This is a genomic window from Nesterenkonia ebinurensis, from assembly GCF_008711175.1.
Classification (GTDB): domain Bacteria; phylum Actinomycetota; class Actinomycetes; order Actinomycetales; family Micrococcaceae; genus Nesterenkonia; species Nesterenkonia ebinurensis.
The window spans coordinates 1-56,087 of the sequence record NZ_VWNF01000032.1 but is presented as its reverse complement, the minus strand read 5'-3'; the positions used below and the strand labels follow the sequence as shown (position 1 = coordinate 56,087).

General features: G+C 64.8%; 58 protein-coding genes and 1 riboswitch (1 of these 59 running past the window's edge). Of the genes, 47 read left to right on the top strand and 11 right to left on the bottom strand.

Annotation, left to right across the window (positions count from 1 at the left end):
- The 27 genes from fusA to F0311_RS18045 form a co-directional block, all read left to right on the top strand.
- Positions 1–606, top strand: the final stretch of a protein-coding gene (gene fusA / locus F0311_RS09655) for an elongation factor G (RefSeq protein ID WP_317982595.1). The gene continues 1,512 nt to the left of window position 1, outside the view; the window shows 606 of its 2,118 coding nt (coding positions 1,513–2,118); the start codon falls outside the window, past its left edge; its stop codon occupies positions 604–606.
- Between the two features lie 127 nt (positions 607–733).
- Positions 734–1,924: an elongation factor Tu gene (gene tuf / locus F0311_RS09650; RefSeq protein ID WP_150461740.1), complete on the top strand. Its 1,191-nt coding sequence runs from the start codon at positions 734–736 to the stop codon at positions 1,922–1,924.
- Between the two features lie 138 nt (positions 1,925–2,062).
- The gene (locus F0311_RS09645) at positions 2,063–6,439 is read left to right on the top strand and encodes a hypothetical protein (protein ID WP_150461739.1); all 4,377 of its coding nucleotides are present in this window, start codon (positions 2,063–2,065) and stop codon (positions 6,437–6,439) included.
- Between the two features lie 409 nt (positions 6,440–6,848).
- Complete coding sequence (gene rpsJ / locus F0311_RS09640; protein WP_119902480.1) at positions 6,849–7,157, top strand: 30S ribosomal protein S10; 309 nt, start codon at positions 6,849–6,851, stop codon at positions 7,155–7,157.
- Positions 7,158–7,177: 20 nt separating this feature from the next.
- A complete protein-coding gene (rplC, locus tag F0311_RS09635) occupies positions 7,178–7,840 on the top strand; it encodes a 50S ribosomal protein L3 (RefSeq protein ID WP_150461738.1) in 663 nt (220 codons plus the stop codon).
- Between the two features lie 4 nt (positions 7,841–7,844).
- Entirely contained in the window at positions 7,845–8,471 is a 627-nt protein-coding gene (gene rplD / locus F0311_RS09630; protein WP_150461737.1) for a 50S ribosomal protein L4, read from the top strand.
- Positions 8,468–8,776, top strand: coding sequence for a 50S ribosomal protein L23 (gene rplW, locus F0311_RS09625; protein WP_150461736.1), 309 nt, complete (start codon positions 8,468–8,470; stop codon positions 8,774–8,776). The genes rplD and rplW overlap by 4 nt, the downstream gene beginning before the upstream one ends.
- A 37-nt stretch (positions 8,777–8,813) precedes the next feature.
- A complete protein-coding gene (gene rplB, locus F0311_RS09620; RefSeq protein WP_150461735.1) occupies positions 8,814–9,650 on the top strand; it encodes a 50S ribosomal protein L2 in 837 nt (278 codons plus the stop codon).
- A gap of 12 nt (positions 9,651–9,662) precedes the next feature.
- On the top strand, positions 9,663–9,944 hold the full coding sequence (rpsS, locus tag F0311_RS09615; protein WP_150461734.1) for a 30S ribosomal protein S19: 282 nt from the start codon (positions 9,663–9,665) through the stop codon (positions 9,942–9,944).
- A 56-nt stretch (positions 9,945–10,000) separates the two neighbouring features.
- Positions 10,001–10,366, top strand: coding sequence for a 50S ribosomal protein L22 (gene rplV / locus F0311_RS09610; RefSeq protein WP_150461733.1), 366 nt, complete (start codon positions 10,001–10,003; stop codon positions 10,364–10,366).
- Positions 10,366–11,160 carry a 30S ribosomal protein S3 gene (gene rpsC / locus F0311_RS09605; protein ID WP_150461732.1) on the top strand — a complete coding sequence of 265 codons (795 nt, stop codon included), beginning with the start codon at positions 10,366–10,368 and terminating at the stop codon, positions 11,158–11,160. The genes rplV and rpsC overlap by 1 nt, the downstream gene beginning before the upstream one ends.
- A complete protein-coding gene (gene rplP, locus F0311_RS09600; protein ID WP_150461731.1) occupies positions 11,160–11,576 on the top strand; it encodes a 50S ribosomal protein L16 in 417 nt (138 codons plus the stop codon). The genes rpsC and rplP overlap by 1 nt, the downstream gene beginning before the upstream one ends.
- A gap of 2 nt (positions 11,577–11,578) precedes the next feature.
- Positions 11,579–11,848: a 50S ribosomal protein L29 gene (rpmC, locus tag F0311_RS09595; protein WP_150461730.1), complete on the top strand. Its 270-nt coding sequence runs from the start codon at positions 11,579–11,581 to the stop codon at positions 11,846–11,848.
- Positions 11,845–12,147, top strand: a complete 303-nt coding sequence (gene rpsQ / locus F0311_RS09590) for a 30S ribosomal protein S17 (RefSeq protein ID WP_150461729.1) — start codon at positions 11,845–11,847, stop codon at positions 12,145–12,147. Before rpmC ends, rpsQ begins: the two co-directional genes overlap by 4 nt.
- Positions 12,148–12,429: 282 nt before the next feature.
- The gene (gene rplN, locus F0311_RS09585) at positions 12,430–12,801 is read left to right on the top strand and encodes a 50S ribosomal protein L14 (protein WP_150461728.1); all 372 of its coding nucleotides are present in this window, start codon (positions 12,430–12,432) and stop codon (positions 12,799–12,801) included.
- A gap of 2 nt (positions 12,802–12,803) precedes the next feature.
- Positions 12,804–13,130 (top strand): 50S ribosomal protein L24, encoded by a 327-nt coding sequence (gene rplX / locus F0311_RS09580; RefSeq protein WP_150461727.1) that lies wholly within the window; start codon positions 12,804–12,806, stop codon positions 13,128–13,130.
- On the top strand, positions 13,127–13,702 hold the full coding sequence (gene rplE / locus F0311_RS09575) for a 50S ribosomal protein L5 (RefSeq protein WP_150461726.1): 576 nt from the start codon (positions 13,127–13,129) through the stop codon (positions 13,700–13,702). Before rplX ends, rplE begins: the two co-directional genes overlap by 4 nt.
- Before the next feature lie 78 nt (positions 13,703–13,780).
- Positions 13,781–14,179 carry a 30S ribosomal protein S8 gene (gene rpsH, locus F0311_RS09570; protein ID WP_150461725.1) on the top strand — a complete coding sequence of 133 codons (399 nt, stop codon included), beginning with the start codon at positions 13,781–13,783 and terminating at the stop codon, positions 14,177–14,179.
- A gap of 21 nt (positions 14,180–14,200) precedes the next feature.
- Entirely contained in the window at positions 14,201–14,737 is a 537-nt protein-coding gene (gene rplF / locus F0311_RS09565; protein ID WP_150461724.1) for a 50S ribosomal protein L6, read from the top strand.
- Positions 14,738–14,740: 3 nt separating this feature from the next.
- Positions 14,741–15,112, top strand: coding sequence for a 50S ribosomal protein L18 (gene rplR, locus F0311_RS09560; RefSeq protein WP_150461723.1), 372 nt, complete (start codon positions 14,741–14,743; stop codon positions 15,110–15,112).
- Positions 15,109–15,852 carry a 30S ribosomal protein S5 gene (rpsE, locus tag F0311_RS09555; protein ID WP_150461722.1) on the top strand — a complete coding sequence of 248 codons (744 nt, stop codon included), beginning with the start codon at positions 15,109–15,111 and terminating at the stop codon, positions 15,850–15,852. The genes rplR and rpsE overlap by 4 nt, the downstream gene beginning before the upstream one ends.
- Complete coding sequence (rpmD, locus tag F0311_RS09550; RefSeq protein ID WP_150462010.1) at positions 15,852–16,082, top strand: 50S ribosomal protein L30; 231 nt, start codon at positions 15,852–15,854, stop codon at positions 16,080–16,082. The genes rpsE and rpmD overlap by 1 nt, the downstream gene beginning before the upstream one ends.
- The gene (rplO, locus tag F0311_RS09545) at positions 16,082–16,576 is read left to right on the top strand and encodes a 50S ribosomal protein L15 (protein WP_150461721.1); all 495 of its coding nucleotides are present in this window, start codon (positions 16,082–16,084) and stop codon (positions 16,574–16,576) included. The genes rpmD and rplO overlap by 1 nt, the downstream gene beginning before the upstream one ends.
- 154 nt (positions 16,577–16,730) lie before the next feature.
- Positions 16,731–18,038 (top strand): preprotein translocase subunit SecY, encoded by a 1,308-nt coding sequence (secY, locus tag F0311_RS09540; protein WP_150461720.1) that lies wholly within the window; start codon positions 16,731–16,733, stop codon positions 18,036–18,038.
- Positions 18,035–18,604: an adenylate kinase gene (locus tag F0311_RS09535; protein ID WP_150461719.1), complete on the top strand. Its 570-nt coding sequence runs from the start codon at positions 18,035–18,037 to the stop codon at positions 18,602–18,604. The genes secY and F0311_RS09535 overlap by 4 nt, the downstream gene beginning before the upstream one ends.
- A gap of 4 nt (positions 18,605–18,608) precedes the next feature.
- Positions 18,609–19,448, top strand: coding sequence for a type I methionyl aminopeptidase (map, locus tag F0311_RS09530; RefSeq protein ID WP_150461718.1), 840 nt, complete (start codon positions 18,609–18,611; stop codon positions 19,446–19,448).
- Between the two features lie 38 nt (positions 19,449–19,486).
- Complete coding sequence (locus tag F0311_RS18045) at positions 19,487–19,657, top strand: hypothetical protein (RefSeq protein ID WP_191089855.1); 171 nt, start codon at positions 19,487–19,489, stop codon at positions 19,655–19,657.
- A 79-nt stretch (positions 19,658–19,736) separates the two neighbouring features.
- Here F0311_RS18045 and F0311_RS09525 read toward each other — a convergent pair whose 3' ends face one another.
- The gene (locus F0311_RS09525) at positions 19,737–20,009 is read right to left on the bottom strand and encodes a DUF4235 domain-containing protein (protein WP_150461717.1); all 273 of its coding nucleotides are present in this window, start codon (positions 20,007–20,009) and stop codon (positions 19,737–19,739) included.
- A gap of 89 nt (positions 20,010–20,098) precedes the next feature.
- Here F0311_RS09525 and F0311_RS09520 point away from each other — a divergent pair, with 89 nt between their 5' ends.
- Entirely contained in the window at positions 20,099–20,926 is an 828-nt protein-coding gene (locus F0311_RS09520; protein WP_150461716.1) for a carbon-nitrogen hydrolase family protein, read from the top strand.
- Here F0311_RS09520 and F0311_RS18820 read toward each other — a convergent pair.
- The 3 genes from F0311_RS18820 to F0311_RS09505 all read right to left on the bottom strand — a co-directional run bounded on the left by F0311_RS18820 (position 20,912) and on the right by F0311_RS09505 (position 25,214).
- On the bottom strand, positions 20,912–23,482 hold the full coding sequence (locus F0311_RS18820) for an ATP-binding cassette domain-containing protein (protein ID WP_150461715.1): 2,571 nt from the start codon (positions 23,480–23,482) through the stop codon (positions 20,912–20,914). The two genes, F0311_RS09520 and F0311_RS18820, sit on opposite strands and share 15 nt — an antisense overlap.
- A gap of 12 nt (positions 23,483–23,494) precedes the next feature.
- On the bottom strand, positions 23,495–24,145 hold the full coding sequence (locus F0311_RS09510; protein WP_150461714.1) for an ECF transporter S component: 651 nt from the start codon (positions 24,143–24,145) through the stop codon (positions 23,495–23,497).
- Positions 24,135–24,245: riboswitch (TPP riboswitch) on the bottom strand. (Overlaps the previous gene by 11 nt.)
- Positions 24,246–24,281: 36 nt before the next feature.
- Entirely contained in the window at positions 24,282–25,214 is a 933-nt protein-coding gene (locus F0311_RS09505) for an aminotransferase class IV (RefSeq protein ID WP_223881245.1), read from the bottom strand.
- Between the two features lie 160 nt (positions 25,215–25,374).
- Between F0311_RS09505 and cls the strand changes: the two genes are divergently transcribed.
- Together cls and F0311_RS09495 are read left to right on the top strand one after the other, a co-directional pair.
- Entirely contained in the window at positions 25,375–26,883 is a 1,509-nt protein-coding gene (gene cls, locus F0311_RS09500; protein WP_150461712.1) for a cardiolipin synthase, read from the top strand.
- Between the two features lie 48 nt (positions 26,884–26,931).
- Entirely contained in the window at positions 26,932–27,816 is an 885-nt protein-coding gene (locus tag F0311_RS09495; protein ID WP_150461711.1) for a hypothetical protein, read from the top strand.
- 52 nt (positions 27,817–27,868) lie between these two features.
- On the opposite strand, the gene F0311_RS09490 is transcribed toward F0311_RS09495, so the two are convergent.
- Both F0311_RS09490 and F0311_RS09485 read right to left on the bottom strand, forming a co-directional pair.
- Positions 27,869–30,670, bottom strand: a complete 2,802-nt coding sequence (locus tag F0311_RS09490; RefSeq protein WP_150461710.1) for an MMPL family transporter — start codon at positions 30,668–30,670, stop codon at positions 27,869–27,871.
- A gap of 121 nt (positions 30,671–30,791) precedes the next feature.
- A complete protein-coding gene (locus F0311_RS09485; protein ID WP_191089854.1) occupies positions 30,792–31,391 on the bottom strand; it encodes a TetR/AcrR family transcriptional regulator in 600 nt (199 codons plus the stop codon).
- Between the two features lie 37 nt (positions 31,392–31,428).
- Here F0311_RS09485 and F0311_RS09480 point away from each other — a divergent pair, with 37 nt between their 5' ends.
- A complete protein-coding gene (locus F0311_RS09480) occupies positions 31,429–33,054 on the top strand; it encodes an anthranilate synthase component I family protein (RefSeq protein WP_191089853.1) in 1,626 nt (541 codons plus the stop codon).
- Between the two features lie 104 nt (positions 33,055–33,158).
- On the top strand, positions 33,159–36,098 hold the full coding sequence (locus F0311_RS09475; RefSeq protein WP_223881244.1) for an FAD-binding and (Fe-S)-binding domain-containing protein: 2,940 nt from the start codon (positions 33,159–33,161) through the stop codon (positions 36,096–36,098).
- Positions 36,099–36,478: 380 nt separating this feature from the next.
- Here the strand turns inward: F0311_RS09475 and F0311_RS09470 are convergent, their stop codons facing one another.
- Positions 36,479–37,279: an HAD-IIA family hydrolase gene (locus tag F0311_RS09470; RefSeq protein ID WP_150461707.1), complete on the bottom strand. Its 801-nt coding sequence runs from the start codon at positions 37,277–37,279 to the stop codon at positions 36,479–36,481.
- 370 nt (positions 37,280–37,649) lie between these two features.
- On the opposite strand from F0311_RS09470, the gene F0311_RS09465 reads away from it, so the two are divergent.
- From F0311_RS09465 to F0311_RS09450, 4 genes are all read left to right on the top strand, one after another.
- Positions 37,650–38,054, top strand: coding sequence for a GntR family transcriptional regulator (locus tag F0311_RS09465; RefSeq protein ID WP_150461706.1), 405 nt, complete (start codon positions 37,650–37,652; stop codon positions 38,052–38,054).
- 13 nt (positions 38,055–38,067) lie between these two features.
- Positions 38,068–38,997: an ATP-binding cassette domain-containing protein gene (locus F0311_RS09460; protein ID WP_150461705.1), complete on the top strand. Its 930-nt coding sequence runs from the start codon at positions 38,068–38,070 to the stop codon at positions 38,995–38,997.
- Positions 38,994–39,764, top strand: coding sequence for an MFS transporter (locus tag F0311_RS09455; RefSeq protein ID WP_150461704.1), 771 nt, complete (start codon positions 38,994–38,996; stop codon positions 39,762–39,764). The genes F0311_RS09460 and F0311_RS09455 overlap by 4 nt, the downstream gene beginning before the upstream one ends.
- Positions 39,765–40,260: 496 nt before the next feature.
- Positions 40,261–42,999 (top strand): SH3 domain-containing protein, encoded by a 2,739-nt coding sequence (locus F0311_RS09450; protein ID WP_150461703.1) that lies wholly within the window; start codon positions 40,261–40,263, stop codon positions 42,997–42,999.
- Between the two features lie 9 nt (positions 43,000–43,008).
- Here the strand turns inward: F0311_RS09450 and hisD are convergent, their stop codons facing one another.
- Positions 43,009–44,313, bottom strand: coding sequence for a histidinol dehydrogenase (hisD, locus tag F0311_RS09445; protein ID WP_150461702.1), 1,305 nt, complete (start codon positions 44,311–44,313; stop codon positions 43,009–43,011).
- Positions 44,314–44,357: 44 nt separating this feature from the next.
- Between hisD and F0311_RS09440 the strand changes: the two genes are divergently transcribed.
- Positions 44,358–45,842 carry a mechanosensitive ion channel family protein gene (locus F0311_RS09440; RefSeq protein WP_150461701.1) on the top strand — a complete coding sequence of 495 codons (1,485 nt, stop codon included), beginning with the start codon at positions 44,358–44,360 and terminating at the stop codon, positions 45,840–45,842.
- Positions 45,843–45,980: 138 nt separating this feature from the next.
- A complete protein-coding gene (locus tag F0311_RS09435) occupies positions 45,981–46,802 on the top strand; it encodes an AMIN-like domain-containing (lipo)protein (protein ID WP_150461700.1) in 822 nt (273 codons plus the stop codon).
- Here F0311_RS09435 and F0311_RS09430 read toward each other — a convergent pair.
- Positions 46,794–47,609, bottom strand: a complete 816-nt coding sequence (locus tag F0311_RS09430) for an SDR family NAD(P)-dependent oxidoreductase (protein WP_150461699.1) — start codon at positions 47,607–47,609, stop codon at positions 46,794–46,796. The genes F0311_RS09435 and F0311_RS09430 overlap by 9 nt on opposite strands.
- A gap of 92 nt (positions 47,610–47,701) precedes the next feature.
- Between F0311_RS09430 and F0311_RS09425 the strand changes: the two genes are divergently transcribed.
- Positions 47,702–48,124, top strand: a complete 423-nt coding sequence (locus tag F0311_RS09425; RefSeq protein WP_150461698.1) for a hypothetical protein — start codon at positions 47,702–47,704, stop codon at positions 48,122–48,124.
- Positions 48,125–48,142: 18 nt separating this feature from the next.
- Here the strand turns inward: F0311_RS09425 and F0311_RS09420 are convergent, their stop codons facing one another.
- Positions 48,143–48,928 (bottom strand): MBL fold metallo-hydrolase, encoded by a 786-nt coding sequence (locus tag F0311_RS09420; protein WP_150461697.1) that lies wholly within the window; start codon positions 48,926–48,928, stop codon positions 48,143–48,145.
- Between the two features lie 74 nt (positions 48,929–49,002).
- On the opposite strand from F0311_RS09420, the gene F0311_RS09415 reads away from it, so the two are divergent.
- From F0311_RS09415 to F0311_RS09400, 4 genes are all read left to right on the top strand, one after another.
- Positions 49,003–50,127 (top strand): glutathione S-transferase family protein, encoded by a 1,125-nt coding sequence (locus F0311_RS09415; protein ID WP_150461696.1) that lies wholly within the window; start codon positions 49,003–49,005, stop codon positions 50,125–50,127.
- 47 nt (positions 50,128–50,174) lie between these two features.
- Positions 50,175–50,966 (top strand): SGNH/GDSL hydrolase family protein, encoded by a 792-nt coding sequence (locus F0311_RS09410; RefSeq protein WP_150461695.1) that lies wholly within the window; start codon positions 50,175–50,177, stop codon positions 50,964–50,966.
- Between the two features lie 213 nt (positions 50,967–51,179).
- Positions 51,180–51,716 (top strand): AbrB family transcriptional regulator, encoded by a 537-nt coding sequence (locus tag F0311_RS09405; RefSeq protein WP_223881243.1) that lies wholly within the window; start codon positions 51,180–51,182, stop codon positions 51,714–51,716.
- Complete coding sequence (locus F0311_RS09400; RefSeq protein ID WP_150461694.1) at positions 51,713–52,258, top strand: AbrB family transcriptional regulator; 546 nt, start codon at positions 51,713–51,715, stop codon at positions 52,256–52,258. The genes F0311_RS09405 and F0311_RS09400 overlap by 4 nt, the downstream gene beginning before the upstream one ends.
- Here F0311_RS09400 and F0311_RS09395 read toward each other — a convergent pair.
- Positions 52,255–53,517, bottom strand: a complete 1,263-nt coding sequence (locus F0311_RS09395) for an aspartate aminotransferase family protein (RefSeq protein WP_150461693.1) — start codon at positions 53,515–53,517, stop codon at positions 52,255–52,257. The two genes, F0311_RS09400 and F0311_RS09395, sit on opposite strands and share 4 nt — an antisense overlap.
- Before the next feature lie 54 nt (positions 53,518–53,571).
- Here F0311_RS09395 and F0311_RS09390 point away from each other — a divergent pair, with 54 nt between their 5' ends.
- The 4 genes from F0311_RS09390 (at position 53,572) to F0311_RS18040 (ending at position 55,801) form a co-directional block, all read left to right on the top strand.
- Positions 53,572–55,047, top strand: coding sequence for an NAD-dependent succinate-semialdehyde dehydrogenase (locus F0311_RS09390; protein ID WP_150461692.1), 1,476 nt, complete (start codon positions 53,572–53,574; stop codon positions 55,045–55,047).
- A gap of 136 nt (positions 55,048–55,183) precedes the next feature.
- Complete coding sequence (locus F0311_RS19055) at positions 55,184–55,480, top strand: histidine phosphatase family protein (RefSeq protein ID WP_150461691.1); 297 nt, start codon at positions 55,184–55,186, stop codon at positions 55,478–55,480.
- Positions 55,452–55,643 carry a histidine phosphatase family protein gene (locus F0311_RS19050; RefSeq protein WP_150461690.1) on the top strand — a complete coding sequence of 64 codons (192 nt, stop codon included), beginning with the start codon at positions 55,452–55,454 and terminating at the stop codon, positions 55,641–55,643. The genes F0311_RS19055 and F0311_RS19050 overlap by 29 nt, the downstream gene beginning before the upstream one ends.
- A gap of 8 nt (positions 55,644–55,651) precedes the next feature.
- Positions 55,652–55,801, top strand: a complete 150-nt coding sequence (locus tag F0311_RS18040) for a hypothetical protein (RefSeq protein ID WP_191089852.1) — start codon at positions 55,652–55,654, stop codon at positions 55,799–55,801.
- The last annotated feature ends 286 nt before the right edge of the window (positions 55,802–56,087 follow it).

Below are 56,087 nucleotides of genomic sequence, written 5' to 3'. Positions count from 1 at the left end.
ACCCATAAGAAGCAGACCGGTGGCTCCGGCCAGTTCGCCAAGGTGATTGTGGACTTCGAACCGCTGGAGACCGATGGGGAGGAGCTCTACGAGTTCGAGAACGCCGTCACCGGCGGCCGTATCCCCCGTGAGTACATCCCCTCGGTGGACTCAGGCATCCAGGACGCTATGCAGCTCGGCGTACTCGCCGGCTACCCCATGGTCGGTGTCAAGGCCACCCTCCGAGACGGTGCCTACCACGACGTCGACTCCTCCGAGATGGCCTTCAAGCTGGCCGGCTCCCAGGTGTTCAAGGAAGGCATCAAGCGTGCCAACCCGGTGATCCTGGAACCCATGATGGCCGTTGAGGTCCGCACTCCTGAGGAGTACATGGGTGACGTGATCGGAGACCTGAACTCCCGCCGCGGTCAGATCCAGTCCATGGAAGACGCCTCCGGCGTCAAAGTGGTCAAGGCCGCGGTGCCGCTGAGCGAAATGTTCGGCTACATCGGCGAGCTGCGCTCCCGCACCCAGGGCCGGGCAGTGTTCACCATGTCCTTCGACTCCTACGCTGAGGTGCCGAAGGCCGTCTCCGACGAGATCATCGAAAAGGCCCGCGGCGAGTAGCCCCAGGCACCAACCAACCAATTTCCCCATAACCCCCGTAATTAGTAGACTTGCGAGAGTTTCAGCCTGGGACACCCCTGTGCCTGAAGTAAGTCTTACTCACAACCACGTTCTATAGGAGGAACCTGTGGCCAAGGCAAAGTTCGAGCGGACTAAGCCGCACCTCAACATCGGCACCATCGGTCACGTCGACCACGGCAAGACCACGCTGACTGCCGCGATCTCCAAGGTGCTGGCTGATAAGTACCCTGACCTCAACGAGGCCAAGGACTTCGCCAACATCGACAATGCGCCTGAGGAGCGCGAGCGCGGCATCACCATCAATGTCTCCCACGTGGAGTACCAGACCGAGAAGCGTCACTACGCACACGTTGACGCCCCCGGTCACGCCGACTACGTGAAGAACATGATCACCGGTGCTGCCCAGATGGACGGTGCGATCCTCGTGGTCGCCGCCACCGACGGCCCGATGGCTCAGACCCGTGAGCACGTGCTGCTGGCTCGCCAGGTCGGCGTGCCGAAGCTGCTGGTCGCCCTGAACAAGGCTGACATGGTGGACGACGAGGAGCTTCTCGACCTGGTCGAGATGGAGGTCCGCGAGCTGCTCTCCGACCAGGAGTTCGACGGCGACGACGCCCCCGTGATCCGCACATCCGGCCTGAAGGCCCTTGAAGGGGACGCCGAGTGGGTCAAGACCGTCGAGGACCTCATGGAGGCCGTTGACGAGTTCATCCCCGAGCCCGAGCGTGACAAGGACAAGCCGTTCCTGATGCCCATCGAGGACGTCTTCACCATCACCGGCCGCGGCACCGTGGTCACCGGTCGCGCCGAGCGCGGCACCCTGGCCATCAACTCCGAGGTCGAGATCCTCGGCATCCGCGAGAAGCAGAAGACCACCGTCACCGGTATCGAGATGTTCCACAAGCAGCTCGACGAGGCATGGGCCGGCGAGAACTGCGGTCTGCTGCTGCGCGGCCTGAAGCGTGACGATGTGGAGCGCGGTCAGGTGGTGGCAGCCCCCGGCTCCATCACCCCGCACACCAAGTTCGAGGCCAACGTCTACATCCTGTCCAAGGACGAGGGCGGACGCCACAACCCCTTCTACACCAACTACCGTCCGCAGTTCTACTTCCGTACTACTGACGTGACCGGTGTGATCGAGCTGCCCGAGGGCACCGAGATGGTGATGCCCGGTGACAACACCGAGATGACCGTCGAGCTCATCCAGCCGATCGCTATGGAGGAGGGCCTCGGCTTCGCCATCCGTGAGGGTGGCCGCACCGTGGGCTCCGGCAAGGTCACCAAGATCCTCGCCTGATCCGCTTCAGCTTCATCAGAAGGCCCCCGGCACCACTGCGGTGTCGGGGGCCTTCTGTATGCTCAAGCTAGGGGTAACATTCAGCGTGAAAGGATACTACTGTCCTGACCGAACGGTGATCAGTGGGGGAGTGCGCCAGTGGAGTGGATCTTTCTGCTGCTGCTCCTCGGCGCCGTGCTGTTCGGCCCGCCTTTCCTGATCGGCTACGCGATCGGCCACCATCAGGGCCGTAAGAAGGAACGCCAAGAGCAGCCGGTGCCTGACTGGGCGAGCCGGAGCGAGCAGGCCCGACCCGGCACCCAGAGGAGGGGGCTGGATCCGAGCAAAATGCATCCCGCCGCCCGACCGCAGCCGCAGCAATCGAGGACTGAAGAGCCGGCAAAGAACGCCGAGGTCCCACTCTGGCTGCCAGCCGACCAGCAGCCCGCCAAGCAGACCTCCCCATGGGAGTCGGAGCCTACCGCTGCTGCAGTGTCGGCAGAACCTCCGGCGAAGTCTGCGAAGCCTCAGCGACCCGCTCCGCAGCCCTACCGGCCCGCACCGCAGCCACCGCCGAAGAAGCCGCGCCGCCCGCGCACTCCGGCCGATGAGCACCGCTCCATCAATATCTCGCTGTATGTGGGCGGATTGGTGCTCACCACAGCTGCCCTGGCTTTTGTCGCCGCCGTGCAGAACCCGGTGCTGACGGCGACGTCGCTGTTGATGGCCTATCTGCTGTTTGCCGGCACGGGCCTGTACCTGGCCACCAAGGTCGCAATCCTCAAACCTGCCGGCTACGCAATCTTCGGCACCTCGTTGGCACTGCTGGCGGTGGCAGCCATTCCGGTCAACGAGGCGTTCATCGGCAACGGGCTGATCACCTGGGCGGTGGTCTCGGCAATCGGTCTGGTGATCTACGGCTTCGCCTCGGTGCACCTGGACAGCAGGGTGCTGGGCTATCTGGTCATCCCGTTCCTCTATTCCTCCATATTCGGCTCCACGGCAAGCCTGCAGGCCCCGCTGGTCTGGACTCTGGTGGGCATCATGGTGCTCTCCACATGTGTGCAGCTCGCCGTCATCCTGCTGGGCAAGCGGGTGCCGGAGGTGCTGCGCGCACCCTTCGGACAGCTGCACTGGGTGGTGGTCCCCGGGCTGGTCATCGCCGCAGTGCTGCTGGCCGGGCAGATGCGAAGCCTGGACTACACCGTGCTGTTTACCGCGACGGCGTTGTACTACGCGATCAGCGCGGTGCGTCCGCTCAGTGCGGTGCACCGTCCGGTTCTGGGCTTCGCCGCTCGCGCAGCCGCCACCGCCGCAGTCCTGAGCACACTGGTGTACTTCCGGGCCGAGCTTGTCGAGGTGCTTGCCGTGCTGGGTGCATGGTTCGGGGGGTGGGCAGTGCTGGTGGCACTGTTCCCGCAGGCCTCCGGACTGCTCCGCGGGCAGAAACTCCCGGCGGGACTGAACTGGGAGCAGCTGCGGCGTGCAGATTTGGGGGCTCATCTTGGCCTTGCGCTGGCCGCAGCGCTGGGCGTCCAAGCGCTTCTGCTGCTGCCGGGCACACCGCTCGGTTCAGCGGACTGGCTCTGGCTGAGCCTCGCTGCCCTGATCGTGCTGTCATTGGTGCTCTTTGCATTGTTCAGGCTGAGTGGCAAGGGCACAGGCGAGGACAAGCAGCTGCTCTACGGCGGTATCAGGGCAGTGCTGGCCGCCGCAGCGCTGATCGCCCTGTCCCAGCACCCTTGGTTCGCGCTAGGCTGGATGGTCCTGTGGTCCGGACTGGAGATAACCCTCTCCGCACAGCCGATGCGAGCCCTGATCCACCGTGGGCAGGCAGTGGCTGCTCTGGGTGTCACCGGCTGGCTGATAGGGCGGCTGGCCGATGATCAGATGCTCGGTGCCCGGCTTGCGCTGATGGGCATCGCCGCCGGTGCCGCCGCTACAGTGACAGTGCTGAGCCTGCGCCGGAGCAAGTGCCGGGTCAACGATGAGGGCGGCGTCTACTGGCTGTTGAGCACGGTGGGATTCACCGCAGGGACCATCGCTTTCGGGCTGACCGGCATCGCCCAGCCGTTCTATGCCATCGCCGCCACTGCAGTGGTCTATACCACCGCCGTGCTGCTGCTCCGCCATGTGCAGGACGACAACCCAGAGGATGCCTTCTTCATTGTCCGGGGACTCAGCTTCTTGGCCGGGGCGGCCATCGCTGCACTGAGCATCGACTGGTCAGCCGCCTGGGCACTGGCTCCCGGGGCCGCTGACCCGGCCCCCACCTACGCCCAGCTGATCCTGCTCAGCTTCGCAGGAGCAGAGCTGCTCTCCGCCGCAGCTCTGGCCACCGGTCGGCTCGGCCGCGCTCTGCCTGCCCAGCCGACCGCAGTGCTGAGAGCACCTGAGCTCTGGCCCGGTACGCACCTGGCCGTGCACGGGCTGTGGGCTGGTCTGGTCAACCTCGCTGTCTTCTGGTCGGCGCCGGTGCTCCAGGACGACGCCGCACTGCTCTGGTGGTTCACCGCACCGGCCTGGGCGGTGGCCGCCTTTGCCGGGGCAGCGGCACTGCACCGCACCGACCGGCAGGCGCACCCGCTGCCCGCTCGCAGGGCCCAGCCCAGGGTCTACGGGGCACTGGCAGCAGCCCTTGGCCTGATCGTGCTGCTGGTGGGCACCGGCGCCTGGTGGGCCGATGCCGCAGTCGCCGCCGGACTGCTGCTGCTAGCCGCTACCGCTTTCGGGCCTGCCCGTCAGCTGCCGGAGGCCCTGCCAACAGGTCTGGCCACAGGAGCAGTAGGCAGCTACCTGCTGCTGCAGATGCTCATCGACCTGATCGTCACTGCCCAGGTGGACTACCCCCTGGCGGGGCAGCTGGCTGCAGGACTCACCGTCATCGTCTGCATCACCGCCGCACTGGCGGTCATCAGGACCACGGAGAGCTCCCGGGAGCAGTCCGGGCTGCTCACCGCGGCGGTGCTGGTGTTCTTCTTCGTCTTCGCGCACGTGCTGAGCCTGCCGGGTTCAGCGGCCTCCGCGGGGGAGCCTGCTGCTCAGGCAGGACTGGCAGCCCTTGGTGTGCTCTGCCTCCATCTGCTGCTGCACCGGGCAGCCGCGCTGCCTTTCCCTACCGCGGTGCGACTGGGGGTGTTCGCCGCGGCGGTTGCCCTCTGCCTGATGGCGGTGAACTGGCCGGCAGTCGTGCAGGCTGGTCAGCCGCTGCTGCTGGATGCGCTGCATGTGACCTCCGCCGGCTGGGCACTCGCCCTGGCTGTGCTGGTGTTCGCTGCCGAGCTGTTCAGCACCCGCAGGCTGAGCCCAGGCCCCGCCCACCGGTGGATTCCGCTGCACCTAGCCGCCAATGCGCTGTGGCTGAGCTTGATCAACCTGGTGATGCTGCTGGCCGGAATCGCCGGGGACCTTTGGTGGTTCACCGCAGTTCCGTGGGCGGCGGCCAGCGTGATCTTCCTACGCGGTGCCGCCTTGCAGGCCCCGGCAGGCCAGCCGTTGCCGACCCGCGACCTGTACCCGGCCCGAGGCTATGCGGCAGGAGTCACCGTGCTGCTGGTTGCCGCCCTGGCCAACAGCACTGTCTGGTGGGTCCAGGCCACAGTAGCCGCAGCAGCTCTCACGGTCGGTATCGGCGCACTGATCTGGGGCGTGCGGCTGCCCGAGGCGCCGTTCACTGCGCCCGGATTCCTGGCTGTCGGAGGTGCAGTTTTCCTAGCGGTGACCGCGGCCCAGCTGCTCAGCGATGTCCAGCTGTGGGGGACCCCCGGCGGCCACCCGGCAGTGCTGGGCTATCTCACCGGGACCGGGGTCTTCGCCCTGCTGGCGGCGGTGGTACTGGCGGCTCGCAGGATCTGGCCTGCCGGCCGCGCCCGCCGTAGCCTGCTGCTCACTTCCGGGGCGACCGCAGCACTGGCCTCGGTGGTGCCGGTCATCACCGCCCAGCAGCATGCCGCCGCGCCCCTGGCCTGGAGCGTACCGGCCATGCACCTGGTGCTGGCAGCAGCGCTCTGGCGCATCAGGAGAGTCCGGCCCGCCGCCGCACTGCTGGGACCGGTCATCCTGCCGGGCTCCGGACTCTTCGCCTACACGATGGCTGTCACCCCCACTGCCACAGCTCTTTCGGTCACCCTGCTGCTGGTGCTGACCGCGGTGCTGGCCGCTGAGGCCTGGCTGCAGCCGCGCACCGATGAGGAGGAACTCACCAGCTGGCAGCATGGCCACTGGCTGACCGCCGGCATCCTCACCGTTGTGCTCTCAGGCCTCGCGCTGGTCAGCGATGCCGCCGCAGTGCAGTTCATCGCCCTGGGCGGGGCGAGCCTGCTACTGGTGACCGGGCTGCTGCGCGGGGTGAAACTGGGTGTCTACTGGGGTGCCGCGGTCATCGTGGTCTCCGTACTCTGGGCGCTGCGCGGGATCATGTTCCTGTTCCTCACCGTGCTCGGGGCACTGATCATCGGCGCGGCCATCTGGCGACTGGTCCTCGTCCAGCGCAAGCAGGCGGCCAACGACGCCGCGGGCTCGACAAATGCCCTTTAGGTGTGAAGTCCGCGGCAACGCGGATCAGAGGCGAACGGGACCTGTGCCCGCCGCCGGGACTGGCACGGCGTCGTCGTCATCTGGAGCCGATTTGCAAGAGCAGAGCAAGTCGTGACAAGATAGATAAGTTGCTCAGGGAGCACTGCGCCCTATGAGCAGAAAACCCCAAGAACTACCCCGGATCACTGCGGGTGTCGCTGTGCGCATAAGCATATAAGCGACACGCCCGACCGCGTGGACCGGACGCCAGCAGCGCGAACACCCCGAGCCAGCTCGGGCTCACGCTGTTCGGTCAGGCCATAACTGCAGAAGGTGTTTGACGACTCTTTCTGAGGACCCCTGCGTCCTTCACAGAACAGGCCTGACTGAAACCAGGACGTATTGCCTAGTCAGAAAGAGGCTCAACGCCATGGCGGGACAGAAAATCCGCATCCGGCTGAAGTCGTACGACCACGAGGTCATCGACACCTCCGCCCGGAAGATCGTCGACACGGTCACCCGTGCAGGCGCCACAGTGGTAGGCCCCGTGCCGCTGCCCACTGAGAAGAACGTCTACACCGTGATTCGTTCACCGCATAAGTACAAGGACTCTCGCGAGCACTTCGAGATGCGCACCCACAAGCGCCTGATCGACATCGTGGACCCCACACCCAAGGCTGTGGACTCCCTGATGCGTCTCGACCTGCCTGCCGACGTCAACATCGAGATCAAGCTCTAGAAGGGGGTGCTGAGAGAACTATGACCAACATTTCCCGCACAGACTCCAACGTCAAGGGACTGCTGGGCACGAAGCTCGGCATGACCCAGGTCTGGGACGAGAACAACAACCTCGTACCCGTGACCGTCATCCAGGCCGACTCCAACGTGGTCACCCAGATCCGTACCGAAGAGACTGACGGTTACAACGCCGTGCAGATCGGCTTCGGCGCCATCGACCCGCGCAAGGTCACCAAGCCCCTGGCCGGTCACTTTGAGAAGGCCGGGGTCACCCCCCGCCGCCACGTGGTCGAGGTCCGCACCGCCGATGCCGGCGAGTACGAGCTGGGCCAGGACCTCTCGGTGGAGACCTTTGAGCCCGGCCAGAAGATCGACGTCGTGGGCAAGACCAAGGGCAAGGGCTTCGCCGGTGTGATGAAGCGTCACGGCTTCGCCGGTGTGGGCGCATCCCACGGTCAGCACAAGAACCACCGCAAGCCCGGCTCCATCGGTGGCGCAGCCACCCCGGGCCGCGTGTTCAAGGGACTGCGCATGGCCGGCCGGATGGGCAACGTCCGCCACACCACGCACAACCTGACCCTCCACACAGTGGACGCCGAGAAGAACCTGCTGCTCGTCAAGGGCGCAGTTCCCGGCCCCAAGGGTGGAGTCATCCTCGTCCGCACCGCTGTGAAGGGAGCATGAACCGATGAGCTCCAAGGTATCTGTGGATCTCCCCGCTGAGATCTTCGACGCAGAGACGAACAACGCCCTGATCCACCAGGTCGTGGTAGCCCAGCAGGCCGCCGCCCGCCAGGGAACCCACAAGACCAAGACCCGCGCCGAGCGCTCCGGCACCACGGCGAAGCCCTTCCGGCAGAAGGGCACCGGCCGCGCCCGCCAGGGCTCCATGATCGCCCCGCATATGATCGGCGGCGGTGTGGTGCATGGCCCGCAGCCGCGCAGCTACGCCCAGCGCACCCCCAAGAAGATGAAGGCCGCCGCCCTGCGCGGCGCCCTCTCTGACCGGGCCCGCAACGGACGGATCCACGTGATCGACCAGCTGGTCACCGGCGAGACCCCGTCCACCAAGGCAGCCAAGCAGGCCCTGGCCTCCATCGGCGGACAGGACCGCAACTGGCTGATCGTGCTGGACCGCGCTGAGGACGCCGCCGCCCTGTCGGTGCGCAACCTGCCCGCAGTGCACGTCCTCTACGCCGACCAGCTGAACACCTACGATGTGCTCGTCTCCGACGACGTCGTGTTCACCCGGGCCGGCTACGAGGCGTTCCTGGCACGGGCCGGCAATCAGGCTGAGAAGGAGGAGGCCAAGTGAGCGTGCTGACCGAGAAGAACCCACGCGATGTCATCATCGCGCCGGTGATCTCTGAGAAGTCCTACAACAACATCGACGAGGGCAAGTACACCTTCCTCGTCGCCACCGGTGCCACCAAGCCCGAGATCAAGAACGCTGTGGAGCAGATCTTCAGCGTCAAGGTCGACCGGGTCAACACCGCCAACCGCGAGGGCAAGCGCCGCCGCACCCGCTACGGCTGGGGCAGGCGCAACGACACCAAGCGGGCCATCGTGACCCTCAAAGCGGGTTACGCAATCGACATCTTCGGAGGATCCGCTGCATAGGGCAGCCGGAACCACTTGATCGAGGAAGAGTAAAAACATGGCTATTCGTCAACTCAAGCCGACCACCCCGGGCCAGCGCGGCTCCTCGGTGGCTGACTTCGCAGAGATCACCCGGGACACCCCGGAGAAGTCCCTGCTGAAGCCGCTGACCAAGACCGGCGGCCGCAACAGCTCGGGCAAGATCACCACCCGCCACAAGGGAGGCGGGCATAAGCGCCAGTACCGGCTGATCGACTTCCGCCGGGCCGATAAGGACGGCGTGCCCGCCAAGGTCGCCCACATCGAGTACGACCCCAACCGCACCGCCCGGATCGCCCTGCTGCACTACGCAGACGGCACCAAGCGTTACATCCTGGCACCGGCAAAGCTGGTCCAGGGCGCAGCCGTGGAGTCCGGCCCCAACGCCGACATCAAGCCCGGCAACAACCTGCCGCTGCGCAACATCCCGCTGGGTACCGTGATCCACGCAGTGGAGCTGCGCCCCGGCGGCGGCGCCAAGCTGGGCCGCTCCGCAGGAGCCTCCATCCAGCTGGTGGCCCGCGAGGGCAAATACGCCCAGCTGCGCCTGCCCTCCGGCGAGGTCCGCAACGTCGACGTGCGCTGCCGGGCCACCGTTGGCCAGGTCGGCAATGCTGAGCAGTCCAACATCAACTGGGGCAAGGCCGGCCGCAAGCGCTGGAAGGGCGTACGGCCGACCGTGCGCGGTGTGGTCATGAACCCCGTTGACCACCCGCACGGCGGTGGCGAGGGCAAGACCTCCGGCGGCCGTCACCCGGTCAACCCCAACGGCAAGCCTGAGGGCCGCACCCGGCGTCCCAACAAGGAATCCGACAAGCTCATCGTGCGGCGTCGTCGTACTAAGAACAAGCGATAGGAGCCTGGAAACATGCCACGCAGCCTGAAGAAGGGCCCCTTCGTTGATCAGCACCTGTACCTGAAGGTCGCCGCTGAGAACGAAAAGGGCACCAAGAACGTGATCAAGACCTGGTCCCGGCGTTCAATGATCATCCCGGACATGCTCGGCCACACCATCGCCGTGCACGACGGGCGCAAGCACATCCCCGTGTTCATCACCGAGTCGATGGTCGGGCACAAGCTCGGCGAATTCGCACCGACCCGGACCTTCCGCGGACACGTGAAAGACGACAGGAAGGGCAAGCGCCGCTGACCCGCCCAGGGTCAGTGACCGTTTGAACTTCTAGACAAGACGAGAGAAGGAAAGCAATGGAAGCCAAGGCAATTGCGCGCTATGTGCGCGTGACGCCTATGAAGGCCCGGCGCGTCGTCGACCTTGTCCGCGGCAAGCAGGCCAATGAGGCACTGGCCATCCTCCAGTTCGCCCCCCAGGGCGCCTCGGAGCCGGTGTACAAGGTTGTGGCATCGGCCATGGCCAACGCCCGCCAGCACGCCGACAAGGCCGGAGTCGCCTTCAACGAGGACGATTACGTCATCACCGAGGCACGAGTCGACGAAGGCCCCACCATGAAGCGGTTCCGCCCCCGTGCACAGGGACGCGCATTCCGCATCAACAAGCGCACCAGCCACGTGACCATCGTGGTCGGCACAGAAGAGAAAGGTGGAGATCAGTAGTGGGACAGAAGATCAACCCCAATGGTTTCCGTCTGGGCATCACCACTGACCACATTTCCCACTGGTACGCCGACTCCAGCAAGCCTGGTCAGCGGTACAAGGACTTCGTCAAGGAAGATGTTCAGATCCGAGAGCTGCTGGAGAAGAGCGTAGAGCGCGCCGGCATCTCCAAGGTCGAGATCGAACGCACCCGTGACCGGGTCCGGGTGGATATCCACACCGCCCGCCCGGGAATTGTGATCGGCCGCCGCGGTGCTGAGGCAGACCGCATCCGCAGCGAGCTCGAGAAGCTCACCGGCAAGCAGATCCAGCTGAACATCCTCGAGGTCAAGAACCCCGAGACCGACGCTCAGCTGGTCGCCCAGGGTGTGGCCGAGCAGCTCGCCGCCCGCGTGGCCTTCCGCCGCGCCATGAAGAAGGCCATCTCCTCCGCCATGCGCGCCGGCGCCAAGGGTATCCGTATCCAGTGCGCCGGACGTCTGGGCGGCGCTGAGATGTCCCGCTCCGAGTTCTACCGCGAAGGTCGTGTGCCGCTGCACACCCTGCGCGCCAACATCGACTTCGGCAAGCACGAGGCCAAGACCACCTTCGGCCGGATCGGCGTGAAGGTCTGGATCTACAAGGGCGACCTGACCGCCAAGGAGCTGGCAGCCCAGCAGGCTGCCGCACCGTCCGGACGCGGCCGCGGAGGCGACCGTGGCGGACGCGGCGGCGGTGAGCGGCGTCGTCGTGGTGCCGGCCGGGGCCGTGAAGAGGCTGCTGCAGCATCTGCCTCTGAAGGAGGGCAGAACTGATGCTGATGCCTAAGCGAGTAAAATTCCGCAAACCGCATAAGCCCAAGCGCGGCGGTATGGCCAAGGGCGGCACTGAGCTGGCCTTCGGCGAATACGGCATCCAGGCGCTGGGCCCGGCATACGTGACCAACCGGCAGATCGAGTCGGCACGTATCGCCATGACCCGTCACATCAAGCGTGGTGGAAAGGTGTGGATCAACATCTACCCTGACCACCCGCTGACCAAGAAGCCCGCCGAGGTCCGTATGGGCTCCGGTAAGGGCTCCCCCGAGTGGTGGGTCGCCAACGTCAAGCCCGGACGCGTGCTGTTCGAGCTGTCCGGTGTCAGCGAAGAGGTCGCCAAGGAGGCCCTGCGTCTGGCAATCCACAAGCTGCCTGTCAAGGCACGCGTGATCAGCCGAGAGAGTGGTGAGTGACCATGGCAGTCGGATCCAAGGACCTGACCGTAGAGAAGCTGGCAGAGCTCGACGATGCCGAGCTGGGCAGCAAACTGCGCGAGGCCAAGGAAGAGCTGTTCAACCTGCGTTTCCAGTCCGCCACCGGCCAGCTGGAGAACTCCGCTCGTCTGAAGGCCGTCAAGCGCGATATCGCCCGCATCTACACCGTGCTGCGCGAGCGTGAGCTCGGCATCCGGGAGTCGGCGGGCGCGCCTGCGCAGGCCGAAGAAACTGAGGAGGAGTCCGCATGAGCGAGAACACCGAAACCGTCCAGCGGAAGAAGGACCACACCTCCGCTGAGCGCAACTACCGCAAGAACCTGCGCGGCGTCGTCGTCTCCGACAAGATGGAGAAGACGATCGTGGTGGAGGTCGAGGACCGCAAGAAGCACTCCCTGTACGGGAAGGTGATGAAGCGGCACTCGAAGTTCAAGGCGCACGACGAGAACGGCGAGGCCGGCATCGGAGACACCGTACTGATCTCCGAGACCCGCCCGCTCTCGGCCACCAAGCGGTGGCGCCTGGTGCGCATCATCGAAAAGGCCCAGTGATCTCATATCACTAGGCTGCGGCGGAGGCCCGGATTTCCACGTTCCTTTTGGATTTCCGGGCCTTTGTCATGTAAACTTGAGTAGCTGTGCGCCCGTGTGCGTTGGTTTCTGGACCGCCGCGGACAGCGCACATCCTCCAAGGCCGCCTCGGCCACCCACCAAATAGGTTGCTCAGCTGAGCCGTGGTGTGTGGGTAAGCGGCGGGGGAGTCATTCACATTTGCTAGTTCCACCAGGCTCGGCCGGCAAAGCTGAGAACCAGTCGGACGAATAGGAGAAACACGTGATTCAGCAGGAATCGCGGCTGAAGATCGCCGATAACACCGGTGCCAAGGAGATCCTTGTCATCCGGGTGCTCGGCGGATCCGGACGCCGCTATGCAGGCATCGGTGACACCTTCGTCGCCACTGTCAAGGACGCCATCCCCGGCGGCAACGTGAAGAAGGGCGAAGTGGTCAAGGCCGTCGTCGTCCGGACACGGAAGAAGTCCCGCCGCAACGACGGGTCCTACATCAACTTTGACGAGAACGCTGCCGTCATCCTCAAAGGTGACACCCCTGAGCCGCGCGGTACCCGTATCTTCGGGCCCGTGGGCCGTGAGCTGCGCGATAAGCGGTTCATGAAGATCGTCTCCCTCGCCCCGGAGGTGCTGTAACCATGGCCAAGATCAAGAAGGACGACCTCGTCCAGGTGCTCACCGGCAAGGACAAGGGCAAGCAGGGCAAGGTGCTTGAAGTCATCACCAAGAAGGACCGTGTGGTCGTTGAGGGCGTCAACCGCGTCAAGCGTCACCTGCGTGCCGGTCAGTTCGGCCAGACCGAGGGCGGCATCGTAGAGTCCGAGGCCCCCATCCACATCTCCAACGTGGCCGTGGTCGACCCCGAGACCCAGAAGCCGACCCGTGTGGGCTACCGCTTCGAAGAGGTCGACGGCGAAACCAAGAAGGTCCGCTACGCCAAGGCCTCCGGGAAGGAGCTGTCATGACCGAGACCGTGACTGAGAAGATCACCCCCCGCCTGAAGACCAAGTACCGCGAAGAGATCCGCGAGGCACTGCAGAACGAGTTCGGCTACGCCAACGTCATGCAGATTCCCGGTCTGGTCAAGATCGTGGTGAACATGGGCGTGGGCGAGGCAGCCCGGGACTCCAAGCTCATCCAGGGTGCCGTGGAGGATCTCACCAACATCACCGGCCAGAAGCCCAAGATCACCCACGCCAAGAAGTCCATCGCGCAGTTCAAGCTGCGTGAGGGCCAGGCCATCGGCACTCACGCCACGCTGCGCGGTGACCGGATGTGGGAGTTCCTGGACCGTCTGGTGACTTTCGCACTGCCCCGTATCCGCGATTTCCGCGGCCTGAGCGATAGGCAGTTCGACGGCAACGGCAACTACACCTTCGGCCTGACCGAGCAGAGCGTGTTCCACGAGATCGATCAGGACAAGATCGACCGTCCCCGCGGTATGGACATCACTGTGGTGACCACCGCAACCACCGACGACGAGGGCCGGGCGCTGCTGCGCGCACTGGGCTTCCCGTTCAAGACCAACAACCAGTAAGCACTACGTGTGAGGTCCGTGCACCTCCAGCTCAGCTGCGGAGCGCGGAAACCGCCACGAGGAAGGGCATAAGCCCCTATGACAATGACTGACCCAGTCGCAGACATGCTGACCCGTCTGCGCAACGCCAATTCGGCATTCCACGACCAGGTCTCCATGCCCAGCTCCAAGCTGAAGGTCCGGATCGCCGACATCCTCAAGGCAGAGGGCTACATCACCGACTGGCGCGAGGAAGAGGCCGAGGTCGGCAAGACCCTGGTCATCGACCTGAAGTTCGGCCCGAACCGCGAGCGGTCCATCGCCGGCCTGAAGCGCATCTCCAAGCCCGGTCTCCGGGTCTACGCGAAGTCCAACAACCTCCCGCACGTGCTGGGCGGCCTGGGCATCGCCATCCTGTCCACCTCCTCCGGTCTGCTCACTGACCGGCAGGCTGGCAAGAAGGGTGTAGGCGGAGAAGTCCTCGCCTACGTCTGGTAACCCGGAAGGAGTCTGAGCACTATGTCACGCATCGGTCGTCTTCCGATCAGCATCCCCTCCGGCGTCGACGTCAACGTCGAAGGCCGCGACATCACCGTCAAGGGTGCCAAGGGCGAACTGTCCCGCACCCTGGCTGAGGGCATCACCGTCGAACTCGAGGACGGCACCCTCACCGTCCAGCGGGCCAATGACGAACGCGAATCCCGCTCCCTGCACGGCCTGACCCGCAGCCTGATCAACAACATGATCGTCGGAGTCACCGAAGGCTTCACCAAGAAGCTGGAGATCATCGGCACCGGCTACCGCGTCCAGGCCAAGGGCAAGGACCTTGAGTTCGCCCTCGGCTACTCCCACCCGGTCCCGGTGGAGGCCCCCGAGGGCATCACCTTCGCCGTGGAGGGAGCCAATAAAGTGGCCATCTCCGGCATCGACAAGCAGCAGGTCGGCGAGGTCGCTGCAAACATCCGCAAGCTGCGCAAACCTGACCCGTACAAGGGCAAGGGCGTGCGCTACGAAGGCGAGCAGATTCGCCGCAAGGCCGGAAAGGCAGGTAAGTAATCCATGGCTATCGGTATCAAGGGCAAGTCCAAGTCCGCTGCCCGCGGCCGGCGCCACCTGCGCCTGCGCAAGAAGGTCAACGGCACCGCTGAGCGTCCCCGCTTGGTGGTCAACCGCTCATCCCGCCACATGGTGGCCCAGGTCGTCAACGACCTCGAGGGCAAGACCGTGGTCTCCGCCACCACCATGGAGGCCGACCTGCGCAGCTTCGACGGTGACAAGACCGCCAAGGCCAAGAAAGTCGGCGAGCTGATCGCCGAGCGCGCCAAGGCAGCCGGCATCGAGGCTGTGGTCTTCGACCGCGGCGGCAATAAGTACCACGGCCGCGTGGCCGCCGTCGCTGACGGCGCCCGGGAAAGTGGGCTGAAGCTGTGAGTGAGAACGCAACCAATGAGAAGGACCTCTCTGTGACTGAGTCCAACCAGAACACCGCTGAGACCCCCGAGCAGGGCCAGGCCTCCGGCGAGCAGAACAACGACTCCCGCCGTGAGCGCGGCGGCCGCGGCGAGGGCCGCGGACGCGGCCGGGGCCGTGGTGAGCGCGGCGGCCGCGGTGGCCGCGACGAGGACAAGGACAAGTTCCTTGAGCGCGTGGTGACCATCAACCGCGTCTCCAAGGTCGTCAAGGGCGGGCGCCGGTTCAGCTTCACCGCACTGGTGGTCGTCGGCGACGGCGACGGCACCGTGGGTGTCGGCTACGGCAAGGCCAAAGAGGTCCCCGCAGCCATCCAGAAGGGTGTGGAGGAAGCCAAGAAGAACTTCTTCCGCGTCCCCCGCGTCGGATCCACCATCCCGCACCTGGTCAAGGGCGAGGACGCAGCCGGTGTAGTGCTGCTGCGCCCTGCCTCCCCCGGTACCGGTGTGATCGCCGGCGGTCCGGTCCGTGCCGTCCTGGAATGCGCAGGCATCCACGACGTGCTGACCAAGTCCATGGGCTCGGTGAACGCCATCAACATCGTCCACGGCACCATCGACGCCCTCAAGCAGCTCGAAGAGCCTGAGGCCGTGGCAGCCCGCCGCGGCAAGTCACTGGATGAGGTGGCTCCGGCTCCGATGCTGAAGACTCTGGCAGCTGACAAAGAGGCCAGGAAGAACGCAGCAAAGGCAGGTGCATGATGGCACAGACCGTCCAGTACAACACTGCAAAGAACTTTCAGGTGAGTGACACCAAACTGGAGATCACGCAGACCAAGTCCACTATCGGCGCCAAGCCCAACCACCGCGAGACCGTGCGGTCACTGGGCCTGAAGCGGATCGGCCACACTGTGGTCCGTGACGCTGACGCCGCCACCGTGGGGATGCTCAACACCGTGAAGCATCTCATCAATGTTGAGGAGGCCAAGTGATGGCACAGAACACTGACGCCGAATCCTCGGTCCTGAAGCTGCACAACCTTAAGCCCGCACCAGGCTCCAAGAAGTCCCGCACCCGGGTGGGCCGCGGTGAAGGCTCCAAGGGCAAGACCGCCGGCCGCGGCACCAAGGGCACCAAGGCCCGCAACCAGGTGCGCCCCGGCTTCGAGGGTGGTCAGCTTCCGCTGCATATGCGCCTTCCGAAGCTGCGCGGTTTCAAAAGCCCCTTCCGTGTGGAGTACTCCCCGGTCAACCTGACCAAGCTGGGAGAGCTCTTCCCCGAAGGCGGCGAGGTCACCGCTGAGGAGCTGATCAACAAGGGCGTGGCTCGCAAGGGCAGGCCGGTCAAGGTGCTCGGCTCCGGAGAGATCTCCGTGACCCTCACCGTGAAGGCCCATGCCTTCAGCGCCTCAGCCGAGGAGAAGATCAAAGCAGCAGGCGGCTCCGTGGAGAAGCTGCCGCTGAAGCCTGCTCCCTCCGCAGAGTGAGCTTCAGCACCAGCTATGTCTCTCAGCCCCCGCTCTTCAGGGCGGGGGCTGAAGCACTATATTGACCGAATTGTTATCCAGCCCTGGGGGCGGGTTAGGATGACTGACTGTGTGCACGGCACAGCAGATATGCCGCGCCCAATGAGGAGGACGTTTGTTCAGCGCAATTGCCAGGGTGTTCGCATCACCTGATCTGCGCGCCAAGATCCTGTTCACGCTAGGGATCATCACGATCTACCGGATCGGCGCATTCATCCCTGCCCCAGGGGTGGACTACAACGGTGTTCAGCGCTGTCTGGAACTGGGCAACACCGAAGGCGGACTCTACGCCTTCGTGAACATGTTCTCCGGCGGGGCGATGCTCCAGGTCTCGGTCTTCGCCCTAGGCATCATGCCCTATATCACTGCAGCGATCATCGTGCAGCTGCTGCGCGTGGTCATTCCGCGCTTCGAGGCCCTGCAGCGCGAAGGCGCCCAGGGCCAGGCCAAACTCACCCAGTACACCCGGTACCTCACCCTGGCACTGGCCACTCTGAACGCCACAGTGCTGGTCACCATGGCCCGCTCCGGCGCCCTGCTGGGCTGCGAACCCGGGGAGATCATCCCCGATGACTCCCTGGCCGTGATCCTGCTGATGATCCTGGTGATGGTCACCGGTGTGGCGATGATCATGTGGCTCGGCGAGCAGATCACTGAGCGCGGGGTGGGCAACGGCATGTCCATCCTGATCTTCGTGGCCATCGCCGCCGGCTTCCCCGGCTCCATGCGCCAGATCTGGGTGGAGCAGGACTGGCGGGTGTTCGCCGCCGTGGTGGTCATCGGTCTGTGCCTGATCGCCGCCATCGTCTTCGTGGAGCAGTCCCAGCGCCGCGTGCCGGTCCAGTACGCCAAGAAGCAGATCGGCCGGCGCACGGTGGGCGGAACCAGCACCTACATTCCGATCAAGGTGAACATGGCCGGGGTGATCCCGGTGATCTTCTCCTCCTCAGTGCTGATGCTGCCCTCAGTGGCCATGCAGTTCAACCAGCCCGCCCCCGGCGAGGACCCGTCACTGATCTTCGTCTTCCTCAACCAGTACTTCGATGGCGCCCACCCGGTCTACATGGCCACCTTCTTCCTGATGACCGTCGGGTTCACCTACTTCTACGTCTCGATCACGTTCAACCCCAACGAGGTTGCTGAGAATATGCGGAAGTACGGCGGGTTCATCCCCGGTATCCGCGCCGGCAAGCCCACCGAGAGCTACCTGGCCTATGTGATCAGTCGGATCACCTTCCCCGGCTCGCTCTACCTGGGCTTCGTGGCGATGATCCCGCTGATCGCCTTCGTGCTCATCGGTGCGGACCAGAACTTCCCGTTCGGCGGAACCTCGATCCTCATCATGGTCGGCGTTGGTCTCACCACGGTGAAGCAGATCAGTGCACAGATGGAACAACACAACTACGAAGGGCTGCTGCGATGACGCGTATGCTGATCGTCGGACCGCAAGGCTCCGGCAAAGGAACCCAGGCCAAGCTGATCTCCGAGAAGCTGGGGATTGTGGCCATCGCCACCGGTGACATCTTCCGGGCCAACATCAAGGGTGAGACCGAACTTGGCAAAGAGGCCAAGAAGTATGTAGACGCCGGAGACCTGGTGCCGGACTCGCTGACCAACCGCCTGGTGGAGGACCGGCTCAGCTGGGACGACGCCGCCGGCGGCTTCCTGCTGGACGGCTACCCGCGCAACCGCACCCAGGCCGCCACCCTGGATGAGATGCTCTCCCGGCTCGGCGTGGATCTGGACCTGGTCCTGGAGCTCACCGCAGACACTGAGGAGCTCACCCAGCGGCTGAAGAAGCGTGCCGAGATCGAGGGCCGGGATGACGACGCTGATGAGAACGTCATCCGCCGCCGCCTTGAGCTCTTCGAGTCCGAGACCCGCCCCATGATCGACGAGTACAAGACCCGCGGACTGGCCAAGCAGGTGGACGGCCTGGGCTCGGTGGAGGACGTCAACGCCCGCATCATGGCAGCCATCCAGGCCTGAGGCTGTGTTCTCCCGCGGACGCATCGAGCTGAAGTCCGATGATCAGCTTGCGGCTATGGACACCGCCGGGGACATCCTTTCCGGAGCGCTCGACGCCGCGGTCTCGGCTGCAGGCCCCGGAGTCACCACCGGTGAGCTCAACGAGGTCTTCGCCGAGTACATCACCGCCCGTGGGGCCAAGCCGAACTTCCTGAACTACCACGGATTCCCCGGCTATATCTGCGCCTCGGTCAATGAGGAAGTGGTGCACGGCATCCCCGGTGACCGTGTGCTGGAGCAGGGCGATGTGCTCAAGATCGACGGCGGCTGCATCATCGAGGGTTGGCACTCCGACTCCGCCCGCACCGTGGTTCTGGGCAGCAGTGAGCAGGGCACAGCGGACCCGGAGGACGAACGACTCTCCGACATCACCCGGGCAGCGCTATGGCGCGGCATCGCAGCCTTCGCCACCGCCAAGCATGTTGGGGAGATCGGCGAGGCGATCGAGGACTATGTGACCTCCCAGCCTGGGGCTCCGCTGGGCATCCTGGAGGAGTATGTCGGCCACGGCATCGGCTCGGCCATGCATATGGCCCCGGATGTGTTCAACTACGCCACCGGGATGAAGGGCGCGAAGGTCAAGCCCGGTATGGCCCTGGCGATCGAGCCGATGCTGGTGCGCGGCAGCATCGAGACCGACCTGCTGGAGGATGAATGGACAGTGGTCACCACCGACGGCGCCCGATCCAGCCAGTGGGAGCACAGCGTGTGCCGTCACCGCGACGGCATCTGGGTGCTCACCGCCGAAGACGGCGGAGCAGCCGACCTGGGGCCCCTGGGCGTCACCCCCGTTCCCATCCCTTAATGCGTGCAGGTGAGGGCAGGGAAGACTAAGGTAGAGGTATGATCCTCAAAATTTCTTTCGGCGCCATCACACTCTTGGCTGCTGTGGCCGGCATCATCGCGCTGACCGGTGAGCCCGTGGTGGCTGCGGCTTTCGCCTTCGGGGCTGCGGTGCTCTCCGGAGTCAGCCTGGCCTATTTGATGGGCCGCGACGGCAAGAAGGCGGCCTGACTTTTAGGCGTGAAGGCCTGCGCAAGCGGGCCGGTAGGCGAGCGCGACATGCGCGCTCCGCCGGGACCAGCACTGTGGCTCACACCTCGGACTTCTTGCCGTAGGAGGAGCGCATCTTCCGCACCCCGGCCTTGGCGCCGCGCTGGGAGAGCACTTGGACTGCTGCGCTCACCGCAGCGGAGGTCACCCCGAAGACCAGGGCGCGCTTGATGTCTACCGCATCCACCTCGTCGTTCTTGGGCGGCTCCTCGCCGGTAATCTTCTCCCAGGCGAAGTCAAAAACCTTGGAGGCCGCGAACCCGGCACCCAGAGAGATCGCCACGGTCAGTCCCTTTTCAATCAGCTTGTCCATCGGTGCAACTCCTTAGTATTGAGCTCGGCGTCCTCGTCCCACACTATCTGAGACTGCTAAACGGAACCTAGAGCGCATAGAGTTGAACCATGCGTATTGCTGCCGCACAGATCGTGACAGGGGAAGACCCGCAGGCCAACCTCAAGCTGGTGGAGCAGTGGACCGCCAAAGCAGCCGAGGCAGGCGCTGACCTGGTGGTCTTCCCTGAGGCCACCCAGCGGGCATTCGGCTACCCCCTGGGTCCTGCCGCTGAGACTGTCTGGGACTGGGCCGAGGAGGTGCACCTGATCGCCCAGCGGCACGGGGTTGTGGTGGTGGTGGGCGCATTCACCCCCGGCGCTCCGGCTGAGGAAGGCGGGCAGCCGAGGGTTCGCAACACCCTGCTGGCCACTGGCCCCTCCGTCTACGTTTCTTACGACAAACTGCACCTCTACGATGCCTTCGGCTTCCAGGAGTCCCGCACTGTGGAGCCAGGCGAGAGGGTGGTGCGCTTCGACACCCAGGGTGTGCGCATTGGCCTGGCCACCTGCTATGACATCAGGTTCCCGCAGCTGTTCCAGGCCCATGCCGGCCACGGCGCCCACCTCACCCTGGTCCCGGCTTCCTGGCAGTCTGGTCCGGGCAAGGTAGCGCAGTGGCGGGCTTTGGCGGTGGCCCGTGCCCTGGACTCAACCCAGTATGTGATTGCCTGCGGGCAGGGGCTCCCGGAAGCTGCCGGGGTGCAGGCCCCGGAGAATGCTCCCACCGGGGTGGGGCACTCACTGATCGTCTCACCCACCGGCCAGATCCTCGCCGAGGCTGGGGATGCCCCAGAGCTGCTGGTGGTGGATATCGATGTAGACGCCGTAGCCGAGGCCCGCAAAGTGCTGCCGGTGCTCGCTAATGCTCGGACAGATTTGAGCTTAGGCCCAAACTAGGTTCCAGGTCCCGGCAGCTACGGCAAGGGCTGTCGCTGCGGCGGCGATGAGGAACCCGGCTAGGACGACGACGCCGTCGGCCCGGGTGAAGCTGGCCCGGCGCGCCCAGCTGCGCTCACCTGCTCCGAAGCCGCGGGACTCCATGGTCACTGCCAACCGGGTGGCCATCCGGATGGCCTGCACCAGCAGTCCGAAGGCCTGGGAGAGGAACTGACTGCCCAGCCCGCGGGCCCGGCGGGCATGTCCCAGAGTGGTCCAGTGCTCAGCCATCAGCCCCAGCAGACGCATCGCGGCCAGGGCGCCGAGCACAAACCGGGCAGGCAGCCTGAGCTGCTGGGCCAGGGAGTCGGCCAGGTCAGTGGGATCGGTGGTGGAGAAGATCAGTACACTGGGCAGCACGATCGCAAAAGCACGCGCCCCCAAGGACAGACCCATCTCCAGAGAACCGGTGGAGATGGTGGTCACTCCCAGGTCTACCAACACTCGACCGGACTCCTCGGCAGCGATCGCCGCACCCCAGACCGCCATCAGGGAGGCCGCGGCGAAGATCCAAATCCGCTTCAGGAACGTCACCAGCCGGATATTGGCCACCGGCAGCAGCGCGAAGCAGGCCACCGCCACCACGGCGGCAGAGACCGGGTCAATGGTGGCGATCAGTGCCAAGGTGATGAACAGCAGGGCGATCAGCTTGCCCAGCGGTCCGCGGCGCCCCAGCCAGGAGGTATCCCGGATAGCGGAGAGCAGAGGTGTGCTGTCCTCACGTTTTATCAGGGTGTTATCGGATTGTCCGGTACTTATAAGTGCCTGATTTTCCGATAAGCCCCTGACATCTGGGTTGGTAGGGGCGCTGGAGTCGGAGGAGATGGGTGGCGAGGGATCAGGGGAGAGGTCGTAGCATTCGGCGTCCAGCGCGTGCAGAAAGTCGGCATCATGGGTGACCGCCAGAACCGTGCCGCCAGCCTCAAGATGCTCGCGCAGCAGGCTGACCAGCTCGGCGAAGGTATGCGCATCCTGCCCGAAGGTCGGCTCATCCAGCATCAGCACCTCGGGTCCGGCGGCCAATGCGGTGCCCACCGAGAGCCGGCGCTTCTCCCCGCCGGAGAGGGTGAAAGGATTGGCCTGCGCCAGGTGGGTGAGCCGTAGCCGGCCCAGCAGACGGTCAACCCGCTGGGCCACCTCATCCTCGGTGAACAGCGAATCCCGGGTGCCGGGGATCTTAGCCTGCTCCGCGGAGAGCCGCAGCTCATCGGCCACCGTATTGCGCACGAACTGGTGCTCCGGCTCCTGAAACACCGTACCGATGCGGGAGGTCAGGTCTGCGGAGCGCCACTGGTAGGGCGAGTCCGGCAGCTCGGCGCCTCGGTCACCCTTCAGCGCGGGACCAGCAATGAGTTCCCCGCCGTGCGGGGCCAGCAGCCCAGCCAGGGTCAGCATCAACGTGGACTTCCCAGCCCCGTTGCGCCCGGTGATGCCCAGCGCAGCACCGGGCGCCAGGCTGATATCCACCCCGGAGAGCACCGGCTGCACCGGTGGGCCTTTGCGCCAGGACTTCCTGGGGGACTTGCGATGCACCGCCAGCTCACTGGCTGTCAGGAGCGGAGAACCTTGCTTCCTGGTGGGGCGCGAGCTTGAGGGCTCGGCAGTTCGCCTCGCTCCTGCCTCGCGGTGGGGGAGCCACAATCCTGAGGCATCGAGCTCCTCACGGAGGGCGGTGTCGTCGTGAATGCGCTGCGCGGGCACCCGGTGCCGGACCCCGCCGCCGGGCTCAAGAACCACCAGAGTATCTACATGGTCCACCCAGGTGGTCAGTCGATGCTCCACCACCACCAGGGTGGCATCGGTGGCCTGGGCCGCAGCGACAACCGAGTCGCGGACCTGTACGGTGCCCTCCGGATCCAGATTAGCGGTGGGCTCATCAAGCAGCAGCAGGCCCGGTTGCATGGCCAGGATCCCGGCCAGGGCCAGGCGCTGCTTCTGCCCCCCGGAGAGCTCAGCAGTGGGATGATCCAGCGGCAGGTAGTCCAGACCCACTGCGGCCAGTGCGGCCGAAACCCGGCCAGGAATCTCATCCCGGGGTACGGCCAGGTTCTCACAGGAGAAGGCCACATCATCGCCGATACGGGCCAGCACCACCTGGGACTCCGGGTCCTGCTGCATCAGGCCGGCCCGGCCGCGGGCCTCCGCGGGGGAGACCCCGTCCAGCAGCAGCTGGTTCAGGGCCTCAGCGTTCGCGGCCTTTCGGCCGCTCGTTCCCTCAACCGCCGCAGAAGATCCGCTGCTGGCAGCAGTCTCCTCTCGACTCAATCGGTCACCATCTTCATGCAGCACCCCGGCCATCGCGTGCAGCAGGGTGGACTTGCCCGCCCCGGAGGCCCCGGCCAGCAGCACCTTCTCACCCGGTTCGATCTCCAGGTCGAGATCTGCCAGGGCGGGGCGCTCCCGGTCGGCGTGCTGATAGGTGAACCCAGCAGCGGTGACCCGGACCCCGGCGGGGGCGGTGCGGCCCTCTGCCGGACTCTGGGGTATGGAGGGGGTGGGTGGCGTCGTCGTACTCATCCCGGGGCGGAATCAGGTGGCGCTGGTTTCGCGGACCCGGCCGCTGAGTGCTGACTCCTTATGCGCTCGGCGTGACTTCAGTGGGCCGAGCACCCCGGTGGCGGCCAGACCCCGGGTGGCCAGCCAGGGCAGCAGGCCGGCGATGATCGCACCGGAGAGAGCGAATCCGCCGATATGCACGGCAGTGCCCACCGTGTCGTACTGGTAGTAGGCGGCGATGAAGTTCTCGTTGATGCCCCCGGCCAGGCCTGCGGCAGCTCCGGCGAGAACAGCCACATCCACGGTGAAGCGGCGATAGAGGAAGGCCAGGATGATCAGCTCGGCGCCCAGCCCCTGGACCAAGCCGGAGAGCAGCACGCCCAGACCCCACTGGGAGCCCAGCAGGGCGGAGACCGCGGCGGCGACCATTTCGCAGTAGATCGCTGCCCCGGGCTTGCGGATGATCACCGCACCCAGCACCGCTGGGAACAGCCACATGCCGGCCACCAGAGAAGCGGCCGGGGGATAGGCGGTGAACAGGGTGCTCACCGCATGGTAGCTGAGGTTCCAGCCCCAGAAGATCACACCGGAGGCCACGGCCAGCGTGGAGGCGACCACAATATCGCTGACCGTCCAGCGCTGGCGGAAGGGTGAGGAGGCAGGGACAGATGCAGAAGTATTCATAGCGACTTCCTTCGCAGGTTCTAGCCTGGGCAGGTTCTAGGGTCTGGGCCTTCAGCCCACTCTCAGCGCCTGGTGATTGGACGCTCCCCTGTCGGACAGTTCAATATTCAGTTGTGCGATTCAACGTTAGCAGGTTTCAGCCTTCCTGGGTGAGGAACTGCAGCAGTTGGTCGGTGATCTCCGGGTCAGCGGTGAACTCCTGCTCGTCTACCCGGGTGATGGGTGAGACCAGCTTGACTGATCCGGTGAGCCAGAGGAACTGGGCGCCTCTGAGCTCCTCCACGGTGACCGGCCCGGAGGAAGTGGTCCAGCCGGCGGCCTCGGCCGCCCGGTAGATGGTGGCCTGGGTGGTGCCCGGCAGGATGCCCACCTCCGGGCTGGGAGTGTGCAGATGCACCCGCCCGTCCTCGCCGCGGCTGCCGATCAGCACCGTGGAGATCGGGCCCTCCAGAACCTGGCCGTCGGAGGAAGTGAAGATGACGTCGTCGTGCCCGTGTTCGGACGCCCAGCGCAGTGCCGCCATATTCACCGCATAGCTGAGCGTCTTGGCGCCCAGCAGCAGCCAGGGGGCGCGTTCGGCCGCTGTGGCGTCGTATCCGCGGTCCAGCAGCGCCACGCTGATCGGGTTGCCGCGAGAGGCCTGCACGGACTGCGGAACCGGGGTCAGCAGCGCCCAGTAGGTCCCGGAGAAGTTCACGTCCTCACTGGCCGGCTCGCCATCCACCCCGCGGGAGGCAGTCAGGCGTACTGAGAGCTCCTCGGGAAGTCCGCTGCGGGTGCGGAACTCATCAAGCCCTCGCGCCACTGCCGCACGCCAGGACTCCGCCGGTGGGATACCGATACCGGTGATCTTGGATGAGCGCTGCAGCCGCTCCAGATGGGCGGAGAACTTCCGCACATGCCCCTCCTTGACCAGCATGGTCTCGAAGATGCCGTCCCCGCGCACCGCAGCCAGATCGGTAACCCGCAGCTGCGGCTGATGGGGGTCAAAAATGATTCCCTCCGGATGCTCGGCATCGATCCGGACGCCGACAGCGCGCAGGGAATCCTCGTCAAAACGCTCAGCCATGTGCATCAGAGTACTACCAAATCGGTCGGCGCCGCCGTGCTCGCAGCCGAGAGAGCCGGGGAGCCGCGGTTCACGTAGTGAAGCGTGGGATAGTGAACGCCGCGCTGCGCTTTGAGCGCGCCCGTATGATTGTTGAGATGATGGTGAAGACTGGGATGACATGCTCTGGCCGCTGAGCGGGCTGGGCATCGAGGCCCTGCCATTCTGGATCGTCATCATCGTGGTCACCATTGAGGTGGGCATCCGGGTTGCGGTGATCGGCATCATTCCGGGCAACCGCAGGCCCAACACCGCCATGGCCTGGCTGCTGGCCATCTTCTTCATCCCCCTGGTGGCCCTGCCGCTGTTCCTGCTCATCGGTACCAATAAACTCTCAGCACGCCGCCAGGAGCGGCAGCGGCGGATCAATAAGGCCCTGCTGGAGGCCACCAGCCACATGGACCTCTCCGACCAGCTGCGCGACTACGATGAGCAGCTCGGTGCCACCGCCGCCCTGAACCGCAAACTGGGTGCCTTCCCCATCCAGGAGGGCAACCACGTCACCCTGATCCCCGGCTACAAGGACTTCTTCATCCGGGTGGCCGCAGAGGTCGATGCCGCCCAGGAGTACGTGCACGTCATCTCCTACATCGTGGGCGAGGACCCCGAGTATGCCGGCCCGGTGCTGGACGCCCTGGAGCGCGCCGCTGCCCGCGGGATCACCGTGCGCTTCCTCTACGACCACTTGGGCACGATGCGGGTGCGCGGCTACCGCCGGCTGAAGCGCCGGCTGAGTGCAGCCAGCCAGCAGTGGCCGAACTTCGAATGGCGCCGGGTGCTGCCCATCCGCCCCTTCCGGCGTCGGTTCTCCCGGCTGGACCTGCGCAACCACCGCAAGATCATCGTGGTGGACTCTCAGGTGGCGTTCACCGGCTCCGCGAACCTCATCGAACCGCACTACCAGCGCCGCTCAGCGGTCAAGCTCAACCGGCAATGGGTGGAGCTCAACGCCAAGCTCACCGGCCCGGTGGTCACCGGCCTGGATATCGTCTTCGCCTCCGACTGGTACGCCGAGACCGGGGAGAATCTCGGCGCCAAGCTGCTGGTGGACCTGGAGGCCGATGAGTCCGCTCGCGGCGGCTCCCTGGCACAGGTGGTGCCCTCCGGTCCGGGCTTCCCCGACGAGAACAACCTGCGGCTGTTCAATGACCTCATTTACCAAGCCGTGGACCGGCTCATTATCGTCACCCCCTATCTGGTCCCGGACGACTCCCTGCTCTACGCAGTGACCAACGCCGCCCACCGGGATGTTGAGGTCACCCTGCTGGTCACCAAGAAGGCCGACCAGTTCACCATCCAGCACGCCCAACAGTCCTACTACCAGGCACTGCTGGAGGCCGGGGTGCGGATCTTCCGCTACCCCGAGCCGGATGTGCTGCACGCCAAGTTCATGATCGTGGACCACGATGTGGCCGTGCTCGGCTCATCCAATATGGACATGCGCTCATTCTCGCTGAATCTGGAGGTCACGCTGATGATCGTCGATGATGCCAAGGTGGCCGAACTCCGCGAGATTTTCCAGGATTACCTGAGCATCTCCGAGGAGCTGGATCAGCAGCAGTGGGCAGCCCGACCGCTGGGCACCAAATACCTGGATAATGTGTTCCGGCTCACCTCTGCGCTGCAGTAAGTCACGCTCTTCTCCCAATCATTACAATTTTCAACTACCCTGGCCTACGTGTCTCATAGCGCCACCCCCGGGTTCTGGAGCCTCGCTGCCCCACGCGCAACGGCCGCCGTGTGCGCTGTTGCGGGCCTGAGCCTGCTCACCTCATGTGGTGATGCCGAGACCGCTGACGGGACCGAATCGGCGCCTGAGACACAGATTTCCGCTGAGGGCACCGAGCAGGCAGAGCCCACTGAGCAGCCGGCTGAGGGCACCGACGAGACCGATGTCGCCGCCACTGTGACTACTGCCCCAGGCTCCCCGGAAGTCCTTGAGGACGAGGAGAAGCTGGAGATCCTGCTCAGCGCCAGCGACCTGCCGCAGCTCCCGGAAGGCCACTCCACCCATACCGGAGTCTCCTATTTCCAGGACTACATTGCGGTGGAGTACACCCAGTACCAGGAGACCTTCGGGGACACCCCGTGCGCGACCAGTATGGACCGGATCAATGTGGACCTGGTGGGTCAGCAGCCGCTCAGCGGGCTGGCTCATGCTTACCAGCTGTCCCAGGACGAGGATGAGTACTCCCCGCAGGTTTACGCCTGGGTGCTCAGCTTCCATGACCAGGTAGACACCGCAGAGATCTGGGACCGCATCCAGGAGCAGTGCGGCGGCACCCAGCTGGAGGCCGGCGATGAGTCAGTGGAGATCAGCCGTCTGGAGCTCAGCGAGGACTTCGGTCTGGATGTGGACGGCATCACCATGGTGGTGCACAGCCAGAACGAGCCGCTCAATGCAGGCTCCGCGGTGCGCCACTCCATGACCGTGGACTTCGGCCACAACCTGGTGATGCTGGCCGCGGTAGGCCTGACTGATGACACTTTCAGCACCCTGGCTGAAGCTCAGCTCGCCAAGCTTGCCCAGCACCTGGACTCAGCAGAGAACGACGAGGCCTAGGCGCCTCTGATGAACCCACACCCTAGGGCACAGTGGGTGACTGGCGCCGTCGTTATATGCCTGCCCCCTCATGGGCTTTAGCGGCTTTTCGTTCCAGCTTGGCGCCTTCGACGTCCACATCGGGCAGGATCTTATCCAGCCACTTCGGCAGCCACCAGGCGGCCGGGCCGCACAGGTGCAGCACTGCAGGGACCAGCATCAGGCGCACTACGAAGGCATCCAGCAGAACGCCCACTGCCAGACCCAGACCGATCGAGGCCACCATGGGGTCGGGGGTGAAGATGAATCCGGCGAATACGCTGGACATGATCAGTGCGGCGGCGGTGACCACTGCCCGGCCGGCGTGCAGGCCCTGGCGGACGGCCAGCCGGGGTGCTGAGCCGTGGGCGTAGGCCTCGCGCATTCCGGAAGCGGTGAACAGCTGATAGTCCATGGCCAGGCCGAAGAGGATGCCCACCATCAGGATGGGCAGGAAGGTCATGATGGGGCCAGGACGGCTGATACCGAAGATCTCGTCCAGCCATCCCCACTGGAAGACAGCGACCACCACGCCGATGGCCCCAGCCAATGATCCGACGAACCCGAGGGTGGCGATCACCGGCAGCAGGATCGAGCGGAAGACCATGATCATCAGCACCAGGGACAGGCCCACCACCAGGCCCAGGTAGAGCGGCATGGCATCGGCGATCACGTCTGACATGTCGATCTGGGCGGCTGTCATTCCGGCTACCGAGAGTTCGATGTCAGCCATCTCGGTGTCAGCCAGCGGATTGCCGTCGCGGAACTCATGGACCAGCTCTTCGGTGGACTCGGCGGAGGGACCTTCGGTGGGGATCACCTGGTAGGCGGCCATCGAGTAGTCCTGGGACAGTGTGATCGGAACCACCACGTCGATGTACTCGTGGGCGGCAAGGGTCTCTGCAATGTCCAGCTGGTAGTCGGTGGCCTCATCCTCGGCGTCGAAAGCCTCCGGGAAGTCGGCCAGCACCACCAGCGGTCCGTTCATGCCCTGGCCGAAAGCCTCCTCGGTCTCCACATAGGCCTGATAGGCGGTGGAATCCTCGGACTCCGAACTGCCATCGGGCAGGCCTAAGCGCAGGTCGAAGGTGGGGATGGCAAGGACGGCAAGTCCGGCCAGTGAGACTGCGGCAAGGCCCAGCGCCTTGAGATGACCCATCGGCGAGGTGATCTGGCGGGGCTTGGCCTCTTCGAATCCAATGTAGCGGCGCTCTTTGCGGCGCAGGATCCGCCACCCCACCAGTTTGAGCAGAGCCGGGGTCATGGTGGTGGCCATCAGCACCGCGATGGTCACACAGGCTGCTGCCACTGTGCCCATCAGGGCCAGGAACGGCAGTCCGGAGACGTTCAGGGCCAGCAGCGCAATGACCACGGTTGCCCCGGCGAAGACCACGGCGTTGCCCGCGGTTCCGTTGGCCAAAGCAATGGACTCCAGCAGCGGCATGCCGTCCTTGAGCTGACGGCGGTGTCGATTGATGATGAACAGCGAATAGTCGATGCCCACGGCGAGTCCGAGCATCAGACCCAGGATGGGGGTCATGCTCATCATCTCCACCACCCCGGAGAACGCCATGGCCCCGGCCACCCCGACACCCACCCCGATCAGGGCGTTGAGCAGCGGCAGGCCTGCGCCGATGAAGGTGCCCAGCATCACCAGCAGCACGATGGCGGCCACCATCAGGCCGATCACCTCGGCGATGGAGAACAGGTGAGGCAGCTCGAAGCTGATCTCGCCGCTGGGCAGCACCTCCACCCCGTCGATACCCGCTTCGACCAGCTCCTCGGAGACCGAGGCCAAGGCGTCCATGTCCACCTGCTCCAGCGGTTCGTGGAAGGTGATCATCATGATCGCCACGTCACCCTCTGAGCTGATCATCCCGGCACCCTCGGTGAGTTCCAGCATACGCTCGCCGCGTTCGATCGCTGCCCGGGGGTCCTCGTCCCCGTCAAGAGCCTCTTCCATCTGGGCCAGGCCCTGTTCGGCTTCGTTCAGCTCGGCCTCGGCCTCCTCCAGCTCAGCCTGGCCCGCGGCGTACTCATCCTCGCCGGCCTGCAGCTCAGCCACGCCCTCCGCTGCCTGCTCAATGCCTGCCAGGGCGCCCTGCAGCTGCTCCCGTTGGGCGACCACATCGGCGCGGGCGGCGTTGAGCTCGGCCTCTACGCTGGGCCAGTAACCCCCGGCTAAGGCCTCGTCCACCTGGGCGTCTATCTCAGCATCAGCAGCGTCTAGTGCGGCCAGCCCCTCCTCGATCGCTTCCCGGGTGGAGTCCAACTCATCTACGCTCATGTCTTGGGCTTCAAGACCGGCCTCAAGTTCAGCCCAGCCGGCGTCGAGCTGCTCCCGGGCGGCTGCCAGCTCAGCCTGGCCGGCTTCGAGCTGCTCCCAGCCTTCGGCCAGCTCTGCCTGGGCTTCAGTCAGGTCGAAGTCCTCCGGGAGCTCATCGAGCTGGGTGCGTGCGTCTGCGAGCTCCTCGCGCCCCTCGGCCATCTGTGCCTCAGCCTCGAAGGGGTCGGTGACCTCATCGACGATCTCGTGAGCCTCCACATCGGCGATGAGATCAGCAATCTGCTCCTGCTGCTCATCGGTGAACGGCTCTCCGCTCTCAGTGCGCAGCACGGCGGTGCCGGTTCCGCCACCAGCATCGGGCAGTTCCTCGGCCAGCCGGTCGGCCACCGCGGTGGTCTCTAGGTTGGGCACGGTGATCTGGTCGGTGAGCTGCCCGCTGAACCCGGCGAAGGCTGCCACTGCAGCCAGCAGCATCGCGAACCAGGTGGCGATCACGGTTTTGGCGCGGCGGGCGGCGAGCATGCCGAGCCGGTAAAGCACAGTAGCCATAGAGCGGCGGTCCTCAAGTCTCAGATGGTCAGAGCGTCACAAGCCATCATATATGGAACGTAGCGTCTCGTAATTTGTTCAGAGATCTTTGAGATGAAAATCACAGCAGCTGAGTCGTGTATCAGCGTGGAAGCGCCCCGTGCAGCACAATCTGGATCTGCGCCTCCATCCATGTGCGGCTGGGGTGACCTGCGGTGAGCAGCTGGATGATGAAGGGATCCATGATCGCTGAGGCCACAGCTGCCGGGTCCGTTCTTGGGTCCAGGCCTCCAGCCTCAGCCTCTTCCCTGATGCGCTGGGTGAGGTTCATGTCGTCCCAGACCGAGCGCTCGGCGAACAGCTGCCGGGTCTCCTCGCCGCCGGTGACCAGGGCGCCCATCAGGCTGCGGGCCATCGCCAAGGTGTCGTCCATATTGGCCTGCTCCAGCTCGCAGTCCAGCCAGGTCATCAGATCCGCCCGGAGGTCCCCGGTGTTGGGGACAGGCTCGGAGGCAAGGTTCAGCCGGCCGGTCAGCAGCGCCTCCAGCACTACCGCTGCCTTGTTCCTCCACCAGCGGTAGATGGTCTGCTTGCCCACCCCTGCCTCGCCGGCGATCCGCTCAACGGTCAGCTCCTCATAGGTGTGCCCCTGGTCGTTCAGCAGCGTGGCCACCGCATCCAGCACTGCCTGGTGCGCTTCTTCGCTGCGCGGTCGTCCCCGCCGGTGCTCGTCCCCTGCCATGGGGTCCATGCTAGTACCGCGCCATAGGATGGTGCTTATGCCCGAGGCTGTTGATCGCACCACCGTGCCTTTCCCGGCGCAGGAGGATAGGGCTGCTGAGCTGTTCGGTGTGCTCCGGCGTCAGCTGGGTCCGGTGCCGATGGCCTTTCTGGACAGCAGCGACCACGCCCGAACCCCAGCGCCGGCGCGCAGCAGATACAGCATCCTGGCCTTCTCACTGGGCCGATTCGCCGAGACTGTGGCGCTGCCCAGTGATGCCTTCGACTGGCTTGGCCAGCGCTGGCCCCGCCTCGATGCACCAGATGGCCACCGCGCTGCCTCCGCAGCGCCTTTCCAGCTCGGCTGGGTGGGCTGGATCGGCTACGAGGGTCAGGCTCAGCTTCTTCGAGCCACCCATGCCGTGGTGGTAGACCACCAGGCCGGCGCGGCAGAGATCCAGTGGGTGGCTGGAGACCCTCAGCCCGGCGTCGTCCCCTGGGTGGAACTGGTCGGTGCCAGCATCCAGGAACTGAGCTCTGCACCGAGGAGCATCTCCGGCGCCGTCACTGGGCCAACTCCTCGGCTCGAGCAGCTCACTGTCCGTGATTCCAGGCTCGACTACCTCGCGAAGATCAGCCAGGCCCAGCAGGAGATCTACCAGGGCAATACCTATGAGGTCTGCCTCACCACTGCGATCACCGGGCGGCTCATCGGCTGCCCCTGGGAGGCCTACCTGCAGCTGCGGGCGCGCAACCGGGCGCCCTTCACCCAGTTCATCGGATTCCCTCAGCGCGGTACAGCCCCCGCCTGCGCCATTCTCTCCACGTCCCCGGAACGCTTCGCCTCGATCAGTACTACCGGTGTGATCCGCTCGGAACCGATTAAGGGCACCAGGCCCCGCGGGACCACCCCAGACGACGACGCCGCCCAGCTCGCCGATCTGCGCAGCCATCCCAAAGACCGGGCGGAGAACGTGATGATCGCCGACCTGGTGCGCAACGACCTCTCCATCCACGCGGTACCCGGAACTCTGCACACCGAGCGTCTCTGTGCAGTGGAGAGCTACCCCACGGTGCATCAGATGGTCTCCACTATCAGCGCTCAGCTGGCCCCCGGGGCCTCGCCTGCCCGGGCGCTCAACGATGCGTTTCCTCCCGGGTCGATGACAGGAGCGCCCAAGATCTCCACTATGGAGATCCTGCGCAGTCTGGAGACCGGTCCGCGCGGGGCCTACTCCGGCGTGGCAGGATGGTTCTCCACCACCGGGGCCTGTGACCTCTCTGTCCTGATCCGCACCGTGGTCTGTGTCGGTGGTGCGCCTGAGGGCGTACAACCCTCAACCGGCTCGGGGGACGCTGAGCAGGCTCATGCTTCCACTGAGCTCAATCGGGTCACCGCTGGCGCGTACGCCACGACATGGCCTGCACAGACGCCCATCTGTTTGAACGGCTCCCACATGTCGCGGTTCTCTCCGCGCTCAGCTCTCGGCCGGCTTGCGCCGGCCTTCACGCCTGAAGTCGGCGCGTCGCGAGCTTCGCGCCTCACCGGTGATCTGTGGGAGTTCCACCTGGGACTCGGCGGAGCGATCACCGCTGACTCGAACCCCGAGGCGGAATGGCAGGAAGTCATAGCCAAGTCCCGCGGGGTGCTGGATGCATTGGGCGCAGTCTTCCCTGAGGGGTAGAGTGCGGCGTCGTCGTCCCTCAGTTGCGCCGGAAGCCAGCCGGACCGGTAAAGTGCAGGAGTGGTGAACAGGCAGATTGTTGACAATATGGGAGGCTGCTGAGCGTGACCATCACCGCTGATGAGCGCACCACTGCCGCAGGTGAGGCCGGAGATATTGCTGTCGCGCTGCGCGCCGCCGGGGTCTCTCGAGTGGATGACTCGGCACTGGCCCGCGGCATGTACTCTGCTGATGCCAGCCTCTACCGGGTGGTGCCCCAGGTGGTGACCCGGCCGCAGCACATTGACGAGGTCCATGCTGCTCATCAGGTCTCCCGGGAGCTTGGTGTACCGCTGACCATGCGTGGGGCCGGCACCTCGATCGCCGGAAACGCGGTGGGCGAGGGAATCGTGCTCGATACCCGGGACCTCAAACGGATCATTGAAATCAACCCCGAGACCCGCACTGCCACGGTGGATCCCGGAGTCATTCACGCCGATCTGCAGCGGGCTGCTGCCCCGCACGGACTGCGCTTCGGCCCCGATCCCTCCACTCACTCCCGGTGCACCATCGGCGGAATGATCGGCAACAACGCCTGCGGCTCCCGGGCGCTGGGCTACGGGCGCACCTCAGACAACATTGAGGCTGCCAGCATTCTCTTCGGCAATGGGGAAGTCGGGCACTTTGACGCCCGCTCCGGAAAAGCCACCGGCCCCACCGCGACTAAGCTGCTGGAGCTGGCCAACCAGAATCTGGCTCATATCCGCACCAACTTCGGACAGTTCGGGCGCCAGATCTCCGGCTACAGCCTGGAACATCTGCTCCCGGAGAACCGTGGGCAGATCGAGAAGTTCATCGCCGGTACCGAGGGCACTCTTGGCACGGTGCTTCAGGCCACCGTCAACCTGGTTCAGGATGAGCCCGGCCGCCGCCTGATGGTGCTGGGCTTCCCTACCGTGGCAGAGGCCGCCGACGCTGTGCCGGACATCCTCACCGCCGGTGCCGGCCGGTTGATCGCCTGCGAGGGCATGGACTCCCGCCTGGCAGCCCTGGTCCGCGGTGCCGGTAAACGCGTGCCCACCCTGCCCAAGGGAGAATCCTGGCTGTTCGTGGAGACCGCCGGCGAGGCCGCCCTGGACACCCTGGCAGCGGTTAAGGCCGCAGCTTCGGCAGTGGGAGACCGGATGATCGAGGATGCGGGCGAGGCCGCCGCGCTGTGGAAGATCCGCGAGGACGGCGCCGGCCTGGCCGGGATCAGTCTGCCCACTCCCGCCCATTCCGGTTGGGAGGATGCCGCAGTGCCCCCGGAGCATCTGGGTGCCTGGATGCGCGAGTTCGAGTCCCTCATGAAAGACTACGGCCTGCAGGGCTACCCCTACGGGCACTTCGGCGATGGCTGCATCCACTGCCGCATCGATTTCCCTTTCCGGCACGGTGATGCCTCCAGCACCGGAGTATTCGCCGAGTTCATGGCAGCCTGCGCCGAACGCCTGGCCCACTACGGGGGTTCGCTCTCAGGAGAGCACGGCGACGGCAGGGTGCGTTCGCAGCTTCTGCCCACTATGTACGACGAGGCCTCAATCGCCTTATTTGCCCAGGCGAAGGCTGTCTGCGACCCGCAGAACCTGCTCAATCCCGGCATCATCACCGCACCCGACGACTCCGGCCCGGTGCCCCACACTGAGAACATCAAACCCACCCAGCCCAAGCAGGAGCTGCCCTGGCCTGGGATGCTGCTGCCCCATGACAAGGGTGACTTCGGGGCCGCGGTGCACCGCTGCTCCGGGGTGGGTCGCTGCGTAGCGCCGGCCACCAACGGCGTGATGTGCCCCAGTTATTTGGCCACCAAGGATGAGAAGGACTCCACCCGCGGGCGCGGCCGGATCCTGCAGGAGGCCATGGACGGCACCCTGGTCAAGGGGCTGACCGACCCCGCAGTCCATGAGGCCCTGGACTTCTGTCTGGCCTGTAAAGGCTGCGCCTCCGACTGCCCGGCCGGGGTGGATATGGCCACCTATAAGGCAGAGGCTCTGCACCAGACCTATGATCGTAACGAGCAGGGCCAGCCGAAGAGGAAGCTCCGCCCCCGCAGTCACTACATTCTGGGCCGACTGCCCTTGTGGGCAAGACTCGCTGCCCCCGTGGCACCGCTGGCCAACCTCACTATGAAGCTGCCCCCGGTGGCTGCGCTGGCCAAATGGGCAGCTGGTATCGACCAGCGCCGCAGTGTGCCGAAGTTCGCCGCGAAAACTCTGCGCCGGGCCGCCAGGATGTCACCAGGCAGCAAGGGCGAGCATGCTGGGCAGTCATCTGATCCTGATGTGTGGGTATGGGCGGACTCCTTCACCAACCACTTCTTCCCCCAGTCGGGACTGGCTGCCATTGAGTTCCTGCGTAGCCAGGGGCTGGAGGTGCAGATCATCGGCAAACAGGGCTGCTGCGGACTGCCCTGGATCACCACCGGTCAGCTGGACGCTGCTAAGGCACGGATTGACCAAGCCATCACCGCACTGGAGCCGGTGGTGGCTTCCGGAGTACCGGTGATCGGCCTGGAGCCCAGCTGTCTGGCCACCCTGCGCTCTGATGCAGTGGAGCTCTCCGCCAGGGAAGAGGCCAAGACAGTGGCCGATGGGGTGCTGAGCTTCGCGGAGCTGGTCAACCGGCTGGTGGATGAGGGCCGGATCCAGCTGCCTGATCTCACCGGAGTCGATGTGGTGGCCCAACCGCACTGTCACCAGTCCTCGGTGATCGGCTGGGATGTGGACCAGGCGCTGCTTCAGATGGCTGGGGCCACCGTCACCAAGGTGGCAGGCTGCTGCGGCCTGGCCGGGAACTTCGGTGTGGAGAAAGGCCACTACGAGGTTTCGGTCGCCGTGGCTGAGACCTATCTGCTGCCCGCGGTACGCGCCCAAAAAGAGCGGATGGACTCAGCAGAGTATGACGGCGCCAGGAAAGTGGTGCTGGCCGACGGCATGAGCTGCCGGGTCCAGCTGGACGACCTCGCCGAGATCCCCGCCATCCACCTCGCCGAACTGCTTGCCGAAAGGGCTCATGCGCTCGATTGAGCTGAGCGGAATGCGGCGCTTGCGGTAGCATTTCCTTCTTCGCTCAGCTTGCCAGCCACACCGTGCAGCATGCTGAAGTGGCCCGCACAAATGCTGGCGTGTTGGCATGGGTTCCTGATGCCATGGCTCCCACTCGCTACGGTGCCGGTTGATCAGACAGGCCTTAGAGATTCGCTACTAGGCTAGGTCTGGTTCGCTTGCTTCCCACGTCCCCTGAGGTCGCAGATCCCGGCTCGCTCTCGTGCGCTGCACGCTGATACGCCCTGGTTCTGCGCCTGGCTCGGTCACATATGCCTCCGGCATGTGCTCCACTCCGCCGGATTTGCCCAGTACGTACCCTCGCACATGCTCACAATGGCAGCACCTACCGGCGGAACCTCCTAATCGGCGACGAAGTCGTCGACTAACTCATAGACGCCGTCGATGATCCGGTTGGGCCTGAACGGGTACTGGGAGATGCTTGTCTGGCTGGAGACCCCGGACATCACCAGGATGGTGTGCATTCCGGCCTCCATGCCGGCCACGATGTCGGTGTCCATCCGGTCACCGATCATTGCGGTCTGCATCGAGTGGGCACCCAGATGGTTCAGGGCTGAGCGGAACATCATGGGGTTCGGCTTGCCCACCACATAGGGGTCGGAGCCGGTGGCCTTGGAGATCAGTGCGGCGATCGCCCCGGTGGCCGGCAGCACGCCCTCAGGGCTGGGGCCGGTGGCATCCGGGTTGGTGACGATGAACCGTGCGCCGTTGTTGATCAGCCGCACAGCCTTGGTGATCGCTTCGAAGCTGTAGTTGCGGGTCTCGCCCACTACCACGTAGTCGGGGCCAGTCTCGGTCATGATGAACCCGGCCTCGTGCAGTGCGGTGGTCAGCCCTGCCTCGCCGACTACGTAGGCGCTGCCGCCGCTGTGTTCGGTGTCCACCTGCTGGGCCAGGAAGGTGGCGGTGGCCAGCGCGGAGGTCCAGATCCGGTCCTCTGGGACCACCAGTCCTGAATTGCGCAGTCGGGCAGAGAGATCGCGCGCAGTGAAGATCGAGTTATTGGTCAGTACCAGATAGGGCAGGTCCTTGCGCCGCCACTGCTCCAGCAGCTCCGCCGCGCCGGGCAGTGCCTCGTGCTCACGCACCAGCACCCCGTCCATATCTGTCAGCCAGCACTCAATGTTCGTCTCGCCGCTCATAGCTCTATCCTATGGCCCCGCGATTCCCTGCTCACTCTTTACCCACGCTCTATTCCCCACCCACTCTTCGAGTGCATGATTTGTGCAGTACTTCTGGTCTTTCTGAGCCCAAACTGCTGCACAAATCATGCACTCGGGCCGGTTGAGAGGGAAGCGCGGCTGGTGGTGGCGGCGCGCGGTTGAGGCTGCTGGGGGCGGCGGTACTCGGCTTGGGGGCGCGGTGCGCGGTTGAGGTAGCTGTGGGTGTGCGGAGAGGTGGCGGGCGACGGGGTAGCGGAGTGCGGCAGAGAGCAGGAGTTGACGGCGTCGCTGTTATATGGTTCATTAGTAGAGTAATGAACCACTGAGGTAGTGGAGTTGGTAAGCTGAGATGGTCGCTGAAACCGCAGAAGGAGGTGAGCTTGTGGACGAGGGCCGCCCGCTGTTCGTGCAGATTGCCGAGGAGATCGAGTCATCTGTGCTGGACGGTTCGCTCCAGGAGGGCGAACGCGCACCTTCCACCAATGAGCTCGCAGCCTTCCACCGGATCAACCCGGCCACCGCAGCCAAGGGAATCAACCTTCTGGTGGACCGCGGCATCCTCATCAAACGGCGCGGACTGGGCATGTTCGTCGCCGAGAGGGCTGCCGAACGGCTGCGCGCAGAGCGCCGCCAGCGCTTCGCCGACCACTACCTCACACCGATGCTTGCCGAGGCCCGTCATATTGGGCTGCAGGTGGAGACCGTCATAGAGCTGCTGCGCGAACGGGCGCAGCAGTCAACCGACCACGAGTGAGAGGAGTCTGCCGATGAGTGGGAACACCGCCGGCACAGCGATACAGGTACGGGGACTGACCCGGCGCTATGGGTCCACCACAGCGCTGGATGATGTCACCGTTGCCTTCGAGAAGGATGTCATCCACGGCCTGCTGGGCCGCAACGGCGCAGGGAAGACCACCCTGATGTCGATCATGACCGCTCAGGCCTGGCCATCAGAGGGCGAGGTGAAGGTCTTCGGCCAGACGCCGCATGAGAACGAACAGGTGCTGCCCAAGATCTGCTTTGTCCGCGAGGACCAGAAGTATCCCGACGACGCCCTGGCCAAGCACGCCTTCAAGGCTGCCGCAGATGCCTTCGCCAACTGGAACTGGGATTTCGCGAACCGGCTGATCGCCGATTTCCGCGTTCCGGAGAAGACCAAGATCAAGAAGATGTCCCGCGGCCAGAAATCCGCGGTGGCGGTGATCATCGGCCTGGCTTCCCGGGCCGAGGTGACATTCTTTGATGAACCCTACATGGGGCTGGACGCGGTGGCCCGACAGCTGTTCTACGACCGGCTGCTGGAGGACTATTCAGAGCATCCGCGGACCTTTGTGCTCTCCAGCCACCTGATCGATGAGATAGCCCATCTGATCGAGAACGTAGTGGTCATCGACGGCGGACGCATTCTGCTGGATGAGCCGGTGGAGCAGCTGCGCGACCGTGCCGTGACCCTGGTAGGCCGAGCAGACGCGATGGCCGAGCTGATCACAGGCCGCGAGGTGCTGCATCACGAGACTATGGGCCGGATCGCCCGGACCACGGTGCTGGGTGCGCTCACCGAGGCCGAGCAACAGCTGGTTCGCGAGCTTGACCTGGAGCTGCAGCCGGTCTCCCTGCAGCAGCTGATCGTTCGGCTGACCACCAAAAGAAATCACAACGACGCCGTCTACGCCACAGACATGGAGGTGCAGTCATGAGTGCCGCAACAGCAGAGAAGCCACACACAGTTCAGCAGCAGTCGAGCTTCGCCCGGGTGCCGGCAGCCTTCCGGCTGCAGTTCATCAACGGCAGCGCCCTGGTATGGGTGCCGCTGATGATCTTCCTCCTGGCCTGGGCAATCGCGGTGGGTATCGGATTCTGGATCGACTACCTGGCTGAGGACCGAGTGCCCACCGAGGAGCCCTTCTACACAGGAGCTTCACAGGCATCCCTGTGGGGCCTGGCCTTTATGGCGGCCTATGCCGGTTCGCACACCTTCCCGTTCTCGATGGCGCTGAGCTACAGCCGCCGGGTCTTCACCATTGGTGCGGTGCTGGCCTTCGGGGCAGTCTCGGTGGCCTTCGGCTTGGCCTTTCTCCTGGGTGCCGTCCTGGAGCGGGCGACCAATGGCTTCGGCATCGAGGGCTACACCTTCTATCTGCCCTACCTGACAGAAGGTCCAGGCGGAATAGCGATGGCCGGAGTGTTCACGACCCTAGCCTGCCTCACCGTGATGCAGCTGGGCTTCGGCGCGGTGATTCTGTACAAGCGGGTAGGTCTGCTGCGGCTGTGGCTGGTGATCATCGCAGCAGCAGTGGTGATTCTGGCAACTGTCATGCTGATCACCCAGCAGAACGCCTGGCCGCAGGTGTGGCAGTGGTTGGTGGAGCAGTCCGCGCTGAGTCTCTCGGCCTGTCTGGTGCTCGTGGTACTGGCCCAAGGCGTCATCAACTACTTGATGATCCGCAAAGCAACACCGGCCTGAGAGTGAATCCCCACTCGCGCCGCAAGCACGGTCCTCGAGCTGCAAGCACAGCGAGCGATGCAGCGACTCTAAGTGTGGAGTTCCCCGAAGGCCTCTGGTATAAGCAACGAGAAGACCCCGGGTCCGACTGCGTGAGGGGGGACGCTAAATATGTCGGGCCCGGGGCCTATGAATCACTCGCACCTTGAAGAGGCACTATCTAAGGTACGCACCTTTCTGAACGGAACACCCTATAGACCCTGGAAGTTTCCTATGAGTTTTTACCAGGGGCCCAAACTTCACAGTTTGGTCACAGGTTCAAGGTGTGGTTGAACATTGATCTGCCCTTCATCGTGACCAGCTCGTTACCCTGAATGTGAGCTGACCGGGGAATTCGCTCTGATTCCCATCGCTTGCTTCCCCACTTAAGGGGCGGCCCCGGACAGTCCTAACACGCATCGCCACGCACCGGCGGTGTGCCAAGGAGTCGTACCGTTCGACTAGTGAGGATTGACCTGTGCCGAAGAAACTCCCTGCGGCTGCCGTCGGCGCCTTTGCTGCTGGCCTGACCCTGCCGTTCACCACTGCCGCCACTGCGGATGCCGCGCCTATTCTGCCGGCTCCTGAACCGCTTCAGGGCAGTGCTGCCGGGCTGGCGGCGTCGTTGTCCAACTCCACCACTTTGGTGACCTCCAACAGCTCCGGGCAGTTTGTTCAGCCGTTGACCTCCAGCTATACCTTCAGCACCGGCTACGGCCCGCGCTGCAGCCCCAACCCGGGAGCCTCCTCCCACCATCTGGGGCAGGACCTGGTGGCACCGGAGGGCACTCCGTTCCGCTCAATCGCGGCTGGGACGGTGGTCAGCACCCAGGACGGCACATCCTCCCGTGCCGGACATGTGATGGTCCGGCACAACATCGGCGGGCAGACCTACCATTCCCGGTATCTGCATGTGTGGGACGGCACCTCCCATGTGCAGGTGGGCGATACGGTCTCTGCCGGACAGACCATCGGACTGGTGGGCAACTCCGGGGCGAGCACCACTCCGCACCTGCACCTGGAGATCTGGCAGGGTGCCTGGCACACCGGCACCGCCCTGGATCCGCACACCTTCCTCACCGAGCGTGGCGTAGATATGCGGGCGGCCGCGGCCCGGGAGCACTTCCCCAGCGAGTGCCCGGACGGCAGCGGAGGCGCTCCTTCGGACTCCGGCTCTTCCGGGTCCGGCTCATCAGATTCTGGCTCTTCGGGGTCGGGCTCGTCCAACTCAGGCTCCTCCGGTTCGGGAAGCTCTTCGTCCTCCGGGGAGACTCGCCGGGTCACTGAGCCGCTGAACCTGCGCTCGGGTGCCGGTACCAACCACAGTGTGGTCAGCTGGATGCCCACAGGGGAGCAGGTCACGGTGATCTCCACCAGCGGCTCCTGGGTCCAGGTGGAGCGTCCCAACGGCCAGCGCGGCTGGGCCCACGGCGGATACCTGAGCTCATCCTCGGGTTCCTCTTCTGGTGGTTCCTCGTCCGGGGGCTCTTCCTCGGGGTCCTCCGGATCTTCTTCTGGGTCTAGCTCATCTGGTTCGTCCTCGGGCGGTTCATCCAGCTCGTCTGGTTCGTCAAGCTCCGGTGGGTCCTCTTCAGGTGGGTCCTCGTCTGGTTCGTCGTCGAGTTCTTCGGTGTCTGCGGTGGCGCGTCAGGTGATTGATGGTCGGTTCGGCAATGGTGCTGATCGTGTGCAGCGGCTGCGTGCTGCTGGTCATGATCCGGCTGCGGTGCAGGCTGAGGTGAACCGGATTCTGGCTGGTGGTTCCTCCTCGTCCGGATCGAGCTCTTCCTCGGGTTCCAGTTCATCTGGCTCATCCTCGGGTTCCTCTTCTGGTGGTTCCTCGTCCGGGTCTAGTTCTTCGGGGTCCTCCGGCTCCGGTTCTTCTTCTGGGTCTAGCTCATCTGGTTCATCCAGTTCGGGTGGTTCGTCAAGCTCCGGTGGGTCCTCTTCAGGTGGGTCCTCGTCTGGTTCGTCGTCGAGTTCTTCGGTGTCTGCGGTGGCGCGTCAGGTGATTGATGGTCGGTTCGGCAATGGTGCTGATCGTGTGCAGCGGCTGCGTGCTGCTGGTCATGATCCGGCTGCGGTGCAGGCTGAGGTGAACCGGATTCTGGCTGGTGGTTCCTCCTCGTCCGGATCGAGCTCTTCGGGCTCGAGCTCTTCCTCGGGTTCCAGTTCATCTGGCTCATCCAGTTCCGGGGGCTCATCCTCGGGTTCCTCTTCTGGTGGTTCCTCGTCCGGGTCTAGTTCTTCGGGGTCCTCCGGCTCCGGTTCTTCTTCTGGGTCTAGCTCATCTGGTTCATCCAGTTCGGGTGGTTCGTCAAGCTCCGGTGGGTCTTCCTCCAGCAACTCGAGCTCCTCCAGCAGCGCCCCGCGGGTCAACGGTGTGCATCTCAACGCCCGCAGCGGCCCTGGCACCAGCCACGGTGTGGTGGCGGTACTGGCGCCCGGAACCCGGGTGGAAATCACCGGCCGCAGCGGCCCCTGGGTGAGCTTCGAACGCAGCGGACGCACCCTTTGGGTGGACTCCAGCTTCCTCAGCGGAGATACCAGCGCACCGGGCTCATCTTCTTCGGGCTCATCGTCTTCTGGTTCGTCCTCCTCAGGTTCGGCAAGCTCCGGTTCCTCCTCTTCGGGCTCCTCCGGTAGCAGCAACGGAAGCACCGGTCCCACCAGCGGTCAGCACCGGCAGAGCGCTCAGGGTCCCTACAGCCAGGTCTGGGACCGGCTGGCACAGTGCGAATCCTCTGGAAACTGGTCGATCAACACCGGCAACGGCTACTACGGCGGCCTGCAGTTCTCCGAGTCCTCGTGGCGCTGGGTGGGTGGTTCCGGGCTGCCCCACCAGGCGTCCAAGCAGGAGCAGATTGAGCGTGCCTACCAGCTCTGGCAGCGCCAGGGCTGGGGTGCTTGGCCGGCTTGCTCCCAGCGGCTGGGACTTTCCGGAAACCCCGGCGGCTGGGGTGACAGCTATTACGAGGTGCATGGCAGCAGCCGGTCCGGCTCCGGTCCTGCAGGTCCCGGCACGGCCGCTGCCGACCAGTGGCAGACCAGCTACTCGGTGCCGTTGCGCGAAGAGCCCAGCTCCAGCGCCGACCGGCTGGCTCAGATTCCGCGCGGCACGGTCCTGGAGACTGGCGAGCGCCGTGGCAGCTGGGCCCAGACGGAGTACGACGGCCTCACCGGCTGGGTCAACACCAGCTTTGGCGTCCCCACCTGAGGCAAACGATCAGCTGAACCGGGCGGTGACGGCCTCACCGTGGGCGGGCAGGTCCTCGGCCAGGGCCAGGGCCTGCACATGTCCGGCCACCTGGGAAAGCCCGTCCCGGCCATAGCGGATGACCTGTTGGGAGCGCAGGAAGCTGGTCACATTCAGCCCAGAAGAGTATCGGGAGGCGCCCCCTGTGGGCAGCACATGGTTGGAACCGGCACAGTAGTCGCCCAGCGAGACCGGGGTGTAGTGCCCTAGGAACACGGCCCCGGCGTTGTGGATCCGCTCAGCGTAGGCAGCATCGTCAGCGGTCATGATCTCCAGGTGCTCAGCGCCGTATTCGTTGGCCACATTCACAGCTGCCTCCATGGAGTCCACCACCAGGGCGGCTGACTGTCGGCCGGCCAGAGACTGCTTGACCCGGTCCAGGTGCCTGGTGGCCGCGGCCTGCTCCTCCACCTGGGAGATGACCCGTTCGGCCAGCTCGGCAGAGTCGGTCACCAGCACGGCAGCGGCCAGTTCATCATGCTCAGCCTGGCTGACCAGATCTGCGGCGATGAGATTCGCCGGAGCGGTGGCATCGGCCAGCACCATGATCTCAGTGGGCCCGGCCTCAGCATCAATGCCCACCACCCCTTGCACCGCGCGTTTTGCGGTGGCCACATAGATATTGCCTGGCCCGGTGATCAGGGAGACCGGAGGTACGACGACGCCCGTCTCGTCCCGGACACCATAGGCGAACATACCCACCGCCTGAGCCCCGCCCACGGCGTAGACCTCTTCGACCCCCAGCAGCTGGGCGGCCGCCAGAATGGTGGGGTGGGGCCACCCTCCGTGCTCCTTCTGAGGGGGTGAGGCGATGGCCAGCTGCATCACACCAGCTACCTGGGCAGGGATCACGTTCATCACCACTGAAGAGGGGTAGACCGCCTGGCCGCCGGGGACGTAGAGACCCACCCGCTGCACTGGCACCCACCGGTTGGTGATTTTTGCATCCGGGCCCGGGGAGACCACCGAGGCAGCCGGAAGCTGGGCAGTGTGCACCTCACGGGCACGCAGAATCAGAGTGTCCAGGGCCTCCCTGACCTGTGGGTCCAGCTGCTGCAGAGCCTGTTCCAGTACCCGGGAAGGTACCCGCAGAGAGTCCGGTCGGACGGCGTCGTACTTCTCACAGAGTTCCAGCAGGGCGGATTTACCACCGGTGCGCACCTGCTCCAGAATAGGAGCCACAGTCTCCAGGGTGGCGGAAATGTCCTGGTCAGCCCGGGGTAGGAAGGCTGCGATGTCAATATCGCGGCCGCGCAGATCGGTGAGAGTGAGCATGGACCCATTGTTCCCCCTCAGCTGGGCATGCCACAATTTCGGCCATGATCACCTTCCCCGCACAAGTCCTGAGAAAGCTCGCTGGCAACGCCACCGACAATCCTGCAGAAGACCTCACCACCGGTATGGAAGAGCATGTGCCCGATGAGTTCGAGGAGCTGGTCTCCCAGGCCGGGCCGCTGATGGGCATCCTGGTGGGTGTGGGCATCTCCGCGCTGGTGGCTTTGGCGGCCACCCTGGTGATCTCCGCAGTGCTCAAGCAGTTCTTCCGGCGGGCGCCCACGGTCAAGCGCGCCATCAACCGTACTCGCACCCAGTTCTTCTGCATCCTGCTGTTCGCCGGCTCGGCGCTGAGCGTCCGCTATGCGGTGGCAGAGCAGTGGTGGGATGGGCCGGTGTATGTGGCGCTGATGATCGCGGTGATCGTCTCGGTGGCCTGGTGGGCGCTGCGCGCAGTCAAGATTGTTGAAGCGGTGATCCTGGCCAAGTACATCGGTGATGACCAGCCCAGCGTGGAGGACCGGCGCGGCCGCCGGGTGCAGACCCAGGTGGACCTGATCGGCCGGATCCTGGCAGAGATCATCATCACCCTGGCAGTGGCTGCGGTGCTGCTGCTCAACGAGAACGTGCGTGGACTGGGCGCCGGACTGCTGGCTTCAGCTGGTGTGGTCTCGGTGGTGGCCGGCCTGGCGATGCAGAGCACCCTGGCTAATCTCTTCGCCGGTATCCAGCTGGCCTTCACCGATTCGATCCGGGTGGGCGATGTGGTGGTCATCGAGGAGAACTTCGGCACCGTGGAGGAAATCACCCTCTCCACTGTGGTACTGAAGTCCTGGGACGGCCGTCGCTTCATCTACCCCAGTGCGTACTTTGTCTCCACGCCTTTTGAGAACTGGACCCGAGTGGGCACCGAACTGCTGGGCGCAGTGGAGCTGGACGTGGACTGGCGGGTGCCGATGGATGCCCTGCGCGGCCGGCTCAAGCGGCTGCTGGCCGGCACTGACCTCTGGGACGGAGCCACCTCAAACCTGCAGGTCACCGATGCGGTGGATGGGCACGTCAAAGCCCGGGTGGTGGTCTCAGCGCGCAACTCAGGGGAGCTGTGGGACTTGCGCTGCCTGATCCGCGAGGACCTGGTGAACTTCCTGCGTACCGAGCACCCCTATGCGGTGATGACCCAGCGCATGCTCATCACCAATGAGGAGGCCTTGGGCGGCAAGCCCGAGTCAGTGGCTACCGGTCAGATTGGGGAGGTGACAGAGAACGTCCCCGACCTGGCCCACACAGATTCTGACGAACCTGCGCGGGACCCGAACATCGGGAGCTCAGACGCCGCCCCCTCACCCAGTGCCGCTACCCCCGCGGAGGCGATTGAGGAGGGTGAGGGTGATAGTCCGAAGACGGAGATCCCAGTGGATGAGGGATTGTTCACCGGTTCAATCACTGCAGTGCAGCGTAACCGGGAGTTCTCCGGTCCTGGTGAGGAGGCATATCGGGAGCGCAAGCACCGCCAAGAGGGTGAAAGCTGATAACAACTGGGCAACGCTTGGGTTGCGAAGTGAGCATAACCCTCAACTCAGCTGTCAAAGCGTCGAATAACCTATTACCGTAGGTAGGCGGAGTGCCAGGAACCCCAGTAATCAGTGTAATCAGTGAGGTGAGCGCCGGTGAGTCGTGCCTTCAGCAGCCGACGAAGAGCCATTGGGCTGCCTGCTGCCCTGGGTGTGGCCGCTCTGCTGCTGGCCGGCTGCGACGACCTGCCCGAGGAGCCCAGTGGTGACCATGAGGATGCAGCCACCGTCGAGCGGCCACCGCTGGACGAACCCACTGATGAGCCTGTGCCCCAACAGCCCGGGGCTGAGGACGCTGAGGCTGACCAGCCTGAGACCTTTGACGGTGAACAGCAGGGGGAGAGCGGCGATCCCGGCTCTGAAGCTGAGGCCGGCGATGCGGCTCCCGACGAGCAGTCAGCGGAGGATGAAGCCGCGGCTTCGCAGAGCAGCAACGATGTTCTGGATGTCACCGAGTTCTCTGCTGAGCCCCAGCGCTCCCGAGGCTTCCCCGAACTGCTCACCTCAGTACCGGAAGACTCCAACCTACTGCTGGGTGAGGTGCGGGTAGGCATCCATGAGGGCTACCACCGCATTGTGTTCGACCATGTGGGTGAGGGCGCTCCGGGCTGGACCGCCGAGTATGTGGCCGAGGCCGTGGAGCCTGGTTCAGGATTCCCCGTGGAGATGGACGCCGAGGTGATCCTCTACGTGGGCGTGGAAGGACTGGTCCCCGGCAACGCCGGTGAGGAAGAGGGCCAGCTCGAGCTCCGGGAATGGAGCGATCCGCAGGGTACGGTATTCACCGATGTGGCCACCACCCTGGCCCATCACGGCTCAGCCAACTACTACATCGGCCTGGATGCCGAACGCGAGTACCGGGTCTCGGTCTGGGAACACCCTAACGGCCCCCGCCTCATCATTGATGTCCTAGTGTGAGCTGGACGCGCTGTCGTCATTCTCTTCCTCGCCGGTGCCGGGGATGCCCATCCGCTTATCGGCCGCCCACTGCACCACCGGGTCCGGGATGAACCGCAGCGAGGCAGTCAGTGCACGGTACTGGGCGCTGGGTACGCAGACCGCCGAACCCTGCGCATTGGCAGTCAACCCCTGACGCACCACATCCTCCGGGTCCAGCCACATCCACTTCTTAGCCCCGGTGATCCTGATCCCGGAGCGCTCATGAAACTCCGTGCGCACCAGGCCCGGGCACAGTGCGGTGACCGTAATCCCTTCAGGCTTCAGCTGGGCGTGCATGGCCTTGGAGAAGTTCACCACCCAGGCCTTGGCGGCCGAATAGGTGCCGGTGGGGGTGAATCCAGCAACTGAGGCCACATTGATGATCCGTCCGGCCCGTTGGGCAGCCATCCCCCGGGCCGCAGTATGGGTCAGCTCCATAGGAGTCTGCACGTGCAGGCGCAGCAGATCCCGCTCATCGTCCAGGTCATTGTCCAGGAAGCTGCCGGCCAGCCCGTGTCCGGCGTTGTTCACCAGCAGATGCATCGGATGAACCGGATCGGTCAGCCGCTCCTGGACCGCACCCACCCCGTCATCAGTGGCCAGATCCGCCACAATGGTCTCTGCGCGGATCCCGTACTGGGCCTCAAGGGCCTCCGACTGTGCCTCCAGGCGCTCCTGGGTGCGGGCGGCCAGCACCAGGTCATAGCCCTGGGAGGCCAGTTGCCGGGCGAACGCGGCACCGATGCCTGCGGTAGAACCGGTGATGACTGCAGTATGAGTTCCCATGACAGATATCGTAGAACCCGATCACCCACAGATCAGAGGAAAATGTCCAGCCCAGGTTCAGCCTGGTGTGCCAGCAGACAGGAGGTGTGCGGATGCGTTGGAGCAGACGCGGGGAATGGGGCCCTGAGCTCTTCGGCGGGCCCCGGTTGCGCCCTGAGCAGTGGGCGCCCCTGGAGGCCCGGATCTACACCTCGGACACTGAAGCGGTGGAGCAGGCGCTGGAGGAGCTCACCGGATTTATGGACTATTTCCGCCAGGACATGGACGGCACGCCCATGACCGGGGTCACCGATGGGCAGCTGGCGGTGGTGCACAGCAGTGTCACCGACAGTTTCGGTCGTGCCCTGCTGCAGGTGACCTTCTACGCCGGGGGACCGGTGGGGCAGACCAGCCCCGATGCCTTCGAACGGCTGGGCAAAGCCGCCTCAGCACTGGTGGACGAGCTGAATGCTCAGGGAATCCAGGTCCAGGAGATCCGCTGGACAGAACAGCCCTACGTTCAGCGCCCGTTCTGAGCGCGCCGGCCTTCGCATCTAAAGTTCTCGAAGGTAGTCCAGCTGCGCGCCGGCGATCTTGCTGATGACCCGGGGGTCCAGCTCGCTGTGCTCACCGTAGAGATGCCGTCCCAACTGCTCGGCACCCATCGGGCCGTGCTCAGCCAGCAGGTCCCGCACCTGCTCCAGCCGTTGGAGTCGGTGCCGGATGTAGTGCTCCGCCACCGGGCCCAGCTGCGGATGAAGCGGGCCATGGGCAGGCAGCAGCACCGCGGCGTCGTACTCTGCCAATCTCTCCAGGGTGGCCAGATAGTCGGTGAGCGTGCCGTCGGGGTAGTCCAGCATTGTGGTTCCCCGGCCCAGCATCGTGTCCCCGGTGAGCACCGCCCCGGCCTCCGACATCCAGAAACACACTGAATCTGAGGTGTGACCTGGGGTGTGCAGCACGGTGATGCTGGTTCCACCTGCGGTGATCTCCTCGCCTTCAGCCAGCGGAATGGTCGCACCTCTGTCCCCGGGCAGGCAGACTTCAGGGTCGAAGCCGCGTACCGGGGCGCCGGTCTGGGCTGCGAGCTGTGTGGCCGCTCCCAGGTGGTCACTGTGCCGGTGGGTCACCAGGATTTCGGTGATTCTGCGGCTCCCGGCTGCCTCCAGGATGGCCCGCACGTGCTTGGGATGCCCATCAGGCCCAGGATCAATGACCACGACGCCTGCGGCACCGGAGTCACCGATCAGGTAGGTGTTGGTGCCCTCCAGCGTCATCGGGGAGGGATTGTCACAGGTGATCTGCTGCACGGCGGCGGGCAGCGGGGTCCTCGTCTGCATGACGTCTAGCTTACGCCGGGCGGGTCCGCGTAGGGTGGTGGTGAGACGGTCCCGATCCCCGGAAAGAGCTGATCATGAGCGAGTTGAAGCAGGCCGCAGACACTGAGCACTCCACCAAAGGTGCCTATGTCACTGGGGAGGACTTCACCCGGGACACTAACTACATCGAAGACCGTGTGGTGGTCGATATGGCAGCGGTGAAAGCTGCCCCGGTGGAGGAGTCCTCCAACATCGGGGATCCGCGCATCATGGGCCTGACTGAGGGTGCGGAAGCCTGGCCGGTGGAGCCGGGACGATACCGGCTGGTGGCGGCCCGGGCCTGCCCCTGGGCGCACCGGTCCATCATCATCCGGCGGCTGCTGGGGCTGGAGGAGGTGATTTCACTGGCCACCCCAGGACCAGTGCACGATGCGCGCTCCTGGACCTTCGACCTCACCGAGCACGGGCGTGACCCGGTGCTGGGCACCCAGCGGCTGCAGGAGAACTACTTCGCCCGGTTCCCCGACTACCCGCGCGGGATCACCGTGCCCGCGCTGGTGGATGTCCCCTCGGGCGGTGTGGTGACGAACAACTACCCGCAGCTGACCTTCGACTTCTCCACCCAGTGGAAGGCCCACCACCGGCAGGGTGCTCCCGACCTGATTCCGGCCGACCTCATTGATGACATGCTGCCGGTGATCAAGCGGATCTTCACCGAGATCAACAACGGGGTCTACCGGGCCGGGTTCGCCGGATCACAGCGGGCCTACGACGAGGCGTACTCGCGCCTGTTCGCCGCACTCGACTGGGTGGAGGAACGCCTGGCCGGACAGCGGTACATGATGGGCGATCACATCACCGAGGCTGATGTGCGGCTGTTCACCACCTTGGTGCGGTTTGACCCGGTCTACCACGGGCATTTCAAGTGCAATCGGCAGAAGCTCGCCGAGTTCCCCAACCTGTGGGGCTACGCCCGGGACCTGTTCCAGACCCCGGGCTTCGGCGACACCGTGGACTTCGACCAGATCAAAGCCCACTACTACGTGGTGCACGAGGACATCAATCCGACCCAGATTGTGCCGCAGGGCCCGGAGCTGGAGTCCTGGCTCTCTGAGCACGGCCGCGACTCCCTGGGCGGATCGCCCTTCGGCGAAGGCACCGCCCCCGGCCCCATCGCCCCCGAGGAGCAGCCGCCCGGCACCAATCCGCTACAGCGCTAGTGGAGTGCTCACGGCTCGCCCAGGGGGATGACATGTAGGCTGGAAATATGGCAGCACATGACGAGCTGGACGGTCCCTTCGAGAAGCGATTCGTCGCCCTGGGGGACTCCTTCACCGAGGGAGTGGGGGACATCGACCCCTCCAGCCCCAACGGGGTGCGCGGCTGGGCAGACCGGGTGGCCGCCCAGCTGATCGAGAACGAAGGCTCCTGGGGGTATGCCAACCTGGCCATCCGAGGCAAGAAGCTCCAGCAGGTGCTCGACGAGCAGCTCGACGCCGCCCTGGCCCTGAACCCCACCCTGGTCACCATCTACGCCGGAGGCAATGACATCCTGCGCCCAGTGGTCAACCTCGACGGGATCATGGAGCGCTACCGATGGACCCTGGAGAAACTGGTGGACACTGGTGCACGGGTAGTGGTCTTCACCGGATTCGACTCCGGCAAAGCACCGATGTTCCGGGTCACTCGCGGCCGGACTGCGATCTACAACGAACATGTGCGCAAGATGGTCGATGATCTTCAGCTGGACCTGGTGGACTTCTGGCATATGAAGCAGTTCCAGGACTGGCGACTCTGGGATCCGGACCGGATGCACCTGAGCATCGAAGGCCACATCCTGATGGCCAAAGAAGTCCTGAAGGTCCTGGGCGAAAAGGACGACATCGAGGAGCCTGAGCTGGAAGAGCCGCCGGTGACCTCACTGCCTGAGAAGGTGATCAGCGAGGTCACCTGGACCAAGGACTACCTCTATCCCTGGGTCAAACGCCGAGTGACCCGCAAATCCTCCGGCGACGATCTCTCTCCCAAGTACCCCAAGCTGACCCAGCGGATCTGGTAGTTCTCACTTTGTGAGATTTGCTGCGTCTTCAATCGCCTGCCCACTAGGGCGGGCAACTCTCAGTCGCCTCGGCAATTACACCGCAAACGCCGCATCCGACTCGACTCGGTCGGGTTTCGGAAGGCAAAGAGCAAGCTCTAGGCTTCTCTCGGCTCGATCGGCTTAAGCCGAGGGTTAGACTAGTTGCATTAGGCAACCGTCGAAGGGTGGGATGTGGACTCAGAGAGCTCGCCCCGCCGCCGGCCACGCAATCTGTTAGGGCTACTCCGACTCTTCACCGGGGCAGCGGCATTCGGCGCACTCTTTGAGGTCCTCGGGATTCCTGCCGGGATGCTCCTGGGTGCGGTGATCGGCTCAGCGCTGGTCAATCAACGGTGGACCTCACGAATCAGACCGGCCGAAGTGCCGCTTCAGCTGCGCCAGGCCGGCTTGGTCACCATGGGATTCGTCACCGGGGTGCTGCTGACGGTGGACTCGCTGATCTCCACCGCAGCGATTGCGCTGCCGGTAGTCGGCGTCTATCTGCTGATCGGAGTGCTCAACCTGGGCCTGGTGGCTCTGCTGATGTCCCGCTACGGGGTGGATCCGGTCACCGCAGCCTTCGCGGTGATCCCCGGTGGGCTGGGCGAGGTGATGTCCATGGCCATGGACCGCGGTGCCGAGGTCACCATAGTGCTCACCGTGCACGCGGTGCGTCTGTTCACTCTGGTGCTCATTGTGCTGCCGATCCTGCTGGCGGTGCTCACATGACAGAGATCCCGATGATTGCTGCGGTGATGGCAGGTTCAGCCGCAGCAGCCCTGCTCTTCCGCTGGGCCAGGCTGCCGCTCTGGCCACTGACCGGCGGGCTGGTGGGCGCTGCGGTGGTGAACCTGAGCTTCGGGCTGGCAGTGGAGGTCCCCGGCGTCGTCGCCCTGCTCGCCCAGCTGATGATCGGCACAGCGATCGGAGCGACGATCGGGCCTGATATCTTCCGGCACTTCATCCGCATTGTGGCACCGGGCACGCTGGCCGTAGTGGTGGTGCTCGGCGCCGGGCTGGCCTTCGCCTGGATCTTTGCGCTGCTAGGACTGCTGGAGCCGGCCGAGTCTGCTTTCTCGCTGATGCCCGGCGGCGTGGCAGAGATGGTGGCTGCCGCAGTGGCCCTGGGGTACGACGGCGCGGTGGTCATCGGTGCCCATATGGTGCGGCTGTTCACCGTGATCTGGTCCGCCCCGCTGTTCCTCTGGGCTGCCGAGCGCATCTATCGCCGCTGGATCCAACCCCCTGAGGTTTCGGAGGGCGAAGTCTAGCCCAGCATGTCGTCCAGGGTTTTCTCCCAGAGAGCCAGGGCATCGTCGACCTGGGCCTCGGTGACCACAAGGGCGGGGATGAAGCGCACATTCTGCCCGTACATGCCGTTGGTCAGCAGCAGCAGGCCATTCTCAGCAGCCTTCTTGTGCGCCGCGGCGGCAGCAGCGCCGTCCGGATTCCCCGCGGAATCGGCGAACTCCACACTGACCATCAAACCCAGGCCGTGGACGTCAACCACCTGGTTATGCTTCTGGCCGATCTTCTGCAGCCCGGTCTTCAGCTGCTCACCGCGGGCGGCGGAGTTGGCCACCAGCCCCTCATCCTCGATGACATCAATAGTGGCCAACGCGGCTGCGCAGGCTACTGCATTGGCCCCGTAGGTGCCACCCTGGGAGCCCGGCCAGGCCTTGGCCATGACCTCTTGGGAGGCCGCGATCCCGGAGATCGGGAAGCCGGAGGCAATCCCTTTGGCGAACATCTGCACATCCGGTTTCAGCCCGAAGTGCTCCTGGCCCCAGAACTTTCCGGTGCGCCCGAACCCGGTCTGCACTTCGTCCACCACCAGCAGGATGCCGTGCTGCTCGGCTCGCTCCCGCAGTCCGGCGAAGAACCGCTCATTGCCGGGGATATAGCCCCCTTCGCCCAGCACCGGCTCCACCAGGAACGCGGCAGTGTCAGCGGGGTTGGACTGGGTCTGCAAGACCAGGTCCAGCTCGCGCAGAGCGAAGTCAGTGGCCTGGTCAACATCCCAGCCGTAAGCCCGGTAATGCGAGGGGTTGGGGAAGGGGGAGACGACGACGCCGCCCATCAGCGGGGAGAATCCGGCACGGAACTTGGTACCGGAGGTGGTCAGCGAGGCCGCCGCCACGGTCCGGCCGTGGAAGCCGCCCTGGAAGACCACGATATTCGGCCGGCCGGTGGCCTGCCTGACCAGGCGCAGCGTGGCCTCAGCAGCCTCGGAGCCGGAGTTGGCGAAGAACACCGAGTCCAGCTCGGTTGGCAATACCTGGCCCAGCTTGGCGGTGAGCTGCTGCAGCGGCTTATGCATGATGGTGGTGTATTGGCCGTGGATGAGGCTGCCGACCTGCTCCTGGGCGGCTGCGACCACCTTGGGGTGGCAGTGCCCGGTGCTGGTCACCCCGATTCCAGCGGTGAAGTCCAGGTACTGGGTGCCGGCGTCGTCGTAGAGGTACACGCCTTCACCATGGGTGGCGACCACTGGGGTCGCCTGCTTCAGCTGGGGGGAGAGCTGGGCCACGAGAAACTCCTGTTCGGATTGTTGACAATCTGCATCCTGATCTAGGCTACACATATGACTTCAGTTACCCAAGACCGAGAGACCGCCGTTGTCGAGGCCGCACCGAAGCGGCTCTACATCAACGGGCAGTGGCGCGATGCTCGCAGCGGAGAGACCCTTGAGGTGCTTGACCCCTCCACCGGCCAGCTGCTCTGCCGGGTGGCTGATGCCTCGGAGGAAGACGGCTGGGATGCGCTGCGGGCCGCTGAGGCGGCGCAGAAGGAGTTTGCCGCAGTCCCCCCGCGTCAACGAGCCGATATGCTTATGCGGGCCTTCGAGCTGATGCACCAGCGCAAGGATGACCTGGCCCTGCTGATGACTTTGGAGATGGGCAAACCCCTGGCGGATGCCTACGGGGAGGTCAACTACGCCGCAGAGTTCTTCCGGCACTTTGCCGAGGAGACCACCCGGATCAACGGCAACTACCAGACCGCCCCTGCGGGCAATGCGCGGTTCATTGTGCGCAAGGAACCGGTGGGGCCCTCACTTCTGATCACTCCGTGGAACTTCCCGCTGGCCATGGGCACCCGCAAGCTGGGCCCGGCGATCGCTGCCGGCTGCACCAGCGTGCTCAAGCCAGCCGAGCTGACCCCACTGTCCATGCTGGCCTTGGCCCAGCTCATGGAGGACGCCGGCGTGCCGGCCGGGGTGGTCAACATTGTGGTGACCTCCACTGCGGGGACGGTGATGGAGCCACTGATCCGCTCCGGGATCGCCCGCAAGCTCTCCTTCACCGGGTCCACCGCGGTGGGCAAGAAGCTGCTGGAGCAGTGCGCCGAGAAGGTGCTGCGCACCTCCATGGAACTCGGCGGCAACGCCGGATTCGTGGTTTTCGACGACGCCGACCTGGACCAGGCGGTCGAGGGTGCCATGCTGGCCAAAATGCGCAACTCTGGTGAAGCCTGCACGGCCGCCAACCGGATCTTCGTGCACCGCAGCGTCATCGACTCCTTCGCTGAGAAGCTGGCCGCCCGCATGGGTGAGCTGAAGCTCGGCCGCGGCGTAGAGGACGGGGTCCAGGTGGGACCCATGGTTGATGCCAAACAGCAGGCTAAGGTCAAAGAGCTGGTCGACGACGCCGTAGGCGCAGGCGCCCAGGTGGTGATCGGTGGCAACACCGGTACTGGCAGTGGGTTCTTCTACCAGCCCACAGTGCTCAAGGAGGTGCCGCCCAGTGCCCGGATGTGGCGTGAGGAGATCTTTGGACCGGTCGCACCGCTGACTCCTTTCGACACCGAGGATGAGGTCATCGACTGGGTCAATGACACCGAGTACGGGCTGGTCAACTACGTGTTCACCCATGACCTCACGCGCGCTCTGCGAGTGGCTGAGTCCGTGGAGTCCGGCATGGTTGGGCTGAACCAGGGTGCGGTCTCCAACCCGGCCGCCCCCTTTGGCGGGATCAAAGAGTCCGGGTTGGGCCGTGAAGGAGGGGATACCGGCATTGATGAGTTCCTGGAGACCAAGCTCATCGGCATCGCCATGTCCTGACTCTCCTCATTTTTCATGAGGGTATTGGATTTTCACGGACCTATAAGGGCATGATTTCCCGATAACCCCATGAAATCGTGGGCAGAGTAGTCTGAGCGCCGGTCTTAGGCCGGCTCTGAGCAGATACCCTGATCCCATGGTGAACAAGCGCATCCTCCTCGCTCGGGATGGGCAGACGGAGTGGAATCGCGAAGGTCGCCAGCAAGGCCGCTTAGATTCGCCGCTCACAGAACTGGGCAGAAGCCAGGCTCGAGCTGTGGCAGAGCTGCTCCGAGACTTCTCAGTCGATGGGATCCTCGTCAGCCCCATGGGACGGGCCAGAGCAACCGCAGCAATAATCTCTGAAGCCCTGGGTGTGCCGGTCGCGGTCTGTGAGGATCTCGCAGAACTATATCTCGGGGGAGATGAGCGGTCTGACCCGTGGGGAGCTTGAGGTGTTATACCCCGGGGCGCTCCACAAGCGGTCGCAGAATTGGTATCACTGGCAGTTTCCCGGAGGAGAAAGCTATGCAGGGGCGGCAGAGCGCGCCGCGTCGGCTCTTCATGCGGCCAAGGCTAGCGACTTCGAGCGACCTGTGATGTTGCCCACGAGATGATCAACAGAATGGTGTTGAAGGTCTTGCTCGGCCTTGACGACCAAGCGGCCCGAGAGCTGACCCACCCGAACGATGCTGTGTACGAGGTCGACGTTGCTGCGGGCAGATTCACTATGCACCAGGCGTCGTCTCGACGGGCCGGAGGCCGGCTCTGCTGAGCCGTTTGATCAGTTTCCGGGGGTTCCTCAGTTCGGCCTTGCCCCAGCGCCCCAGGCGCCACCCTTCTGCCTCAAGAGCTTCGCGGCGCTGCTTCTCCCGGTAGTGGACCTCGGCAGGATCGGCGCCGTTGGTGTACTAGGCCGTGTTGATCAAGTCTGATCTGGTCCAGATCAGTGTGGCGGCGAGGCTGAGGTTCGTAGACTGAACTCATGTCAATGTGCGAGGACTGCCATGCGATGGGGAGATTCGGAAGCTGTGAAGACCTCTTCCATGTGCTGCTCGCTC

What these genes read in the sequence shown, in the direction of transcription:
- rpsJ (WP_119902480.1), top strand. Translation starts at nt 6,849, where the DNA reads ATGGCGGGACAGAAAATCCGCATCCGGCTGAAGTCGTACGACCACGAG.
- rplC (WP_150461738.1), top strand. Translation starts at nt 7,178, where the DNA reads ATGACCAACATTTCCCGCACAGACTCCAACGTCAAGGGACTGCTGGGC.
- rplD (WP_150461737.1), top strand. Translation starts at nt 7,845, where the DNA reads ATGAGCTCCAAGGTATCTGTGGATCTCCCCGCTGAGATCTTCGACGCA.
- rplB (WP_150461735.1), top strand. Translation starts at nt 8,814, where the DNA reads ATGGCTATTCGTCAACTCAAGCCGACCACCCCGGGCCAGCGCGGCTCC.
- rpsS (WP_150461734.1), top strand. Translation starts at nt 9,663, where the DNA reads ATGCCACGCAGCCTGAAGAAGGGCCCCTTCGTTGATCAGCACCTGTAC.
- rplV (WP_150461733.1), top strand. Translation starts at nt 10,001, where the DNA reads ATGGAAGCCAAGGCAATTGCGCGCTATGTGCGCGTGACGCCTATGAAG.
- rplP (WP_150461731.1), top strand. Translation starts at nt 11,160, where the DNA reads ATGCTGATGCCTAAGCGAGTAAAATTCCGCAAACCGCATAAGCCCAAG.
- rpmC (WP_150461730.1), top strand. Translation starts at nt 11,579, where the DNA reads ATGGCAGTCGGATCCAAGGACCTGACCGTAGAGAAGCTGGCAGAGCTC.
- rpsQ (WP_150461729.1), top strand. Translation starts at nt 11,845, where the DNA reads ATGAGCGAGAACACCGAAACCGTCCAGCGGAAGAAGGACCACACCTCC.
- rplX (WP_150461727.1), top strand. Translation starts at nt 12,804, where the DNA reads ATGGCCAAGATCAAGAAGGACGACCTCGTCCAGGTGCTCACCGGCAAG.
- rplE (WP_150461726.1), top strand. Translation starts at nt 13,127, where the DNA reads ATGACCGAGACCGTGACTGAGAAGATCACCCCCCGCCTGAAGACCAAG.
- rpsH (WP_150461725.1), top strand. Translation starts at nt 13,781, where the DNA reads ATGACAATGACTGACCCAGTCGCAGACATGCTGACCCGTCTGCGCAAC.
- rplF (WP_150461724.1), top strand. Translation starts at nt 14,201, where the DNA reads ATGTCACGCATCGGTCGTCTTCCGATCAGCATCCCCTCCGGCGTCGAC.
- rplR (WP_150461723.1), top strand. Translation starts at nt 14,741, where the DNA reads ATGGCTATCGGTATCAAGGGCAAGTCCAAGTCCGCTGCCCGCGGCCGG.
- rpmD (WP_150462010.1), top strand. Translation starts at nt 15,852, where the DNA reads ATGGCACAGACCGTCCAGTACAACACTGCAAAGAACTTTCAGGTGAGT.
- rplO (WP_150461721.1), top strand. Translation starts at nt 16,082, where the DNA reads ATGGCACAGAACACTGACGCCGAATCCTCGGTCCTGAAGCTGCACAAC.
- F0311_RS09535 (WP_150461719.1), top strand. Translation starts at nt 18,035, where the DNA reads ATGACGCGTATGCTGATCGTCGGACCGCAAGGCTCCGGCAAAGGAACC.
- F0311_RS18045 (WP_191089855.1), top strand. Translation starts at nt 19,487, where the DNA reads ATGATCCTCAAAATTTCTTTCGGCGCCATCACACTCTTGGCTGCTGTG.
- F0311_RS09525 (WP_150461717.1), bottom strand. Translation starts at nt 20,009, where the DNA reads ATGGACAAGCTGATTGAAAAGGGACTGACCGTGGCGATCTCTCTGGGT.
- F0311_RS09520 (WP_150461716.1), top strand. Translation starts at nt 20,099, where the DNA reads ATGCGTATTGCTGCCGCACAGATCGTGACAGGGGAAGACCCGCAGGCC.
- F0311_RS18820 (WP_150461715.1), bottom strand. Translation starts at nt 23,482, where the DNA reads ATGAGTACGACGACGCCACCCACCCCCTCCATACCCCAGAGTCCGGCA.
- F0311_RS09510 (WP_150461714.1), bottom strand. Translation starts at nt 24,145, where the DNA reads ATGAATACTTCTGCATCTGTCCCTGCCTCCTCACCCTTCCGCCAGCGC.
- F0311_RS09505 (WP_223881245.1), bottom strand. Translation starts at nt 25,214, where the DNA reads ATGGCTGAGCGTTTTGACGAGGATTCCCTGCGCGCTGTCGGCGTCCGG.
- cls (WP_150461712.1), top strand. Translation starts at nt 25,375, where the DNA reads ATGCTCTGGCCGCTGAGCGGGCTGGGCATCGAGGCCCTGCCATTCTGG.
- F0311_RS09490 (WP_150461710.1), bottom strand. Translation starts at nt 30,670, where the DNA reads ATGGCTACTGTGCTTTACCGGCTCGGCATGCTCGCCGCCCGCCGCGCC.
- F0311_RS09485 (WP_191089854.1), bottom strand. Translation starts at nt 31,391, where the DNA reads ATGGCAGGGGACGAGCACCGGCGGGGACGACCGCGCAGCGAAGAAGCG.
- F0311_RS09480 (WP_191089853.1), top strand. Translation starts at nt 31,429, where the DNA reads ATGCCCGAGGCTGTTGATCGCACCACCGTGCCTTTCCCGGCGCAGGAG.
- F0311_RS09470 (WP_150461707.1), bottom strand. Translation starts at nt 37,279, where the DNA reads ATGAGCGGCGAGACGAACATTGAGTGCTGGCTGACAGATATGGACGGG.
- F0311_RS09465 (WP_150461706.1), top strand. Translation starts at nt 37,650, where the DNA reads ATGGTCGCTGAAACCGCAGAAGGAGGTGAGCTTGTGGACGAGGGCCGC.
- F0311_RS09460 (WP_150461705.1), top strand. Translation starts at nt 38,068, where the DNA reads ATGAGTGGGAACACCGCCGGCACAGCGATACAGGTACGGGGACTGACC.
- F0311_RS09455 (WP_150461704.1), top strand. Translation starts at nt 38,994, where the DNA reads ATGAGTGCCGCAACAGCAGAGAAGCCACACACAGTTCAGCAGCAGTCG.
- hisD (WP_150461702.1), bottom strand. Translation starts at nt 44,313, where the DNA reads ATGCTCACTCTCACCGATCTGCGCGGCCGCGATATTGACATCGCAGCC.
- F0311_RS09440 (WP_150461701.1), top strand. Translation starts at nt 44,358, where the DNA reads ATGATCACCTTCCCCGCACAAGTCCTGAGAAAGCTCGCTGGCAACGCC.
- F0311_RS09430 (WP_150461699.1), bottom strand. Translation starts at nt 47,609, where the DNA reads ATGGGAACTCATACTGCAGTCATCACCGGTTCTACCGCAGGCATCGGT.
- F0311_RS09425 (WP_150461698.1), top strand. Translation starts at nt 47,702, where the DNA reads ATGCGTTGGAGCAGACGCGGGGAATGGGGCCCTGAGCTCTTCGGCGGG.
- F0311_RS09420 (WP_150461697.1), bottom strand. Translation starts at nt 48,928, where the DNA reads ATGCAGACGAGGACCCCGCTGCCCGCCGCCGTGCAGCAGATCACCTGT.
- F0311_RS09415 (WP_150461696.1), top strand. Translation starts at nt 49,003, where the DNA reads ATGAGCGAGTTGAAGCAGGCCGCAGACACTGAGCACTCCACCAAAGGT.
- F0311_RS09410 (WP_150461695.1), top strand. Translation starts at nt 50,175, where the DNA reads ATGGCAGCACATGACGAGCTGGACGGTCCCTTCGAGAAGCGATTCGTC.
- F0311_RS09400 (WP_150461694.1), top strand. Translation starts at nt 51,713, where the DNA reads ATGACAGAGATCCCGATGATTGCTGCGGTGATGGCAGGTTCAGCCGCA.
- F0311_RS09390 (WP_150461692.1), top strand. Translation starts at nt 53,572, where the DNA reads ATGACTTCAGTTACCCAAGACCGAGAGACCGCCGTTGTCGAGGCCGCA.
- F0311_RS19055 (WP_150461691.1), top strand. Translation starts at nt 55,184, where the DNA reads ATGGTGAACAAGCGCATCCTCCTCGCTCGGGATGGGCAGACGGAGTGG.
- F0311_RS19050 (WP_150461690.1), top strand. Translation starts at nt 55,452, where the DNA reads ATGAGCGGTCTGACCCGTGGGGAGCTTGAGGTGTTATACCCCGGGGCG.
- F0311_RS18040 (WP_191089852.1), top strand. Translation starts at nt 55,652, where the DNA reads ATGGTGTTGAAGGTCTTGCTCGGCCTTGACGACCAAGCGGCCCGAGAG.